Source organism: Peptoniphilus ovalis, from assembly GCF_018919265.1.
In the GTDB taxonomy this organism is placed as follows: domain Bacteria; phylum Bacillota; class Clostridia; order Tissierellales; family Peptoniphilaceae; genus Peptoniphilus_A; species Peptoniphilus_A ovalis.
In genome coordinates this window covers 228,170-283,626 of the sequence record NZ_JAHLQO010000004.1, presented here as the reverse complement: position 1 = coordinate 283,626, position 55,457 = coordinate 228,170, and the positions used below count along the sequence as shown (strand labels likewise).

Here is a 55,457-nt window from a genome sequence, read left to right as displayed (position 1 = left end):
AACCCTTATCATATGATTGAATACCATTAAAGGAAAACTCACTAGATTGCATTTTAGCACCTCTTTTCTATTTATCAATCCATTTACTTATCTAAAATATAAAATCGTAAATTTGGATAGGTTTTAAACGTTATGTTGGGGAATAGGGGATATTATTTACCCCCTAATACCTCTTTTCTTTAGACCTATTATTAATTCATCTAAAATATTATTTGCTTGATGTTCTATTTCTCTAACTGTGTCCTTATCAGCATTGCCTTCAATGTTTATTAATGTATCTATGTTGATTTCAGGCAGGGTAGAAGAACCACCACTATAAACATTTCTTCCGTATATACTAGGGGCAGAAACATAATTAGCGATAATTCTACCTAGAGCATCAAATTGTGGAGTGTTAAAAATATATTCTGGAGATGACTTAGAGCCATGCAACATAGCAACACCAGTATAATCAGCAATTCCACCATGTCTATATCCTTGCAAAGATGGATGTCTAAGAACGTTATACCAAGGCTTACTCCACATACTAGGACCAGCAGGAGTACCTGGTTTGTGTGCTCCTGTGGTTTTTAAAGTTCCATCTTGTGTGGCTATTTCAGTGTGACCTGAATTGCCTTGCCTATACCAAAGAATATCGCCTCTCCTGATTTCTGTCTCTGGAATCTGTCCCAAATCTTGCCAACCACTACCAGCTAAAGCTTGTTTTTGATTTCCAGTGTAAAATGGGTCTCCACTATACAGTCCAGCATTTTTAGTTGCAAAATAAACATAAGAAGAACAATCTCTATGAGTAGAAAGTCTTGAACCACTTTGAGAATATGGCATACCATCTTGCTCTTTCGCTTTAGACATAAGATTTTCAACATTACTATTAGTCCCACCATTTTGAGAACCTCCAGAAAAGAAATCTGTATCTCTATTATTATAGCCATCTTCAAGTGCTTTTCTGTAATCTCTTATATATGCAGAAGCATTATCATAATCTCTACTGCTAGGGGAAGTATAGTGAAAACTATTTAATGTTTGACTATCACGTTTCCATTTGTCATAGTAGTTCTGATTAGTCCAACCACCTAAATTAGGTTGTGTCCAGCTATATCCGTTGTTCTTAAACCTATTCATTTGATTAGCGAAAAATGCCTCACTACTACTTCTTGAATAGTCATTATAAAGCCCTAAGTCAGCTAGTACCATATTACGAGCTTCTTCACGACCATAGTTGCCACCAAGTGGAGTAAATTGCCCACCAGATTGACCTACTTTCATAGCAGAACCAGTATCTAACACCCAACTTTTTCCATAAACAGCACCATCTTTGTCTCTATTGTATTTAGGATTATTTCTATCAGCACCAAGAGCTTTCATTTGATTATCTCTTATTAGGTGATTTTCATGTGCTAATCTTTTTCTACCTGCAGCATCAGATGTTTCCCAATTTAATTTATTCATTAAATATCTTTCAGTATCATTACTATTGGCAAATCCTAAACCTCTAGTTTTTTCGCTGATATATTGCCTAAAACCTTCATCTGTTAAACCAAGTCTTGCTTGTAAGCTTCCACTTTGGGCAGAAGATTTAGCCATTCCAAGTATTTGTTGAGCTTCTTTCGCTTTTCTGATAACTTCATCAAGGTCTCTAATATATTTTTCTCTTAAAATACCACTAGCTTTTCCTTGTTCTTCCATTCCTTGAATCATAGCATTTCTAATTGTAATAGAAGCACCAGTTGCGTCTTCAACATATCCTGAAAGTATTGCTTGTTTTACTTCTGCATAAACATTAGATGCTTTCATTTTTTCATCCATGATTTCCATTTCACGCTTATACTCATCTTCGAGCATTTTACGCCTATTATCCATGGTTTCTCTTTCATGTTCAGACTCATTATCAAGGAGTTTCATTTTGTTATTGATAGTTTCTTCATAATCCTTGAGTTGTTCATTTAACCCATCTTGAGTTAATTTCCTAGAACGCTCTCTTTGAAACTCTTCAATTTCATTATCTTTATTAACTAGTTGTTTTTTAAGCTCAATTCTTTTGCCTCTTGCTGTAGTTGTGTCATCAAGAGATAGGGAATTAATCCTATTTTGAATTTCATTTCTTTCTTCTAGTTTTTTATTTAATTCTCTATTATAATCTTCTTCTTCATTCTCTTTATTTAAAGAATCAATTTTACCTTGAGTGTATTTTCTGTAAGCTTCTAAAGCTTCTTGCAATCTTTTGCGTTCATTGTTAAGCTCTTTATCTCTAGCTTTAGATTCTTTATCAATACTGTCCATTCGAGCTTTATGATTTTTATCAATTTGTTCTCTTAACTTTTGATTTCTTTGATTTACAAAAGTTACAAGATTAGACTCCATTTGTTCGATAACACTTATAGAATCATCATATTGCTTTTGCATAGAATCATATACTTTCATTTGCTCTTCAATTCTTTGTTTTTGAAGTTCAATAACAGCTATTCTGGTTTCATCTAACTTATTTGTAAAATCAGCTTGTTTTTCAATAAGACCTGAAAGGGTAGACTGGTAAGAATTAGAAGATTTATCTAAGTTCTTAATTTCATCATTGACAGCCTTTAAAACAACCTCGTATTTCTTTGTTAGTATTTCAGTCGCCATCAATTTATTGTTCAACACATCAATCTTAGTAGCTTGTAAAGACATTCCAGCAGTATTGCCCATATTAAGAGCTTCATATAAAGATTGCTCAGCTTCAATCTTCTTGATTGCTAAATCAGTTAATTTTATAATATCCTCAAATTCACCAATTTGACTTTTGAAATACTTGTCAATTCCACCAACTTTGGCAACAGAGATTTTCTTTTCAAGCTCTTTAACAGCTTTCTCTCCAAGTTGACCCTTATACTTTCTTGCTATATCATCTAATCTGCTAGCATAAGTATATTGGTCTATCTCATCATATTTCAATTGGTCTTCTAATTCATCAATTAAAACTTTGACAAATGGGGGAATGGAGCTGTCAGCTTTTGTTTTAGCATCAGCTAAAATCTTTTCAAACTTTTGTTTTCCACGCTTAGTCATTGAACCAGAATTAGCTTTATAAAGTTTATCTACACCTTTATAAAATTCCTCTTCTGATATACGCTTCATTTCAAGTTCATGTCTTAAATCTTCAAGCTTTTCTTCAACAGCTTTTGGTATGTCAGCCTTAGAGCCTGATTTTTTACCCTTAGAACCTTTTCCTCCACCACCTCTAGGGGTTTTAGGAGTAATTGGAACTTTGTCTTGTTGTAAAATGTCTTGTCCTTTGTCTGTGGTTTTTTGTAATTCTTTTTGAGATTTAGCTAAATCATCAATAGTTCTTTGCAGTGAAGTTTTTTTATCTTTGTAATCTTTGGCTTTTTGCTGCAAGTAATTACTAAAATTATCTTCACCAGCACTATTGATTCTAAAGTTTGAAAGTCCAGCACCTTCTCTAAGGATTTTAGTAGGGTTTGTTAAATCCATAATTGGATTATTATATTTATCTATTGGACTTTCATAAAATGGACTACTTTCTATTTTTTTACTTCCAAAACGGAAATTAACTCCAGAGCCACCAGTTGCCTTGCTAATAGAATCTACAGCATTAAGTGCTTGATTTACTAGAGATTGCAATTTTCCTAAAATGCTATTTGCATACTTAGCAATTTGAGCATCAGTCATACTTAACGCTCTTGTCAACACAGAAAAAGTAGAGCCTACTGCACTTTTAACAACTGCATCTTGATTTTCCACAAAAGACTGAGTATTAGTTAGCATTTCTGTAGCTTGCTCTGTTGTTATTCCTGAACTTTCAGCTACTTCATCAACTATTGCGTTCCACAACTCTTCGTTGTCAGTTTGCATTGCACTCATTATTGATGTAAAATCCTCTGCAAAAGCCTCAATATCTTCTCTAGGCACATCAAAATCAGCACCAGTTAAAAATGAAGCCATTGAAGGAGTGTCCTCAAATAGTTTGATTAAAGAATCGAAAGCTGTTTTTGCAGAATCTATATCACTAATAGACCTGTATAAAGCAGATGCGAACTCATCAACTTCACCAGCTTGATTTCTAAACACTCCATCTCCAGAGTTGTATAGATTATTTGTTTCGACATAAAGCTCTAAAGTTCTTTGTTTTGCATCAACCATAGCTCTTGAATAATCATCAGCATTAATTGTTCCAGAACTAAATTGAGCCGAAAGTTCATTTAGCTGACTAGCCAAATCCAATTGAAACCCTTCATTAAGTGCTTCCAATTGGGAAGTGTCTAGGTTAACTACAAGCTCATTAAACTCTGCATCAGTTTTTGCATCTTTTAACTTTTGAACAAAGCCATCTACACTTGTTTTTCCATCTTCAAAAGTAGTCTTAATATTACTCATTGCTGTTTGTATTTCAGCTTCAGTCATACTAAGATTAGTTTGAAGTTCAGTAGGGTCTGCAAGTTTAGCTAGCCCATTTTCCGTTCCATCAAAGTTTGTAATTAAGCCTTGCTGTTCTCTAAATTGGTTAACTGCTTCTTCTGCTTTTTGAGTAGCTTCTTCTTGAACCATTTTATAATGGTCTACAGCTCCAGCAAGAAGTACCCAACCATCTTTGGTTTTTGTTAAGTATTCAGCCATACTAGAATCGGCATCTAGTAGTTTAATTACAGAACCATCACTTAGGTTTCCATTTTCTTTATACTCTTCAAAAGCACCTTCAATAGCACTTTTTGATTTATCGAAATCATTAAATTCTTTTACTAAAGCCTCAACTGCTTCGTGTGCTTTTTCAGCATTTTCTTGCATTTTCTCTAAACTGCCAGTAACACCTTCTGCGTTTTCTTTAGCTTTAGGAAATCCATCTCTCATTTCGTTAATTATGTCAAAAATAGGAGTGCCTTCATAATCTTGTCCACTAAGCATTTTTCTTAATTCTTCATCAGTAAGTCCAGCTTGAGCTTGAAGCTTAGCTAAATCTTGAATGAATTTATTTAAAGACAATTCTCTTTCGCTTAGCTTAGCAGATGCCTTGCTTAACTTATCTCCAAGCCCTACATCTTCTGGGTTATTTTTAATTTCCTCTTGAAGCCTTTTAACCTTGTTTAAAGCCTCCATGTAGTTTCTGACATAAGCATAAGCATCACTGATACCATTTTCTCTAGCAAAGTCAGAACCACCTAATTTGTTTTGAATTTCTGTATTTGCTTCATTTTTTGCTATTTTAGCATTAAGTTCATACTCACGCTCTTTAAGGGCAATAGTTTGCTTTAATGTTTCATTATAAGCTTCTCTTGAAGATTTACTTTCAATAATGACAGAATGCTCAATACCTAAGGCATCAGCTAAATCTTTTGTAAGTGCCTTGTAATCTTCTAATGCGTTTGTGTCGCCTTGTTTATATGCTTCGCTATTTATTAACTTATTAAGCTCATCTCTTAAATTTGCTATATTATCTTGAGCTTCTTTTGCTCTTCCAGATGTAAAATCATCTAGGATAGCCAATCTCTTATCTTTTTGATATTTTTGATAAGCAACAAGACCAGCAATAGCTGCTCCAACAGCTACAATTCCAATAGTTAGAGGGTTCAGAGATGATATTACAGTAGCAATGTTACCTTTTAAAGCCCCAAAGGAAGTTCCCAGTCCAGCAAGCTTGCCACCAGTTGTTGCAGTTTGAGTAGCAGTCTTTTTGAGAACATCATTAAATGAAGATAGTGCTTTTCCTGCACCAGTTTTCTTTGAAATGGCTTCCAATAAAGAGCTAAGACTCTCAAGCCCAGCCAAATCTTTTATTGCATTTAGTCCACTTATTGACTTTTTTAAAGCTACATATGCAATAACAACAGCTATTATCTGTTTATGGTATTTTCCTATAATTTCAGAGCCATTTGCAAGAGTATCAACAAAAGATTTCATAGTGTCTAATAATCCAGAATTACCAATAGCAACAGCCATTTCTTGAAGTGAAACTTTTAATTGCTCAACTTTTTTGGCATAAGTATCCATTATTCTTTCATTTTGTCTCTCAGCAAAACCTTTGGAATTTTCTGACAAAGCTACTCTAGGTCTATAGGAATTCCAACCTTCCATCATATTTTTCAATACAGCTATATGCCTAACTCCTGAAAGTTCTTTAATCATGTTATTTGCTATAACATCTTTACCTTGTGCTTTCAATTCTTTATATTTAGCCACAAGATTGTCCATCATTTCAGGGAAAGGTTTTAATGATTCGACACCATTTTTATTTATATTGGTAAATTCAACACCATACTCTTTTAGCTTATTTATCCTTTTGCCATCTGTCATGTAAGCGAAGATAGTTTTGAACTGTGTACCTAAAACATCCCCAGTAACTTTCATACGCTCCATTACTATTGTTGAAACAGCATTAAGGTCATGCAGACTCATTCCAAGCTCTTTTGCATTAGCACCTGAACGAGAAACTACTTCTACAAGGTCATTTACATTTCTAACAGCAGTCTTGTCTGCAACTTTAACTAAAGCATCAAGTATCTCTGGAGCTTTAGAAGCATCTCCTTGATACATTTGATTGACAATAGAGTTAATGGATGCAACAGCAGATTCAGCATCCTTAAATTCAGCCACATTAAAACCTAATGCAGTTGTTTTTGTGGCATCAATTAAATCTTGTCCAGAACGACCAGCTCTAGCCCACAAGCCTTCAATTTCTTGAATCATATTCACATTAAGACCCATGTTTTTAGCAAAATCGAATGAAACTTTATTCAAGTCTTCCATTTCTTGCTTAGTTGAATTAGTGATACGTTGTATCTCAACAGAGTTCTTCTCAAACTCCATCATTTCTCTATTAATGTACCCAACAGCTTGCTTAACAGCAAATAGCTGTCCTAACATCATTCCTAATGCTTTCCCAGAGCCTTTAAAAGTATCTCCAAGAGGCTTACTAAGTTCTTTATCAAGATTTCTCGCTTGAGTAGTGAGTAGTCTATTTTCTCTTTTTATTTCACTTAGAGAACCTTTGACTTCTTTGACAGCTTGAACCCCTGTTTTTTTGACAGCATTTATAACCTTAATGCCACCCTCTGTAGTAACATGATAAATTTTCTTTATTTCATTTTGGGCATTATCATAATACCTAGTCGTTACTTTTGTAATGCCACCTTTAAGAGCCTCTTCTTTGTAACCAAGCCCCATATTTAAAGATGTAGCTCTATTGATGTTAGCCCTTAATTCATCTGGTGAAATGTTTTTGCCAATCTTCTTCTGTTCGATTACAAATTCTCTAACTTTGTTTTTAGCTTTCTCATAAGCGATTTCTGTATCAGCTATGATTTTTTTATTTCTATCCAAATCATAATTAACAACATTAATGGCTTTTTGCATTCTTTCCAGTGAAACAGCTGTATCAATTATTCCACCTGATTTTGATGTTTGTTTGTAATCATCAATAGCCATTTTAGCTATATCTCTAGTAGAAAATTCTTGAGTTAATCTACTTCTTTCCTTAGCCCATTGCGTTAGCTCTTTTCTTTGTTTTGCAATAGCTTTTTCTATTTCAGAAGATTGAACTTTAAAAGCATCAGCACCTAAGTCTATGCTTTGAAGTGTTTTGGTTGCTTTGTCGACATCAGAGATGTTTTTGCCAATAACAGTAGATAAATCCACAAAATCTTTAGTCAATCCATCTACAGAATTTCCAGCCTTTTTATTAGTTTCAACAAACCTGTCGACTGTTCTATACAAATCCTCAAGTTCTTTTTGAGATTTTTTAGTATCAATATTAATTCCATTTTTCTTAAAAGACTCACCAAGGTCTTTTGCGTTTTTATCTATATCTTTAAGTATTTTTTCAATTTGAGAGGCATCTTTAAGTAACTGCTCATAGCCAAGACCGACCTCACCAAACAATTTTAATTCTTCACTCATAAATCCCCCTATTTTAAGTAAAAAAAATAAGGGACAAACCCCTTATTTAAGCATTGAAACTAATTGGCTAGCTTCATGTACAGTCATTTTTCTATCTTGTTCAACTTGTTCAGTAAAAGTGTAGAGTGGATTGACATCCTCATCAAATTCACCACTCATTGCAACGGTGTTAGTTTGCAAATCCCATATCTGTTTCATTTGAATCATAGAAAGTAAGTCTGAATATTGATTAATTGTTAGATTTTGTATTTCAGAGTAAGGTAAATGAGTGTAAATCATAATGGCATGAATACCAGATTTAAAACTTATTTTTTTTTATCCTTATCCAAGTTTTTATCGTTACTAAGAACTAAACCATTAATTTCAAACATTTTTTTTACAAATTCTTCAAAGTTAGAAGCATCAACATTTTCAAGGATTTCTTCAACTGCTTCAGCACCAAAAGTCATAGAGATAGCATTTTTAAGTCCTTCTCCATTATCAACAAAAAAAGATTGTGCTATATTCATTGGATTAATTGTTGATATAGCACGAACAAATTCAGGATAGTCTTTTAGAGTGATAGGGTAGGCAACACGAGGTTTCTCATCAATAAAACAAGAAACCTCTGTTCCTAATCCTAGAGCAGAAACAATATCCTTTTGTTCTTTTTCAAAATCAACGGATTGTTTATTACTCATTTAATCACCTTAAACTGTTCCGAAGTTTCCTTCTTCTGGTTCAACATCAACTACTACAATATCCCAAAGTTTCTTATCTGGTCTCTTAGGGTCAAGAGCTTTAAGAGAAACTTGTGGAGCGTATGCTTGTTGTTGTGCTAAATCAAAGTTAAAGTTTGAATCAGATTTACATTTAAAGATTGTAAATTCCATTTGTTGAACAATTTGGTTTTCATCATTGTAGATTGGAACTCTATGAGTGAACTTAAATGGTTTAGGGAATTTTCCTTTAAGTCCTGCGATTGATTTAACGCCTTGAGTTCTCTTAACTTTATAGATACCATTAATGGAAACGTTTGCATCATCAGCATGAAAAGTAATTGTTTTTCCTTCAACTTTGAACTTACCTTTAGCTGGAGCTTCAGCTTTTTCGAATCCTCTAATTGTTACAGAATTTTCAACTGGAGTTTCAGGTAACTCTACAACACCATCAGCAGGAATCACAATATTTAAAAACTCTGTCATATCTACAGAAGCCTTTTGTTCGTACTTAGTACCTTGAGCAAGTGCAATATAATCTATATCAAATAGGGCATCTTGTGCTGTGATTGTTATATTGTTTGTTCTAGGAAACTCTGTAATTGGATATGGGTCATCACCACCACGAACTTCATCAGTTTCAGCACTCATATCGATTGTTAAGTTTTGTAGTTTAGAAAAACCTATAATTTTACTTTCATCTTTTAAGTCTGTTAATACAGCCTCACCAATACCATAAATTATTGATTTTGACATCTTTTTCCTCCTTAAATTATTATATTACTATAGCAGAATGTAATTCCATATTTAGTCCATTCTGCATTTTGAGCTTCACTATCAGGGTTTCTATTGAAATAGGTAATATCATAATCAAATATTTTTGAATTATGAAGTAATTCCCTTAATCTGTCAGCTATCATAAGTGTACGCCTATCTCGTACATTTCTTTTTTTTGTTACATAAATATCTATCTGAATATAAGACCTTTCTAATATAGAAAATCTTGACTTAGTTGCTGGTAGTTCATAAACACAAAGCCTTATAAAGTCTGTATCAACTAAATCGCCTGGATTTTTCTCTTCCAAGAATTGCTTTTTTATGTCTTTCATTAAATATTTATATTTTCCATTTGTGTATACTTTAGGAACTTCCATTAACTCTAAAAGCTTTTCATCTTTAGTTAAGGTTGAAAATAGTTCAACAGCAATACTTTTTAGCTTCATATTAACCACCACCTTTAATGTAATCAGAATAGGGGAAAGTCCTAAAAACTTCCCTAACAGCAGAAATCATTTTATCTCTACCATCATCAATAGCGTTTCTTATAGGCTTTCTAGGAGCAATTGGGTCATACATAGGATTTCCTTGATGCTCCAAAACTCTACCACCATAATTAGAACCCACTATTTCTGTAGTGCCATGTCCACCTTGCCAATCAGGGATTATATGTGGACTAGACCTTCTTTGTCTTGACCTAATGCGATTATCAGGTCTTTTATCATTCCAATAATCACTAGCTTTATATTCAGCCAAGAATGGGTTGGATTCATCTAAAAGTGAACCTCTACCAAACTCCACTATCCAAGCATAAAAGTGGTCTGAACCAAGTATAAATTTGATTTCATCTTCTGCACATTTAATCATCTCTTGCTTATATGTCCCACCTGAATATTCATAGTCAACACTATTTAAAGATTGAACCATTTCTTCAACCAGAGTGGAGACCCTATAATTAAGAGCTTTTTCTAAATCAGTTATAAGACCTAAAATATCAAACTTTAATCCCAAACTATTTAATGACATACTTATCATAGTTGTCTCTTGTTGTTCTAAGTTGCATATTACAAATACCTGATGTTAGTGTGTCCTTATCTGATATTTCATAATATCCACCTTCAACTAAGACAACATCTCCTATTTTTGCTGTCATATCTTTTTGTGAGCCTACTAATCTATAAACTGTATCATGTAGCAATCCCACATCTTGATTTCTATATTCAATTCCTGTTTTTTCAATGTATACAGGCATCCTCTTTTCAGTGATTACTAAAAACTCTTTAACATCTCCATAAGTAGGGGAGTTAGGGTCTTCATCATACTCAACTCTAGGACTAAAGAAATCAATGTAATTATTAAATATAACAATTCTAGCACTCTTAATGACTATGTCATCATTAGGAATAGTATAAACAATAGCAAGAGAGCCATTAGGGAACTCCACTATTGAGCCTCTTTTTGCTGCTGTTGTATGAAGAAAAGTTGCATCTTTCATGTGTCCTTGAATGTTTGTGTAGACTTTCTTTAAGTCAGAAGTTATTACAAACTCTGGATTTCCATCAACCAGAACTTTAGTACCAATTTGATGTATCAACAAGTCATCTACATAAGTCTTAATGTCATCAAGAGGTAAATCAAAGGTAGATGGGGTAGAGTAGACAGCATCAAAAACATCAGCTGTGGTTCTGTGTTCTTCACTATTTCTACCAACGGTAGAATTAAAATCATCTCGCATAACCATCACCCTAATACCTTATTGTGTCATTTATGAGTTTCATTTCTTCAACGTAACCACTAAATGAAGATAAATAGTTGCCATTTTCATCTTCTGGATTGGATTTTATGTCTGCTAAGATTTCTTTGATTTGAGTGTCACACCACCAAACAATTCTCATAATCTCCTTAGCACGTTCAGTCAAACCTTTAACAGAAAGAGTATTGATAGAGAAGTTTACAGCCTTTTTAGCGTAACTGTGATGTACGCTAAGAACAAGCTCTCTATAAGCATATCTTGAAGCAAGAATTAATTCTCTATTAGACATCTTTTTACACTCAATACTTTCCAGCTCTAAATCAGGAGATATTGAATCTGAAAGATTTATAAAATTCTTCCTTATATTAGAACCAGCTTGTGCTACACCCATAATGACAAAAGAATTAGTTGTTTTTAAATTCTTAAAGGCTGGTTTTAATTCTTCTGACTCTTCATCAGCAACTAATCTATCCAAAATAGTTCTAATTGCAATGAGTTCTTTAGCCATAGCATCACACTAATTCATCTATACGATTGTTTATAGCTTGTATGAACCCTTTTGTTTTATCAGCCTTTTCAGCCTCTTTTAATAACTCTTTAAGACCTAATATATTATCTACTTTAGCAATTTCAGCCTCTAAATCCTTAATTGTTAGTGAAAGTAGTGATTGAATTTTGTTTTTGTCAAAAATGTTTTCTTCAACTATCTTTTCTTTAACATCAGGAATCTCTTTAGCAGAATCCTCAACTCTAATAATTCCAGATTCTAATATTTTAGAAGAGTAGGACAGATAAAGCATTTGGTCTTCTGTAATATATACAAAACTATGAGGGAGAATTTTTACAACTCTCCCATCTAAGTTGTTGAAATTTAAAGAGATATTAATACCATAGTCATTGATAACTTTGTATTTCTTCATTTAGCACCTCTTATTATTTTACTTCGATTACTTGTATTCCTTTTGGATTAGTGATTGCGATACCCCATTCCATGTCTATTCTTGCGTTCCAAGACCAATCTTCGATAGAGTTTTCTTGTCCAGTTTTAACATCACCATGAGTAGCAGAATATCCAATTTTGTCAGAAACAATAAATAATCTATTTTTTGGAACTAAAGATTTTCCAAGAGCTTCATCATACACATCATTAACGCCTACAATTCTAGCTCCTCTGAAATATCCAAGAGTACCATTTTTTCTAATTTCTTCGTTGGCTTCATTAGTGTAGCCCTCAAATCCCATGATTTGGTTAGTTAGAAGCTTATCTCCTAGAATAACTGCTTTTTTACCAGTTCTATAAGTTACTTTATCAATCGCTTCTTCAATAGCAGATTTTTCAAGTTTAGTAGTACAAACAGTTAAATATTCAGCATTATTAGTTTCGTTGTAAACTTGTCCTAGAATTGTGAAGATTTTTGCAACAATTGCATTTCTTAAAGCTTCTTGTCCATCAGCTAGAAGTTCAGCTAGGGAAGATACTCTACCAGCTTTTAGCTCATCAAGTAAACATTCAGGTCTAACAGAAAGTGTTTCAAAATCCATAGAAAGTGTTTCTTGATAGTTTCTAGTCTTTGGAGTTGTAGAATTAGGAGCTATCCAATAAGCCTTAATTCCTTTTTTCTTTAATCTAAATTCTGGTCTATCGCCAAGATTAAAGTGTTTTGAATCAGTAATCATTGGAGCAATGTCAATAGTATTCATAGAATCTTGTAGATATACACCAATAATTTCTGCGATTTCATTTCTTCCATCTTCGGTAGATGCAAGTTCCATTAAATATTCTTCAATATTTTTAATATCTTTATCATTGCTGTCGATTTGTCTATTTTTATAAGCTTCAGCAATCTCTAAAAATGTTTTTGCCATTGTTTCACCTCTTATCCTAAATACATAACATCAACTGCTGGAGTTGAACCAAAGTGAGAAATATCAGTAACAACAAATTTTCCTTCACCTTTAGAAAGTTTTCCATCAGCACCACAAGTTAGCTTGTCGCCAACTTTAAGAGCATCAATACCTTCAACTTCTGTAGTAGCCCATACATTATCTTTAACTAATGTATGAGCAACTGCTCTAGTATCTTTTTTGATTTTGTCGTGGTCTTTAATATCTCCACCAGCATTAGTTTCAATTCTTAAAGTTACGAAAGCGTTTGCCTCATCATCAGAAGTAGCGTATTCTAATAATCCATCTTTTTGGTTGAATTTTACAAGTCTTCCTTTTACCATTTCATCTTTAGTTTTGTAAAGACCGAAAGGAATAGACCCTAAATCAATTCTTTTTGATAACATTTTTTTCCTCCCTTATTTTCTTCTTAAAATGTCTAAGAGTGCCTCTTTAGGTTCTTTAGATTCTGCTTTCTTTCTAGTATCAATAAGCGTTGATATTGAGTTAGTCTTATCTGTATCATCATTTTTTTCTGATTCCTTTAAACCTTTGGCAAAATCATCTACATAAGCCTCTAGTTTGTTTACGAAATCTATATCACTTAATTTCCCAAGCTCTTCAATATCATCTTTGACTTCGCCATATTTTGAAAGTCTGTCAAATCTTTCTTGACCTTTATTTTTAATTTCATAGCCCTCTGCTATCTTTTTGTATTTTAAAAGTTCCTTTGTCAAGTCTTCATTTTCTTTTTGAGCTTTCACAAGTTCCAATTTAGCATCAATTAAAGCCTCTTTGCTTTTAATGCTATCATTTACATTGCTGTTATCTTCTGATTTGTTTTTAGCACCATTTTGAGTGTCCAGTGCATTAACATTGTCTGATTCATCTTCAGCTACCATAAATGATTTAGATTCATTCCATGCTGGCTTAGCTACCATTGAAAGTCCAACAAAATTATTATTAAAACATCTTCTATCTCCGTTTTTCAATATTTCTATCTCCCTTTCTGCCTCAATTGAGAAATTTAGGTTATTTTCTTTATCTAGCTCTATTAATCTTTCAGCAATTTCAGGATAATATTTTTTCCACATAATTGCTTGAACATTTGCTTTGTAGCTATCGTTTTCGCCTTCTTCAATGTTGGCGTTATGAATATATCCAATATTTAAAACATCTTTGCTGAAAGTATTACTAACTTTATCATATCCATGTCCTGTGGGATTTCCATTCCATAAAACTCTAAGGGGTTTTCCAACCATAGTTCCAATGTCTTTTTTAGCATCATCTTTAAAAATTACAGCTCCATTAGCATTAGTGCCACTATGGAAGGCGACACCCTCAATTACTAATAAATCATCAGCATTATACCCAGCAAGCTCTAAATTGTGATTTTCTTTAACTTTAAATTTCATTTCACAACTCCTTTACTCCACTTCTAGGCTGTTCATTATTTGATTGGCTTTTGTCTGATTTTCTTTCTGACAAATTTTTCTCTGGTCTGCCAGCTTCTTTCTTTTCTACAACATTCCCTTGAAATGGTTGATTTCTTAATTCAAATATTTCATCATCTTTTGATTTATTTTCATCAATTCTTTCAAGTTTCATATAATCATAATCGTACCCATGTTCTTCAAAAAGAACCTTATATGGCAATCCAGCGTGTTCAAACAACCATTGAACTAAACCTAGTCTAGCATTTTCATCAATAACAATTTCATTAAAGGACACTTTTGGGGCTTTATCTGCATTAATTCCATTTCTTGCTAATTCTTTTACTAGCATATCTTCAATGATAGGAGGTAGGAAAGACCTAATAGATTCTATAGTTCTTATAAGTCCTGTTATGTTTAACATACCCTCACTATAATTTCCTCCACCTTCTCCACGAAGTAGAGTTAACGACACACCTAAGGTAGACAGCAAGTCTTTATCAATCTCTAAAAACTTTTCCTCACCAAATATTTCTGCATTAGGACTTATCCATTCAAGACTAACATAGTGAGGGGTAGTAACCCTTATAGAGCCTGTTTTACCATTGAAAAGCTCTGAATAAAATAAGACTTCCTTTTCTTGTGGTATGTGGTCTTTATCTCCAACCTTGATATGAAGTATTTGGTCTATAATTCCACTAGCAGTAGAGCGTTCAGCTTCTTTTAACAAATTTTTTCTCGATAAATCATCAAAAGCTGGAACTAGGAAAGATATGCCATATCTATCATATCTACTTGAGTTCATTTTTGAGAAATAAGAATTATTTAAATCAAATGGAATTTTACTTCTGTTTTGTTTTATCCCTTTTTGTATTTCAGGGGGATATGCTTTTGACATGAGTTTCTCATCATCTGTGTCATTTTCTAAAGATATTTCAACCTGTGAATTGTCATAGAACACTTGTTGCTTTCCATCAATAATCACATTAGAAACATCAATCAAGTCAAGAGGGTATATATCAATATATTCTCCATCTCTGTCATAGCAAAAACAATTACCTGTCATTGCCATCTCAAACATAAAATCCTTACAAAATTTTGTAATATCTATTCTTTTTAGAAAGCTATCTACAATAGCTTGTGTTTTTCCTTTTCCCTTAGAGTAATCTAGTTTTATATCTGTAACAGAATAATCTCTTATAATATTAACTGTTCTCATTATCATACCTTCGCTGATATAATAATATTTAGCAAGACCAGCAAGCTCAACAATATTACCTTGTGGGTCTTGTGCATATTTCTGCATATCATACCCTTTAGGTTCGCCATTTACAGTAAATTTATTTTTGAAATATCTACTATATGTAGATTGTTTGCTTTGACCGAGTTCCAAAAACTTATCTTCACTCAATGAAAATTCCTCCTTCCTATAATTCCAAATGTAACAACTCCTTTAGTTTCTCTAAACATATCTTTTTCAAGCTCATCAGCACCCCATAATGCTAAGGCAGTAGCAGTCCATCTGTCCTTTCTTCCTTCACTCATTCCACCCCTTGGAACATCAAATGTCAAGAAATTACCACGAGGTCTAGTTTCAATACTCATAATTTCCCTACGAGTCCTTTCAGCTTCCTCTAAGACCATCACTTCTTCTGCAGTTGGGTTTTTAATACCATCTAAAGCCTCTTGAGAATACATTCTAAGAAGTCTTTTTTGAGTATTTTGTTTTACACTCATACCAATTTGATGATTGAATTCTAATGAAAATTTATGTCCATGAATTATAAAGTTACCATCTGGAATATCTGTTTTATGTTCAGGATTATTAACATCACATAGGGGAGGTTCTAATTCTCCTGAAAATATATCTACACTAGGCTTAGCTAGCTCATCTGATAAGCCCAAACCTAAACCAGTAGTGTCCATGTGAATCTCATCACAAGGAAACTTATTTAATACTTTCCTTATTTCGGTGGCTTGTTCATTAAATGTTTTTCCATTTAAGATTTTCTGATACACTAAATGCTTTTCTAATACCTTTTTCTTTTTATCTGGAACTAATTTAAGAACTACAATGGCTGTATTGTCATTTCCTGATATTCTAGCTACATCAAGACCCATGATGTATTTATAATCATCATCAAAATTTAAATCAACTTCCATTAAATTAGAGCAAGCCATTAAGTCAGTAGGACTAATCCAGTTATCATCTGACAAATCAGGGAATGTAGCATTATATTCCATATCAAAATCAAGCTTAGAATAAGTTCTTTTAGCTTCATCAATTACAGATTGATTATAAAGTCCTACATCAAGACCAACCTTATAATCCAAACAAGAAACAAAGTGTTTTTTAGAACCATTTACTATTTGTTTTACTGTATCTTGAAATAGCTCATATAAGTGATTAAATTTAAAATACGCAGAAGATATAGCAATAAACTTCATATCAAAAAAATCATCATCTTCTTTAGCATCCACCTTATAATCTAGCTTAGCAACCATCATTGGTTTGATTACACTTTGAACTATATTGGGATTAAGTTGTGCATACTCATCAGCTATTATTATTGAAAATCTACCACCACGAATCTTTCCACCAGAAGTACCAACAGGCATAGCTATTATTTGACTATTATTAGCAAATTTTCTAAGCATTAAATCAGTACCATTTTTAGAATCCACAATTTCTTGCCTTAAAGCTTCTGACCTTATAGATAAATCATTGTCAATTTTATCTTCAATAAGCATCTTTGATTGTCTAAAAGATGGAGCAATTACACCAATTCTTAAATTGGGATAGAGGATAGCCATACAACAACAATATATAGCACTTATCCATGTTTTCCCTAAACCTCTCGACCATATCAATACAGAGAAGTTGTATTTTGACATGGCTCTTAAAGCTACTTTTTGATATAAGTTAAGTGGAATATTTAAATATTCTTCACAAAAAACATCAATATGCTCACGATAATACATTATCTTTTCAGCCAATAATTTCTTTTTTAAATCATATACTTCTCTTGAAGTCATACCAATGGTTCTGTCAATTTGTTTAGCCATTGAAAGACCTCCTTATGGCATCTATATTATCTTTTAAAATAAAGTCAATCTGGTCTTCTGTATATTCTTTCTTTTTCATTTCAACATCACCAGATTTGACTAATTTTTCAGACCATATAGCAAAAAGATTTTCCTTATCCTTATTATCTTGATTAAACTTCTTTAAAACTTTAAGTCCATCAAGAGATGACATATAAGAATCTCTTACAGTTTTCATCTCTTTTGCATCAAAAGAACCACTTCTAATTCTTTCTCTATTCATTTTTCTAAGAACTAACTCATCAGATATAGCTGTAATTACTAAATATTCATCACTAGCAGAATTGAGTTCATATTCGCCATAATAAGACTTAATTCTTGATATAATAAATTTAATTGAATCAGCATCATAAAGCTCAACAAAATACATATTAAGTAGTTTTAATATGAATTGTCCTTGATTAGAATTAATATCATCAATAAAATCTTCAAAATTTAATGATTCTTTTTCTTCTTCAATAGCTTTATTTTTCTCAATTTCTTCTTTGAACTCTTCTAGTTTTTCACTAGGCTCAATTATACCTTTCTTTTTTCTGTATAGAGCTTCAGCTTGTTTTTTAAATCTAGGTTCTTTAAGAAATTCAAAGTAAACTTTTGACACAGCTACTCTTTTTCTTTTACTGGGATTTAATCTATTAAATTCAGCTACTTGTTCATTTCTAACTTTAGCTTCTGCAACAGCGACTTCCCAGCATTCCTCAACAAAGGGTAGCTCACTAGGAGTATTTTCAATGTAGTTTACAAGTCCAGCTTTAGAATTAACATTTAAGGGTCTCGACATTTATATCACTTCCTGTATAAACGAACTTAGCACCAGAATTATAAACATCAACTTTGTCATCTTTAAATTGATATAGTCCATAAGCTGTTGATTGGGGAGTGTAGTTAACATTACCATTGTTAGCATAATCCATTTGTTCGCATAAACAACCAATTTCTGATAACAATGTGCCACCATGTAATACATTTCCAGTCTTATGAGTATGTCCAATAGTAATAGCATTAAAATCTACACCTTGATTTTTAAAATAATCATAAGTTGATAGACAAGTTCTCATTGGTATTTTAGAAAATGAAGTAGGGTGATCAACAACTAAATCTTTATAGATAAAGTACCATGAATCAATAACATCAAAATTATCAGATAATGGCTCAACTACTTGTCTAATATTTCTTTCATCTCTAAAACTAAAGCCATTTTTAACAATTTCTAAGACATCATCAGAAACAAATGGTGAGAATTCATTTTTAAATTTCATTAAATATCTTTTAAATCTAAACTCATGATTACCTCTAAACATAATTTTTTTTATGTTTGGAGTTAATTTATCAATCTTTTTCAAAAAAGAAGATGCAATCTTTAATTCTTGATGAAGTGGAATATGTTGCTCTTTAGGAAAAGATGAAACATTAAAACAATCCAATATATCTCCAGCAAATATAATTAATTTTACATCTAAGTTTTCTTTGACAATATTTAAAATAGTTTCTTTTTTATGAAATGGTATATGTAAGTCTGATAAGACTAATACTTTCTCAATACCTTTAATCTCATTAATTTGAGATTCAATATCTCTTATAAGATGTTCTTCCAATAAATCACTCACTTTCTTTTGACACCTTTGTTGATGTTTATATATTTCTTAGTTCCCTTATCCATTTTAGTTTTAACTTTATTAAGATACTTCTCATCAATAGAGATTCTTAATACTGATTGTCTTAAATATTCTGAATCAGGAACAACATTACTTTCCATAAGACCAATAAGTAACATACAAGTATTAAATCTTTTGAAATGTCCATGATTATCATAATCACCATGATTATTACATAATATAAAACCATATCTATTCTTTTTGACTGTATATTTCTTATCCTTATAAACAACTAACGCCATATAAATCCTACTTATAAAAATTAAACAAAGGTAGTTCTTTTTGTTTAATGATTGATTCTCTACCTTTTCTGATTATTTCACTATCTTTATATAGAGCCTTACCATCAGGGTGATGAGTTTTATAAGTACATAAATAATATCCAAACTTATCCAATACTCTATATATTTTATTATCATGAACATTATTAGCTTCATGACTTAATTCAAACTTATCAGCATAATCTTCTAATAGACAATTAATTAATGTTAATCTTTCCTCTAAATCATATGTAGCTGGCAAATCAAAGCTTAATTCATTGTCATAATAAACTTTCAATTATCATCACCACCAATTAGATAATCTTGAACTCTTTTAGTAATTTTTTTAATAATGAAATCAGCATTAGAACGTGTAAAATCATATTTCTTACCAATTTCAGTTAAAGATAATCCCATCATATAATCATTTAAAACTATCTTATCTTGATGAGACAATTCAATATTATTTAATGCCATGCCAATATCAATTATCATAACTTGAAGTTCTATATTATAGATTCTTGTAATATGTTCTTTTAGTGAATAATAATTAGATATTAGATGTCTAATCTTCTTCAAACTATAATAAAAATCATCATAATTAACATTCTCAACACTATCAGATAACTCAAGATAACCTTTTCCTGTAATATTGAAAGATTTATACTGTTTTTTACTTTTATATTGATGTTTTTCTAAGTTAATATTTCAATCGCTCCTTTATATAATATTTATATATATAATAATAATTAATATATCTTTATGTATTGGGGAGGCTAGTAATAAGAATGTTTTTGTGAATCGGATAACCACCCATCTTTTTCTCTCCCCCCTGTATTGGTGAAGTTAAAAAAAATAACAACATCAATACAAGGTAGAAGTCAAAAACTTCTAATGAGATTATATTCTCATAATGTTCTCAAAGTTGGTTAGGTCTAGTATTATCAACTGGCATTTCAGCACTTGAACATTCCCCCTATGGATTTCTCCAACTAGGACAGTATCATTACAAACAAAAAGTATTACAAAAGTTCATAATGAAGTCTAACAATTTATACTCTTAAATCGCCGTAGCGAACCTTGCTTTCCTTACAAGTAGAGTGCTAGTGGCTCTAACCCACAATGTCATGATGGTAAGTCATGCTCGTTGTTTTTTGATTGCATTTGCGACTCAAGCAATACTCGCAAGGGAACAAGGAGGGTATTTAAAAATAAATACCAAAGCCTAAAACTTTTAAGGCACACCTTGCGAGGTTTTTTCTTTATTAAGAAAGGAGACGATTCTATGAACAAAATCAAAAAATCGAAACAAGTTAAAAAATATAGAGCGAACAATTAAATTTCACTCTAGGTTAGAAACCAATAAAAACACATAGTCTACCAAACTATATATTTTCATGAATGATTATAACAAATTTTATTTTCTTTGTCAACTCCAAAATACAAAATGTGGTGATTTTTATAAAAACATTTTCATTGTTGATTTTATGCCTTATTTATGGTATAATTTAATCAATCAAACAAGGAGTAAAGATACAATGAAAGATAATGAAAAAATAGATGTAGATTATAGAAACACATCAATAGAAAACTTACTAGAAGACATGAAATATGATATTTCAGATAGAACATTTGATGAATATTCAAACGCTGTAAAATCATTTTTCTTTGATTTCATAAAAATAGATAGCATTACCATAAAAGACATAGAAGAAGTAACGGTCAAAGATGGAAATGAGTGGATATATCAAATGAAAAAAGATGGATTAGGTAACTCCACAATAAATAAAAAAGCTGGAGGACTACTATGGTTTTACAAACACCTAATCTCATCTAATGAGTATGACATATCAATGAATCCATTTAGTACGGATTTAGGTTCAAATAGATTGAAATTAAAGAGATACAGTGATGGAATAAGAATATCTGATGACAAATTAAAAGAATTAAATAACTACTTTCTAAAAAGAAGAGATTGGATTGGTGAAAGGAATTATTTAATGTTTTTAATATTTGTAACAACAGGAATGAGGCATAGTGAAGTATTGCACATCAAAATAGGTGATTTCTTTGACTATGGCGATAAATTTGCAGTTAAATTTACAGGAAAAGGTGATAAATTAAATATTTCAGAAATACCTCAAGGAGTAAAACAAATACTACATTCATTCATAATTAGGAGTGACTGGGATTACACAATGAGAGAACAATCCCTATTTGTAGCCAAGCCAGAATCTAATGTTCCAATTACAAAAATGAGAACAACAGATATATTTAAAGAAGCATATAGAAGAGTAGGACTACCAGAAGAAACTAGAATACACGATTTAAGACACACTTATATCACAAAATCCATAGAAATGGGATTAGATATATATGATATCTCAAAAAGAGTAGGACACTCTAGTGTGGACACAACAAGAAGATACGACCACACATTCAGAATATTTAACAACAACCCAGCAGAAGATTTCTTCTCACAACTATCAGGTAGTTCTCAAGAAAACTACCCAGCACTAAAACTAATAAAAGGAGTAATGTAATATGAATAACTTTAAAGAAGAATATCAAGAAGTAATAAAAAACTTAGTGGAAACATTTAGAATAAAAAACGAAAGATATGGAGATAGCTTCACCCAGACATTAGATGAATATGGAATGGTAGCATCAATAGTAAGAGTCAGCGATAAATTCAATCGTATGGAAACACTATTTAAAAACCCAAAACTAGACCCAAATGATGAATCAATGATTGATACAATGACTGATATGGCGAACTATCTAATAATGACAGTAGCTTATATGAAATCAACAGAAGGAGCTAAGTCCAATCAATGAAAGCTAAAATAGGATATAATTTTGAGCAAGATGAATTGATGCAACAAATTGGTAAAGAACTATTTAAAAATGGAAATATAGCAGAATCTAATAGCGTAGGAGGTAATAAAGTAATATCTTATCTCATTGAAGAGGAAACTGTATATAGACCATATCAAGATAGAATCACACCAAAAAATGCTACATTAGTAATCTATCCAGAGTTTAATCAACTCAAAGAATGTTATGACATAATCACAGTAGTAACTATATATACTAATTACAGAAACAATTCCAATGATTTTATTTTAAGTGGAGATACCAAAAAAAATAAAGAACAACAAATCAAATATTTAGAAGCTGTATTAAATAACAAAACAGTGTATGAAATATGGATAAAAGGAACATATTCAACATATGTCAATTGTGTAGCTCCAGTATCAAAAGTAGAGATACCAAGAAGAGATTTAGCTGAAAAAATAATAAATTGGAATAAGCATGATTTAAAAATATGTAAAATATGTGGAAAGAAACTAGCTAGATATAGCAAAACTGATATATGTAAAGATTGTCATTCAAAAGAAACCATAATTAATAATAGATTATAAGACCCTATTCAATAGGGTCTATTTTTATGTCATCATATAAAGCTTAAAACACCCCCATATTAATGCTTTTATAACATACCCTTGTTATAATTGAAATATGCCATAATATCAATAAAATATAAGACAATACAAGTAAAACATATTAATAAATAAGTAAATCTACTAATTAAAAATAAAAACTTAAATATAATACCATTTTGGAACTTAGAATTGATTTTAAAGATAATACATATAAACATATCATACTTAGAAATGAAAATTCAATAAATCATATATTTATTTTAAAGATAAGTGTAAGAGCTTATCTTTATTTTTTGTCTCAAAGCAGGTATTAAAGATATAGATAGTATGTTAATTAAAATTTGTTGAAATTTTATAGAAATGAGTAGCTTACAAAAGTTCTAAAGAAAAGCAGAAATATGTAAAAAGTTAATTTATAGAAAAGGGTAAATCTACACCAATTCTTTCAAAAACAAATTTATAAAAATTTATAGAAAGGGGTATTTATATTAATTTTATCAGTTTATACAAAATCATATTGAGTGATTATTTTATAGAGAATGATGAGTTTATAGAAATTCATATAATTTTATAGAATGGAGCTACCTCACCCCGATTAAGAGAACGATTTCACTTCCATTTTAGTTAATACCCCCACCAGCTGCAATGGTGATAATTACTAGATTCTATATAAATAATCTAATCATTTAATTAATTTTTAATCATTTGACCATTTAACGAATAAACACGGTATAAACCACCTTCAACACTAGTAATTGCAACGGTTACAGAGATTTTGGCAAGTCTTATTTTAGGTCTTATTTTAACTCCCTTTTAAAATCCTTTTAGTTGCATTTTAGGTCTTATGTTCTATTATGTTCTATACTTTATCTTTATAATTAAACTATTATATATTAACTCCTTTATATACTAGAATTTATATATTCTTATTACACTTTATTTAATATAACATATACGATATATTTAAATGTATTTATATTAAATACTTTAATATTATTATAATAAAATATTAAACTAGAGCAAATATTATAAAATAATCATTTGATTATATTCTAATGAAATGATTATAAGTAATGAAATAATTATAGTCTAAGCATATGATTAGTTAATATAAAATAATTTAATTAATATTATTTATATAATAATATAATATAAAATATATTAATTAAATAATATTTAATAAAATATAAATGTATAATAATTGTTAAATAATTTTATCTAATAGATTAATAACTAATATAGTAAAATATCTAATCTATAAAATATAAATGTATTGTAACGCTTAAAATAGTACCAAATTTACGTTATTATATCTTAACAACTAAGAGTATTAAAAATAAATAAAAACGTAATAGAAACGGGACAACGATTACAAATGTGATAAATACTAGGTTTATTTTACTTTATTATAATAAAGTTATCTATAATTAGATAAATTATAAATAATTTAAAAAGTTTTTTTTGCTATTAATAGAAGAAATTTAACAACAATGAAACAATTTAACGACTACAACCGTTGAAATCAAGCCATTTATGGGGCAAATCGAAATGAATTTTAAAATGTTTTAAAATAGTGCTTGCAATATTATTTATTTTATAGTACAATATAAACAAGTTAAACAATTTAACAATTTTAAATTTAATTATAAAATATTTAAAAATAATTATTGACTAATTAAAATTTAATTGTTATAATGTTTACAAGCTTAAAGAGTAACAATTAAAAAACTTTTAAAATAAGTATTGACAAGTTAAAAATTAATTGTTATAATAAGTTCATCAAATAAATATTTTTTTAGAGTAAAAATTAAGCGTAACGCTTTATAAAATATCTAAAATAAAATAATTAAGAAAACTTGCAAAAAACCAGTTACCCTGTCAGGTTGTGGTATTATTTTAAAGATATTAAATAAAGTTAAGACTTAAATTTATACAACAATAAATACTTATTTTAAGGTAATAAAACAGAACTTGAAGTAATTACCATGTAACTTGATAATTTAATATAAACTCTTAAAGATATAAAATTACCTTAAAAGTGTAATGTATTGAGATATTACATAAATGTAATATCGTTGGTGGTGGAAATTCTAGAGGCTTAAAGATGACAATTTAAGTTACTTGTAAAGGCGTGGGCTGATTGATACAAGTAAGCAGAGAGCGTACAAGTTGTAAAATAAAATTAAAATAGGATAAATTTTATCCTATACATATTGTAAAAATATGATATAATAACGATAAACAAGGAGTGATAAAGATGTATGCAATAGCATTTGATTTAAAGATAGACACCTTAAAAAAAACATACGGCGAGCCATACAACAAAGCTTATGATGAGTTAAGGCAAGAGCTGGAGGCAATAGGTTTTGAATGGACTCAAGGAAGTGTTTACATTAATAGTTCGAATGAAGACAATTTAACTCACGTTTATAAAGCTATTAATAAATTATCTAAAATAAGCTGGTTTAAAGAAAGTGTGAGAGATATAAGAGCCTTTAAAGTTGAGGACTGGTCAGATTTTACCGAAATAGTAAAAGAATAAAGGAGGAAAAAAACAATAAAAAAATAAATAAATTAATAAAATGTGATATAATTATTCTATATAAAGGAGTAATTATATGATTAATAACAAAATAAATAAAGTAATAGATTATTTAACACCAGCTGAAGTATGTGAGGTTATAGGAATTTCAAAAAAATCAACTCCACAGATAACACGCTGGATAAATGAAGGTAAAATTCCATACTATAAGCAATTTGGAAGAAATAAGGCTATACCAGTCAGCTGGGTAAAGTCGGAATGTTTAAGTCGTGGTATTAAGTGGGAGGGTATACAATTAAAGGACAATGAAAAAAATGTAAGCCTTGATGACTATGAGGACTTAAAGAAATATGCTCAAAATAATAATTTAACATACGACAAGTTATATAATGATATAGTTAATGGAAAGATAAAAAACTACATTAGATTTGGTAACGCATTTGGACTGCCTAAAAAATAATACAGGTAGTTTTTTTTGCAGCAATAATTAAGCTATACGCTTAACAAAAATTAAACAAAAGGAGAAATAAAAAATGAAACAAAAAGCAACTAGAAGAGATATTAATAATAGATACGATAAAGTTATAAGAGCAGGATATTGTGAATTTCAAACACTATTGAGAGGACTAGACCCAGTATATTATAACAATGGTATATACGGTTGGAATTGGGATTGCTATGAGTTAGATTGGGACATTGCACTGGTTACAGGCTATAGGAATCAAACAGGGAAGAGAATTAAAGGACTAGAAGCCTTTGAAGAAAGAGCCAAAGAAATAAATGAGATGTGCAAATTTACAGACTGGGACAAAAAGAAGAGAGAACTGGAAGCACTATTAAAAGAATTTATTGAGTATATAAATAGAAATTACAAGGAGGCGTGAGATGTTAGATTATTTAAACTGGATTGAAGAAGAACCTACGTTCGAAGAAAGGTTACAAGAGATAAAGAAAGAAAGAGAGAAATAATTAAGAACAAAGACAATGTTACAATTTAAAGAATTGTTGAAAGATTATACAGAAAATGAAAGAGAAGTGATAAAAAGAAAAGCTAAAAAACAGAATAGAACAATGAGTAATTATATACTTAATTTAGTTAAAAAAGACATTGAAGAAAATAATTGAATAAAAGAATAGAGGTTATCAATCCACCGACCAAAGCGAATGATAACCTCAAACAAAAATCAAACAAAGAGAGTAAACAAAAAATGAAAAACATTATTTGCACTCTTTTTGCATAAAAAATTATAACATATGTACAATTAAAAATCAACAAAGGAGAAAAACATGGAAACAAAAACAATAATCGATAAAATTAATGAATACCTAAATGAAAATTATACAATCATGAGAATATCAAATATTTTACATCAAATAACTGGAGATGATTTATGCGACTATGACTGGGAAGACAATATATTCAACAATAACAATATAGCATTAAATATTAGAGATACTGAAACATGGATATTAGTAGAATTTGATGTAATTCAAATTAAAGAGCCAGCACTAAATAGCATTGTAAGAATTACAGAAGTTAGCGAAATGTAAAAAGGAGTTGAAATGATGAAAACTTATCAATTAAATTGTGAACAATATCATGATATTTACAATGAGATTTACAACAAGTTAGAAGATAGTGAATTTGGAGTTAATTTCAGATTTCTTGAAAAAGAAAATGGACTAACTGATGATACACTTTTTGCAACCGATAAAGAAATAGAAATTGAGTCAGTGCAAGTTGAAGATTTTGAAAAAACTGATTATGCAATGTTTATTATTAACTCAAAATATAATGGTTGGTATCAAGAATTTTTCCTATATCTTTTCAATACTGATGAAATTGATTTAGCTTGTGAATTGCAATATACATTCAATAAAGATGAAATTAAATATATGGAAAATTTCGAAGATGAAGAAGAAATTTAAATAAAAAAGGAGATAAATTATGGAATTATTTTTATATAAAATTAAAGACAGCAATGATAGGGATTGTATAGCTTATATTGACAGTACCCCTTCGAAATTTGAATGTAATCATTATTTTTCAGGTATTAACATTGAAGGAAGTTGCTATTCCATAAGTCAATTTGAAGATTATGAAAATATTAAAACAATATTAACAAAAAATGAATATGAGCAACTATTGCAATTTAAACAAGATATTGAAGATTTAGGATTTGGCATAGAAAAAGGAGATAAAAGATACAATAAAGGACTAAAACTAATTGAAGATATAGAGCCAATATATGAAAAACTAAAATCAAATGAAAATCAAGAATTATTTGATGAAATTGCAGAAGAAGAAATGGAATATCTAAAAAATGAATATTATCTTAATGATGAAGATATAAAAGATATATTAAGTTGTTATGGATTAGATTACAAAGACAGAAGCATCATATCATACGTTTATGGAGATAGAGAAGAACTAGGTGAAGATTATTGTTATAACACTATGAATATACCAGCAGAATTGGAAAATTACATTGATTATGAGGCAATAGGCAGTGACCTATTACTAAATGGTGATTATTTGGAATTAGAAGATGGGAGAATTGTAGAATTAGCATATTAAAAAGGAGATGTAAAAAATGAATACATTATTTAAGGAAGTAAAAGAATTAATAATCAACGAATTAGAAGAAAGAAAAAATCAAGAAATACCTGCAGATATATTAGTTGATGAAATTATGGATACCTATTATCAAGACAGCTCAATTGAATGTAATACAGAATTGACAAAAGATAAATTATTTAAATACTGGAATGAATACAAAAGCGTTAAAGATTGGGCAGAGAGAAATTGGAATGATAACCTCAATCCACTAGACAACATAGAACTATTTGATGTAACTGCACACTATATTATAGCTAAAATTTTACTAGAAAGCTGTGATATAGTTGATGAAAAAATATACAATGGAGAAAAAATAAAATTAACAGAAGAAAATATTAAGGCAATAATGAAAGAATTTGAAGAAATGAAAATGGAACAATTTATTTGTTAAAAAGGAGATATAGAAAATGAAATTAAATACAAAAAATTTACAAGAAGCTATAAACGTATTAAACAAAAATATAAGCAATTATGCAGTGTTTAACATTGATGATGAAAATTTAATACTAGAATGTGATACAGATTTTATATATACATCAAACAGTAATGTAGAGCTTAAAGATTATTCAAGTTATATGATTAGTTTAGATAAACTGAAGAAAATTACAAAAGTGTTAGATAGCAAAGAAATAGAGTTAGAATTTAAAGAAAAAAACAATAAAACAGATTTAATAATAAATGACAATGGAGTTGAAATATCAGAAATAGTAGAAAAACAAGAAAATGAAATAAATATCAAAAAATATGAAAATTATTTAAGACTAGATGCAGAAGAGTTCATAAAAATCTTAAAGGATAGCAAGAAGTTTAGGTCAAAAGATAAGTGTAGAATATTGTTTACTGGACAACTTTTAAAATACCATAACAATTCAAATACATTAGATGTAGTTGCATTAGATGGATATAAAATTTATGTTTATACGATTGAAGATGTAAACACAAATATAAATCAAGATTTCGAGTTAATATTAAATCAAAAAACAATAGAAAGGTTAATGAAAAACAAAAACTCAAAAGAAATAGAAATACAAATAAATTTTAAAGAAAATGAGATTGAAGATACTGTAATAAAATTAAACAATATGTTTCTTTATGATAATCATACAAGTGGAGATTACTTTAACTACAAATCTACATTAAGAGATGAGTATGATAGCGAATATGTTACAAAAATAGATTCTAAAATGATAAGTAAATATATCAAATATATTGATAAATGCTTAAAACTTCAAGATAAAGACCAAGGAGGCAAAGTCAGACCGTCAATGATAACTAGCGAGATAGTCGATAATCAAAGAATATTTAAATTAAAGGATAATTCTACAAAAGTTGAATTGAAAGAAAAATCAGATGCCAAAGATAGATTTAAAATAGCCTTTAATGGAGAGTATTTGAAAGACTTATTGGAATTATTTAAAAATGAAGATGATGTAATTGTAACAATGAAAAATGATGTTAATCCAATGATATTACAAAAAGATAACTTGTTGGCACTATTACTCCCAGTTAGATTAATATAACAAGAAAGGAGCAAAAATGAAAACAAAACAAATAATTAATAAAATAGAAGAATACCTATTACTAAATAGTGATTATTTAGAATTGAGAGATGGAGGAATCGTAGAATTGCAATATTAAGAAAGGAATAAACAATGAAATATGAAATTTATATAAATGGCAAATATCAAACAAAAGTGAATGATGACATATATTTAGCAAAATATTTAGATAACTATTTCAGAAAGAAGAGAGATAATGAAAATTTAAAAAAATTAGCTGAATATGGAAGTAATTACTTTAAAGAAAACAATAACAATAATATAAAAATTATAGAAAATCAAAAAAAATAATAAAATTAGGGTATATTGAATAAGCAATAAATAAAAAAGAATATTTGTTCAATTTTATATTGACAGTAAAGATTTTAAAGAATAGAATATAAACAAACAAACATTCTAAAGCAAGGGGGCAAATGTGAAACTAAACATCAACTTTACAGTTGAAATACCTAATGATTTCTTTGAAAAGACACTAACATCAATAGGGTATGAAAAAATGAAAGAACATATGGATAACTACTTAAAAAATGAATTAGAAAAAACATTTAATAAAGAAAATCAAAGAGTAGGAACAGCAACAATAAACATGGAGTTTTAATTATGAATACAATTAGAAAAATATCCCTTAAAGTTATGTGGTTGACTTGCGACTCAACAATTAAACATAAAAATAAGAGATATATCTAATTGTATCACAAAATTTCAATAAAAGACATTAAATAAACAAAAGAAAGGACTACAAAAAAAATGTTAAACATAGGAATGGAAAATTACGACAGCTGGAAAAATAATGATTGCAGAGCAGAACAATTAGATAACACAAAATATGATTATTACATTGAGCAATCACTTATTGAAGAGGTTTATATAGACCACTTAGATGACTATATTGTTAATTTTAAAGAAAATATTACTGATAAATATGAACTTGAAGAGCTTGAAGTTGCAGAAATTAACATTCTTGACAAGGAATATACAGGAGATACTGTAATAGTCACAGTAAGTGTATTGTGGACTAATATTTCTATAGTTGAAGATGCTTCAGAAGAAGATTTAAAAAATGAAATCAATCAATACATTGACCTAATGTGGGAAGATGAAAGAACGGACTATATAAGTTATGAAATTGAGGAGATATAAGATATGAAACTAAAAAACTGGAAATTATACACAAAAGACAATGAATTTATTGTAAACTTAAAAACATTCACAAAGTCTACATTGACTTTATTTGGAATCACATTATTTTTACTAACACTGATAACAATAATTACAGTATATGGCTATAAAATCTATTATTTACTGCAACTAATTTTTAGTTAAAAACAGCATATCTTATCTAAGACTTAAAATGGTATCAAAATTAAGTTTTGTCTATTATTAAAGGAATTAATCAAGTTAATAATAAAAAATAAAATTAAGTATTATTTTAAGTCTTAGGATAAGATATTATAGATATAATAAAACGTTTTCCTAGAAAAACAAAAATGAAAGGAGAAAAATGCAAGAATATTATATTAATATTCCAAGTAAAGTTTTAGAAAACAAAAATTTATCAGATAAAGCAAAAATATTATACGGACAAATTAATAGATTAAGCAGTAAAGGTAACTGTTGGGCTTCCAACAAATACTTAGGAGATTTAATTGATGCAACACCAAGAACAGTAACTAGATTAATTAAAAAATTAAAAGACAATTATTTAATTAAAATTGAAACAGAAATTATTCAAGGAATAAGTCAAAGGAAGATTATTTGTATTTAGTAAAAAGACAGAAATGTCCACCAATAAATAATATATATATTATATATATAATTATAAAATATATTATTAATAATATTATAAATTATATTTAATTATATATTATATATATTTTAGTTATATATCTTTTATTTATACTTTTATTTATTGGTAGACAAATGAGTGCCTATATTAGGCACTGAAATGTCTAGGGGGTATAGACAGATGAGTGCCTCGACTGAAATACTCATTAAAAAAAAGAAAAGGAGTAAAAAATGACATTACAAGAATTATTTAGAATTAACAACGTAGCAATTCAAGAAGTAGTTTGCAACATTGAAAAAAGGGGGATAATAGATTTAAAAAATATAACAAAAAAGAATGTAGATAGACCAGATTTTTGTTTAGTAAATCAACCTTTAATATCTAGTACAGAAGAGTATGATTTTGACTCTACCAGAGAATATTATACAATTTACGAAAATGATGATATATATAAAGATTGTGCAACAGAAGATGATGTAAGACAGTTTGTTGAAATGTATGAGCATAAGCTGAAAAACAGCAAAAAACTAATTAGAGATTTAACTATTGTATGGCTTGAAAATAATAAAGAATTAGGATTTTTTGATGGTTATCCAGAGGAAGATATGGATTTTAGCACTCTTAGTGATGAGGAAATAAAATACTATTATCAAAACTGGGTGAAGCCAGAATTAGAATTATATTAAGGAGATTTAAATATGACAATTACACAACTAAAAAGGTACGCAAAACTATATGGCTATGAATTAGAAGAAGATATGATATTTCATGATTTAAGAAACAGTAGACAATTTGGCACAAATTTAATAAGAATTGATAAAGATGAGCGAAATGTGATATTTATTGAAAATAATTATTGTGTTGATAATGATTTAAAAATGATTTCAAAAGCAATACAATTTGCCGAAACACCAATTGAGAACAGAGGGGAATTAAGATATTATGTTCCACTGCCACATTTAAAAACATCAGATGGAGAGCAACAATATTTAACTCACAAAGATAATACATGGTTTGCATCAAGAAGGAATGAAGAATTAAGGCAAACATGGAAAAAGAAAGATTTGAAGTATATTCCTGAAGAATATAAAAATTTTGTGAAGCCATATACAGAAATGTAAAAACAAAGGAAACACAAGCTGGTAAGTTTAAAGCCTTATTAGACAATCAAAACACTATCTATTTTAAGTTTTTAAATTCCATGAGAGGAATTGCTTATGTAAAAACGTTTTCTTTAAAATTGGACATACAGTTAAAAAAACTTATAAGGGGGTGATTAAGATAAATATATTTATGAAGCCAAGTCTATTTAATTTTATAGTTGATTTTTATTATAAAAATGGACAATATCCAAAAGTGTTCTTGTCGGGAGCGATTACAAATAGGATTGACACCTATAAAATGTTTTTTGATAACGCTGAACTAAAATTTAAATGTTTAGGCATTGAGTGTTACAATCCAGCAAGAATTGATATAAACACACCATGGGGAAAAGCAATGGAAGAAACGATTGCACAAATTAATCAATGTGATTGTTTGTTTGTGTTGAAAAATTGGGAAACTTCAAAAGGGGTAAAAATAGAGATTAAGAAAGCCAAAGATATTGGTATACCAATATTCTTTGAATAATCACAAAATTTAATAAAATAATTTCATGAAAACGCTTGCATTAAATTTTAGATTATGCTAATATGTACCTAAATCAAAATGAAAAGGAGATGGTTTTTATTAAAGCACAATATGATGCTAGATTTTTAGCTAGTGGAACACTAGAAAAAATTGAAAGAGTAGAATACTCTAACGGAACTAAAGAGCTTTTAAAAATTACATTAAAAGCTGGAGAAGATTTTATAACTTATACAACATTCAACACTAAAAAAGACCCACAAAGAATTAAAAGAATGATGACTGAACTTAGAAAAGGTGATTTTCTAAAAGCTAGAGGTACTGTATCTATAAATGAGTATGAAGACAAACAAGGCAATCTAAGAGAAAACCTCAATTATACTGCATTTGTAACAGAACATATAGAGCCAATAGACAATCCAAAGGCTTATATAACTATTGCTGGCATCTTAAAAAAGAAAATAGATACAGAAACTGAAAGAGGAAAAGAAATAACAATCGAAGTTTATGATGACTTTAGAGGTAAAAGTGAAAATTATAAAGTATCTTTAGATGAATCAATGGAAGGTTATTTTGATGATATTGAAATGGGAGATAATATATCAGTAACAGCTGAATATATTAGCAGAAGTGTAGCAGATGTTGATACAAGCTCAATGAAGTCTTATGGAAAGACTATAGATAATGTAGCACCTGCTGGAGTTAACAGAAAATATATCAACAAAATAAATGTAGTTCAAGGATATATCTTAGCAGAAGAATCAGAACTAGAAGATGAAGAAGATTTTCCATTTCCAGTAGACAATGAAGATATTCCATTTTAAGGGAGATAGTCCATGGATATTGAAAGTCAAAAAATTTACGAACGTGGAAGAAGATTAGTTAAAGAACTAGAAGTTTTGATAAGTAATTATCAAAAACTAAAGTTTTATATCAATGCTCAAGATGATGTACCTGCGCTATATTTAAAGCAAGCATCATCAATGAGAGATTATATTGATATTTTGTTAGAAAGAATAAAAAAAACGTGTTATTAAAGGAGATTTTAAAGAATGAATAAGAAAGATTTAATTGCAAACGTAGCAGACAGAATGAACGCACCTAAGACAACAACAGCTCAATATGTAGATAGTGTTTTTGAAGTAATTGAACAAACACTTAAAGCGGGAGAAAGAGTTCAAATAGTTGGATTTGGTTCTTTTGAAGTAAAAGACACACCAGAAAGAGATGGAGTAAATCCTAGAAACCCACAACAAACTATTAGAATACCAGCAGGGAAAAGAGTTAAGTTTAGTGCTGGAAAAGGCTTAAAAGATGCCATTAAAAACATTTAAGGTGATTTAAATGGATTTATTAAATCTACAAAAAAGAAAACCTATTGTGGACTTAAATCAATACAATTTCACATTATATGGCTCACCAGGAATTGGAAAATCATCAGTTGCCTCTTATCTATTTGATGACCCATTGTTTTTAGCATGGGAACAAGGTCAAAATGCACTAGAAGTGTATGTACAAGATATGTTCACTTGGAAAGACTTCTTATTGTTTGTTAAAGAAATTAAGAAGATAAACAAAGAAGGCAAGCAATATCCTTTTAAGTCTATTGTTGTTGACACAGTAGATATTATGAGAACTAAATGTGAAGAGTATGTTTGTATGGCTAATGGTTGGGATAGTCCAGCTGATGGAGCTTATGGAGCTGGTTGGGCTGCAATTACAAGAGAATTTGAGAAAAGAATTTCAGAAATTGAAGCTTGTGGACTTAGATTTCACTATATAGCACATGATAAAGTTCAAACAATTGATAGAAAAGATGTCAAATATGATAAGATTACACTTCAATTAGGCTCTACAGCAGTCAATCAAGTAATTAAAAAAGTTGACTTTATCCTTTATTTTGACAAGGAATTTGAGAAAGATTCAGAAGGAAATGTGACAGCTAAAAGAGTAATCAGATTTGATGGTGGCGAAAATTACGAAGCTAAGGCAAGAATTAATGGATTTCCACAATTCATATATGCTGGCAACACAGCAAAAGAAACTGCAAATATAATTAAGTCACTATTCAAAGAAAAAGCACAAGAGTTGCTAAGTGTGAATAGCGAAGAACCCATTATCGAAAAAGACTTAAAAGATAGTCCGAAAGTTAAAGATGTGGAAGATGAGTTAAAAGAAGAAAAGCCTGCAAATGTGGAAAACGTTACCAAAGCAAAAATTGAGGAGCTTTTAAATCAAGCCATGAAGAAAATAAAAGAGAAGAAAGCCACTCCAGAAGATATTCAGCAAATAATTAAGAAAAATACTACAGTAGAACTCATGAATGAGATTTCAAATACAGATGAGTTTAACAAGGTCAAAGAGCTAATTGAGAATTTATAAGTTTGACTTAAAAAATTGTACCGAAAGCTTCTTTGGTAGTCCTGTAACTATGACTTTATATAAAAATAATAAAAAACTTTTAAGGATAAGAGATGTAACTCATCTTATATCCTTAAAAGATAAAGTTTATTTATTTGGAGAGGTTAGTTATTATACTCCAGCAAAAAGTATTATAGAGCATACAATGTATGACACTTGTATATGTGAGTTATTTTATGATTCCAACTATAGATTTTTCCAAAATCTTGTAAGAGATTTAAAAAATGGCAAAAGTGGGAAATACCTATCAAGGAAAATAGAAAATACTTTTAATAAATATCAAATAGATTTTTTGCCTAAAAATTTTAAATTATGGATTGATTTTCTATTAACTCATTATAACTATGATAGGTACTATTTAACGGAAACTATGAGTTTTAGAAAAAGCTCTAAGAAGTATTTAAGAGTAGAAATGAAATTAAAAGAGAGGGGTAAAAGATGAAAGCTTATACTTATAAAGAACTTGCAGAAATGTTTAATACAACACCACAAAAAATATTAAAAAAGACAAAAAAGAAGAATTTTCCAAAAAAGACAATGACAACTGCTAAAAACCATCAAGGAAGAGTAGTAAAGGCTATAACAGAAGAGGGAATAGAATACTTTAAAAATGAATTTAGGGTAGTTGATGAGAAAGTGAATGATGAAGATAAAGCACTTTTAGGGGAATTAAAACTTGTAAAGCAGGGTGAATTTTTAGGCACTAAATGTGATTTTTATCAAGACATGAATGACAATGTCTATATGACAAGGAAACAAATATCAGATGCTTTAGATTATGAGGCAGAAAGTGCGATAGTTAGATTGCATGAAAGGAATAAGCAGTTAGATGAAATGAGTGTTGAAATTTCAAGGTTTAACTACCATACCACAAATTGTGGTAGGGGACAAACGGCTAAAAATAGCGAACTAAATAAAGTAAATCTAAACACACTTCTCTATAATGAAGATGGCATTTACGAAATTACATTTTTATCAAGACAACCTAAAGCAGATAAGTTCAGACAGTGGGTTAGAAATGTTCTACAAACAATTAGAAAAACTGGTGGCTATATTGATGAAAAAGATAAATTTGTTAGAAACTATTTCTCAACAAAAGATGAAATGGATATAGCACTTATTAAAAATATGATGAAAAAGACAGACCAGTTAAATGAAGAGCTGAATAAACAAAAAGATATAATAACAACTCAAAAAGAACTGTTGGAAAATCAAAAAGATGATGTTAAATTTGCAAAACAAGTTAAAAGTTCAGATGATTCAATCACAGTAAATGCAATGGCAAAAATATTACATCTTAATGGAATTAATATTGGAAGAAACAGACTGTTTAAATGGCTTAGAGATAGAAAGTTTGTCACTAGAGAATATCAAAATAATCAACTTACTAATATACCAACTCAAAAAGCTGTTCAAATGGGCTTGTTGACAATTGAAGAAACATCATTTATTGATAAATATGGCAACAACAGAATTGGAATGGTATCAAAAGTAACACCAAAAGGTCAACAATATTTATTAAATAAGTTTTTAAATGGAGTCTTATCTTGATGAGTCAGACAAATGAATTTGATTTAAAACTTAAACGTGGTGATGTTGTAATGGTAGACTTAGGAGAAAGATTTGGATATGAACAAGATGGAATTAGACCAGCAGTTATTATCCAAAACAATATAGGGAATGAATATTCACCAACAGTTATTATAGCACCAATTACAGCAGGAAAGAAAAACAATATAGATTTGCCAACTCATGTGATTGGAATTGAATTGAGAAAGAAGTCCATTGCCCTATTAGAGCAAATCTTAACAATAGACAGAAGAAGAATTATATCTTTTATAGCATCACTTGATGTTGAAACTATGAAAGATATTGATGAAAAAATAAAGGTATCTTTAGGATTATGAGAGAATTTCCTTTATTAGGACAGCCAAGAGCTGGTGGCGAAACAAGATGGACTTCAAGAAGATATTTAAAAAGGGAAATTGCAAAACTATGTGATGAAACGCCTGAAACAATAAACAATTTAATGGATGTTTTCTCAAAAGAGAAAAAATATGATTTCTTTTTCTTGAAACTCTATTTTGAATGGAAATACAAAATAAAGAAAGAAAAATTTGTGTTTGATGACTTCAAAAAAAGAGAAGATGAGTATGAATTTATAGAAATTTTAAATATCATTAAAGAAGTTCAGGGTTTGCATTATTCTCAATTCCCATTTTATTTTACTAAAGTTATCAAACAATTAAGGGAGAGTTTAATTGACAGTCAACAACAATATAATAGCAGAGAGAATGGTTATTTCTGGAGTAATGAACAATCCAGATATTATAGTGGAGTTACAAAATCTTGAACCTGAACACTTCTATTCATCAGTTCATAAGATAATCTACTATATTTTAAGAAAGATATATGAAACCTTTAAGGGTGATAAAATTGACCCTTTTACGATATTATCTACAGCAAAAAATGAAAACATTGAATTTGAAAAAGAAATTGAAAAAAATGGTGGATTGGACTATTTACAAACATTGATGGAATTAGGACAAGAATACAAGAAAGATGATGTTCTAACTCAAGCTGAAATAGTAACTAAAATGTCATTTTTTAGAGATATGCACCAATCTTTAGAAAATCAAATGGAATATATTGAAAACGGAGATAGTAAATCAAGAGAAGATGTAATCGATTCTCTAAGACAAAATACTGACAAAATCATATCAAAATATACTATTGCTGATAACTATAAGTATATTGGTGATTTATTTGATGATGTAATGGAAAAAGTAAGAAAAGATGTCAAGAATGGTGAAATTGGAATACCAACAAAAATCGAACCTTTAAATAAATTTTATACTTATAGACAAGGAGAGTTGGTTGTTTTGGTAGGTAGGGCAAAGGGTGAACGAATAAGTGCTTGATAGTTAGGAGTGATGTAACAATAACCCAATTGTATAAAAATGAAATAATTTCTTTATTCAATAGTGGTATGAAAAGACAAGAAATAGCCGACAAATTGAACGTTAGCTATACTCATGTTCAAAGAATAGTGGCAAAAAACTGTTCTTATAAAAAACCACAAAGACAAAGAAAAATTAAAATTGATGATTCCTTTTTTGACAACATTAACAACGAAGAAAAAGCTTATTGGTTAGGTTTTTTTAGTGCAGATGGTTATAATTCTGAAGATAGTGGAAAGCTAGAGCTTTCTCTTTAAGAAAAAGATTTAAACCATTTGGAAAAATTTAAAGAAAGTCTAAAATGCACTAGCAACATAACAAAAAAAGTAACAAAGAACAAATATGTATCTTATAGGATGGTTTTTAATTCTCCTCGAATTTCAAACAGATTAGCAGAATTAAATTGTGTTCAAGCAAAATCATTGATTTACGAACCTCCAAAATTGCAAAATACCAAACTGGAAAGGCACATGATAAGAGGTTTTTATGATGCAGATGGTTCTTTATGTATGAGTGATGTTGTTAATGAAAATACTGGATATTTTCAATTGTCAATAACTCTCGTTGGAACAAAAGCGACATTGGATTTTGTTAAAAATCATTTCAGTGAAAATCTTCCGAATGTTGTTTTTCATAAAAATTATGGAGAAAAAGGAAAATCTTATTATTTGAGAGCTACTGGGATAGAAAATGTATTAAACATTTGTAGCTATTTATATAAAAATGCTAACTATTTTTTAGAACGCAAGCATGATATTTTTATACAAGCACTTAACGCCCCTTATGTTAGTGATAACATAAGAGTAGGGAGCAATATCGGTAAAGACTGTGATGTTGATACCGAGATAACTAAGTAGAGTAAAGGCTACTTAGTATCGTAACGCATAGGAGATGAAACTACTTTGTAGAATATAATTCTCCCACGAGTGTTCCCCATCTCAAATAAGAGATGAAAATATATGCTGAGCTAGCACAAACAAAGAAGTGCTAGAACCATAGGATAAAAAGCCTATGGGATAACAATACTGGGAAAGTCCGCTTTTGCAATAAATGAGGCTCACAATATAGCAGTGGTTAACAAAAAGCCTCTTTTGTATCTTGACACAGAAATGCAAACAAAGACATTTTTAATGAGATTAATTTCAATTGATTCTGGAATACCAATTCATGAAATAGAAACTTTTCAATATGAAATAGACCCCATAAAATACAAAAAATATAAAGAAAGCGAAAAGAGAATCAAGGAAGCACCCTTAATTCACAAATACAGCACCCATTGGACTACCAAAAAAGTCAGAAATGATGTTATATCACTTGTCAGACAAGAGGGCATAGAAATGGTTGTTTATGACTATATAAAAGTCAAAGAAGTCAATGAGAGTAGAAATAAAGAGCATAATGAACTAGGAAATTGGACTATTGCCTTAAAGGATTTAGCTGGAGAGCTAAATATTCCAGTTCTCACACTTGCTCAAATGTCGCCCTATGAGATTAGAGTTGCAGATAGTGACAAAATCAATAGATATGCTTCAACAGTAGGTTTTATATTGCCACTTTCTGATGATGCCAAGAACAGAATGAAACAATGGGGTTATCCAAAAACTAAAGATTATATTTATATAAAATACAATCGTAATGGAGCATCTATGGAAGATGAAAATAAGGGAATATATTTAGATTTTAATAGAGAATGTGTTACATTCAACGCTAGTAAATTTCAAGAAGAATTTGAAGATTTAATACTATGACAAATGTTAAGGAACTATTAGAAGATTATGGAATTGATAGATTTCTTGAATATGTAGGAGCAGAAAAGATAAGAAAAATTGGTGATAATTTTAGAAGTTGCTGTCCAATTCATGGTGGCGATAACTCATCAGCTTTTTCTTATCATAACGGATATTTCACTTGTTTTAGTGAATGTGATAGAAATTATAGTCCAATAGATATTTTGATGATAGTTTTCAGCCTAAGCTATCCAGAGGCTAAAAAAAGACTAGAAAAACTTTTTGGACAAGAGATAGAAAATGAAGATACAAGTGAAATAACTTATGAAAATTTAGAAAATAAGAAATTTATTCAAGATTTTAAAAAATTGAAAGAAAGTCAAAAACAGGAAGAAAACACAGAATTTTGTTTAAATGACTTAGCAACCTATCAAAAAATAACTCATGAATATCTTATTAATGAGGGATTTAGTGATGAAACTAGACAGTTTTTTGATTTAAGATTTTGTGATAAAGGAATTATGAGAGATAGGGTTGTGATTCCAATTGATGACAAAAATGGAAAAATAATTGGAATTGCTGGTAGGTCAATTTATGATTTTAGGTTATTGGAGCTAACAGGGCAGAGCAAATATTTCTTTTCTAAGGGACTTAAAAAAAGTAATACGTTATACAACATAAGTAGAGCTGATAGGTACAGCGATTATTTAATAGTTGTTGAGGGATATAAGTCAATTTGGAGATTACATGAGTGGGGATATGACAATGCTGTTGCCTTAATGGGAGCGAGCTTAGGAGATAAGCAGCTAAAACTTCTTCTGAAGTTTAATTTACCAATTCTCATATCAGGAGACAATGATAAGGCAGGTAAAAATTTGCAAAGAGAAGTAGTTGGGAAATTAAGTAGATACACTCCAGTAGAAGAATTTCCAATAGAAAAAATTACAAGTAAAGAAAACGATTCCATAGCTGAAATAAAGAAAGGTGATTTTGAAGAGTGGACAAAAAAAATAATGGGAAAATATCCCAAGAAGATTCTATTTTAACATACATCAAATCAAGAGATTTTGCTAGTGTTAGAGAATTGACAAAATATTTCAATCTTTCAAGTGAAAGAAAAACTAGAAGAATTATAGAAAGACTTAGAGAATTGGGAGAGCCAATCTGTATAAGCTCAAAAGGCTATTATTATTCTAAAGACCCACTTGAAATAGATAAAACAATACAAAAGCTTTTATCGCAAGCACAAGGGCAAATAAGGACAGCCAAAAACTTAAAATTAGCTAAACAAAAATTAGAAATGGTAAATTAGGGAGTTTGTATGAGTGAGTTTCACAATAATTTATCATATTCTCAAATAGATTTATTTCATCAGTGTCCTAGAAAGTGGACTTTTAAATATATAGACAAAATAGACACAGAACAAAAAAGTATTTACTTAGATTATGGTTCTGCTGTCCATAAAGGGCTTGAATTTGCGTTTTGGGAATTGAAAGATACAAACACATTAAATAAAAACGAAATGATGAAAACGATTGCAGATTTGTCTTTAGATTATGCTTATGGTGATAAAGATGGTGAATTAAAAACACTAGCCATAAAAGATATGGAAAGATTGTTAAATTATGAGGGTTTTTATCAAAAAATAAAAAATAAAGAAATAATTGGTATTGAAGAGGAGTTTAATTTAGTTATTCCAACAATGCTTTGTGGAGAAAATATAGACATTAACATTAAAGGTTTTATTGATTTAATTTATAGAGATGATGATGACAAATTGGTTGTTGTCGACCATAAAACATCAAAAAAGAAGTTCGATAAAAACAAAAGGAGAAATAATCTTCAGATACCAATATATTTTATGGCTATTTTTGATAAATTTGGAGAATATCCAAAGTCAGGAATATATAATTTCACAAAGCTAAACACCTTTCAAGAAAGTTTATTCACAGAAAAAATAACTGATGAGCAAAATGAGCTAATGAACAAAAGAAATCCAAAAACAATATGGGCGAAAGGAATAAAAGAATCCAAAAAAGAAATTATACAAACGTTTAAGGATATGAATAACAAAAAATTTAGATTAACTACCAATCCTAGTCCACTATGTTATTTTTGTGATTATAAAGCTATTTGCACCAATGCAAGCAATTGGAAACCAAAGGAGAAAAAATAATGGAAAATATCGTGTTTTTAGTAGACAGAATTATAGAAAAATTAGAACAAGAGATAAAAAACGAGCCTGAAACTTTCGACCCATACGAACAAGGTTTTTCTGATGGAGAAATTAATGGGGCGTATTATGTAAGAAATGAAATATCAAACTTAATGCATCAAAAGGCAAGGAGAGAAGAAGAAAATGAGCTAGGAGGAATAGATGATTGAATTAAGAAAAGGTAAAAACATAGATGAATCAAAACTTGTTGGAGTATTTGAAAACCAAGACGCTTATTTGACTCAAATATATCAATCAGAGCAATTTGAGCCTCCATATTTCAGAATGTGGGGAACAGATGAGCTTATGAAGGTCGATTATGGAAAATACGATATGTTTTATTTCATGCTAGATTTGAGTGAAAAACTAAAAGGAGAGTAATTATGACAGAAAGAAAATACTACAGAGAAATACAACCAGAAGTATTTCTTATCAACGAAACAAACAACAAATACGGAGAGATAGTAGCTAAAATTGAACAAGCTGGAAGAAATTGCTACAACTCTAAATCAAAAGATTTTGAATCAGCTTTAAAATTTATAAGAATGATAATCAAAAGAGGACACGAATCAGTTTTAGAACATCATTCATTTACTTTTAAAATTGTAACTGACAGAGCTATTGCAAATGAATTGGTAAGACATAGAATTGCCAGCTTTAGTCAACTAAGCACTAGATATTTTAAATTTAATGATGCAATACCAGTAATTATGCCAATAGAAATTAAGAAATCTGATGAAGATGAAAAAAGAGAACTTTGGGATTTAGCTATGGATGTGGCTGGTAAGACTTATAATTCAATGCTAAAAATTGGAATTAAACCAGAAAATGCAAGAAGTGTACTACCTCAATGTACAGCAACAACTTTATATATGACTATGAATATTAGAGAATTAAGACATTTTCTAAAACTAAGAACAGCAAAAGCATCTCACCCAGATATGAGAAGAGTAGCAAACATGATATTAAAAATAATGAAAGAAAACTATTCAGTATTTTTTGAAGATATAGAACTAGGAGAATAAGATGAAGTATAGCAAAATCAAAGAGATAATCAATAAATTTCCAGAAGATGAACAAGCACGTTTAAGTTATAACGTTGATATAGAAGTACATCTATCAGTTGAGGAGCTTGGAGATGAGCCAGATTTTTGTGACATTGAGTTAAGTTTTTATGATGCTAAAACTGAAACTTATTTAGGCAAGTTATTTATTGATTTTCAAGATGGTGACCTAAACATTTCAACTCCTTATTCTTTAGATGATAAAAATTTAAAAAACTTATCTGATGGTTTAATCGAAACTTGTGAACTTATAGTCTTAGACTTTTTAAAGGAGAAATATGAAAAAATTATTAGTTGTGTATGAGAAAGCAATAAATGACACAAATAGAGATAAATATATAGAATCAATTCAAAAAGAAATACCAACAGCTGATGTAGTTGATGTGAATAACTACTGTGGAACACAAGACTATGATGCACTACTAGCATTAGAGCCATTAAGTCAGAACTGGGAGGGTATCATGAAGTGGACTTTATCAAGTAAAAACTTTCTAGACATTGAAGGAGCTTATACAAACAAACTAACATTAACAGCAGAGGCTATAATAAGAACAATTAGAGAAAAAGTTGGCTTTTTATTAGATAATAAAACTATATTAATAGTTAACCAATCAAATGTGTTAGGTAAACCATTAGCAAAAAGATTAATTGAACTTGGAGCTAATGTCATATCTATAAATAGCAAGTATCAGCGTTTGGAGAATATTTTAAGCTTAACTGATGTTGACATTATAGTTTCAGCAACTGGAAATCCAGAGTTTAAAATTGAAAAATTTTTAACACGAAATATACCTGTGAAAATAGATTTGTCTAATGACCTTGAAGATGACAACAAGATAACTAGAATAACAACAGTTAAGGTATTAAAGTGGAGGTTAGATGAGTGGCTAAGATGAAAAACAAAAAACCGAAGAAGGTAGCAACATATAATTTAACTTATGAACAAATGGAAGGGATAAAGAAGAAAGCAACAACAGAAGCTATTAATTTTGCATTTAAACAAATGATATTAATATCAATGATGGTTTTGAGAGATTATTATGGCTTTGGAGCAAAAAGATTAGAGGATTTTGCTGAATATTCATCAGGTATGCTGGATAGCTATAACAAAGGCTATCTAAGCCTAGATGATATGCAACAGACAATAAAAGAAGAGACTGGAATAAAAATTATAAGAAAATAAAGGTGAAAAATGATTTTTAAAATAGAAAGAACTTCAGATTTTGTAAAACACAATCAAGATAAATGCCCAATTAAAGAGGCGTACAAAGGAAAAATTAAGGGTAAAGAATGGTTTTTAATTGAAATAAAAACAATAGAAGAGTTATTAGAGTTAGAGAATAAATATGGCGAGTTAATTATAACCACCTTCTGTTATGATTTTCCAACTATAGAGATTTACGATTATTATAGAGAGTAATTATGAAACATTATTTAGTAATAGAAACACTAGACACAAAAGTTGTTTATCATACAACAATATTTAAAGAAAATTGTTTTGCTGATGAAGAATTTTATAGAAATCTAAAATTAAAAATAGATTTAGATAATCAAAGACTTAAAAGAACAGAAATAAAATTAGAAAACTTTATAATTGAATGGTTTAGATTTTTATCAAAAGTGGTTAGTCCAGATGTTGTTAAAGTGCTTCTTGAAGTTGATTTTGATGATTTAAAAATAGCACCCATTTTATATATGCAACTAATCAATAATAGACAAAAACCACTGAATCAGTTTTATATAGTATTCGACTATCTGTTGGGATACGCTAAAAAAGAAAATCCAGCAGAGCTAGAAGATAAGTATAAATTATATATAGAGGTATTTTAAAAGGAGAAAAAATGAAATATAAAAAAACCAATAATTATTGAAGCTGTAAAATATCAAAAAGACCATATAGGAAAACTATTAGACTTTTGCAATAAAATGACATATGACCCTTTTGAAATGAATATTATATAAACACGCTTGAAGGGGCAATACTTCTAAAAGATGGGGATTACATCATCAAGGGGATAAAAGGAGAATTTTATCCTTGTAGAGAAGATATATTTTTGGAATCTTATGAGAAGATAGAGGAATAAAAGTGACAAAAGAGGAATCATTGAGGATTTTGAGAAAAACTAAAGAAAGATTAATGAATATGACAGTAGAAGAAAGCGAAGAAATGTCAAAAAGAATAGATGAGTTTTGTGATGCTTATGATGAAGAAATTTTAAACGAAGTTTGTAAAGAAATGGGAATAGAACCAATGGAAGAAACACAAGAGTTTTTTATGGAAGATAATATGTTCGAGGGCAAATATGGCAAAAATCAGATATAAAAGAAAAAGAAGAAAGTATTTAGAAGAAGTCGACCCTAAATATCAAAGTATAAGAGATTTAAAAGTATCAAAAAAAAGAAGAAAAAGATTTAAAAAACAAAGAGATAAATATGGTTTTGATGAGAGGGAAACTTGGAATTTAGATTATTTAATGTTAGAGCTTATTTATGAAAGACTAAGAATGTATAAAGATGTAGCTTCAGAAATAATAAATTTAGATTTTCATAAGATAGATTATAAAGGACAGACATACACACAAAATCAAGTATTAAATAGGTTGATAGTCTTATCAAAACAAGCACTAACAAGAGAAGAGGCACCATTCACACGAGAAATTATAGGTGAAAAAGAATTTTGGGAGCTGCGGTCTAAAGTGTTTCCTTATTTTTGGTGGTAAAACGTGGAAATTAAAGAATTATTAAAATATATTCTAATGATTATATTGTCTGAAATTATGGTCTTTCTGTTAGCCTATCAAGCAATACATTCATGTACAATTTTAGAAATAATATTTTTATTATCAATGGCATATATACTACATGGAGCAACATCAGTATTGATACATTCAACGATAGAAACTTGGAGAGAAAGAGGAAACAAAAATGGAAAATGTAATAAATCTTGATAATTGGTGGTTATCAAAAGAGATAGGTCAGCTGTCTTATCAACAAGGACAACTTGAAGAATTGTTAAAAAATGATAATTTAGATAAAATTTCTAAATCAATCATGGAATTGAACTTGAAACATTGTGTTGAAACAATTGATTTATACAAAAAATTATTTGATGAAATAAATAAGGAGTAAAAATGGAAAAATTATTTAATGTGATGTTGTCTGATTTTACAGAAAAAGACTGGCAAGATGTAAAAGATGACATAAAAGAATTTATTGTAGAAGAATTTAAAAATATGTGGCAAGAACAATTTTTAATAGATGTAGAACTTGTAGAAAATAGAATTAATGATAATTTAGATGACTTCATATCAGAACAGTTTAAAGAGATGTTTAATAGTGTTGATATGAAAGAAATATTTATGAAAGAAATGAATAAAAAAATGGAGAGCATATTGAAATGACAACAAAAGAACTCATAAAACAATTAAAAGATTGGGATTACACAGTAAAAATAGATGATGATTTTATTGAAGTTTACGATTCAGAAGAATGTAAATATTATTTTAGCGTAGATACAAGAGAAGAGTTTCTTGTTGATACTTACAATAACGACTTTACGGAATTACCAGTTGAAGACAGGGAGATATTATTTGGTTTAATCTACAAATATACAACAACACCAGTAGGAGAACGAGAGGAGGAAAAGAAATATTATTTAAGACATAGGTGGCTTTGTGATTACGTGGATAATTCTTTCAGATATTTAAACAAATCAAATGACGCGTATTCTATAAATGACGACTTTGAGATAGGTCGTGCTAAAACACAATTTACACAAAAAGAAATAGATGAAATAAAGCAAAAATTTGATACAGATTTAAAGGATTTTGAAATTATTGAGGTGGAAGAATGAAAGAAGCACCACGAGAAATTAATTTAATTTTAACAACATTTTTTAAATTGTTAAATGAATATAATTATGCTTTAGAAGTGTATGCAAAGGGAGCATTTGTATTTGTGGATAAAGAAACTAATAAAAAATACATGGTAGATGAAGAAGAACTTAATAGGCTTTATAAAGAAGTAACAGAGGGCAAGAAATGAAAAATGAGCAAACTTAAAAACACAATAGCAATTGATGTGGAATTTGAAAGAAAGTGGGATAAAATATTTAATTATTTTAAAACACTTAATAAAATATCAGAATTAACAAATATATCTTCAATGTCTTTGTCTAACATCAATAGAGGAATAACTGGTAAATTGCAACAAAAAAATTACGATTCAATCATTAATCTATATAACACAAATAAAGATGAAATAGAGAAAAATTGGAAAGCCAAAGAAGAAAGAGAAAACAAAAAACCTGAAATAAAGAAAATACTTATTGGAAAAACATATAAGTTGTCTTTAGGCAGAGATTTAGATGGATATGGATTAGTTGAATCAGGAGTTGCTGTTGAGGAATACAATCACTTTTATAGATTAAAAAGTGATAACTATTATTTCACTATATCAAAAAATGATTTACACATAGAAGATTTAAGATTAAAAGAAAATTAATACTAGAAAAGAAAACGTTTTCATAGTATAATAAATCATAGTTGGGAGTGAAATAAATGAATGAAAAAACTAGGAGAAGGTAATACAAAAAAACTTAGAAACTATTTTAAAAAAGTCAAAATGCCTAGAAATGAATTGGCAGATAAATACAAATTGTCTCACAAAACAGCTGAAACACTTCTTGATACAAATATTAGCAAAATAATAGTTTTTGATGGTGAGTATAAAACTCTTAGAAGCTACATGGAAAGAGATATTGCAAGGGAAAGAATGTTAGTACCTGATGATTTACAACAAAAAGTAAAAGACTTATCAGGCTTATATGATATAAAAAAAGACTTTCATAGAGATATAGGGATTGCTAGTACAACTATGAAATCATTAGAATATGGAACAGCAAAAACAATAACTTTCAAAAATATGGATAAAATAAATCAATTTTATTTAGACCATTATATGGAGATACTAAACAACCAAAACAGTAAAGTTAAAGTTAAAAAAGGGAAGAAAAGAAAGAAAATAGACTATCTCACAACCAAAGAAATCAAAAGACAAGAGGCAATTAGAGCTAGACAACAATGTAGGGATAGATACCAACCATTAAAGATAGGCAAAACTTATAAAATCACCCAATTTTACACTATGGGAGATAGAAAAATATCATCTCTAGTTGGTGAAGGCACAGTAATTAAAGAATTTAAAAACTACTATTTAATGGAACATAATGGACATAAAACCACAACATTAAAAAATTTTCTCTATTGTCATAACATAGAAGTGGAAGAGATAATAATTGGAACAGAAGATTAGAGAAATCATAAGAAATTATGATATGAATACACCAATTGAAAAGATGAAGGAAAAGAAAATATACCAAAGTGGAAATCTCACAATCCCCCAAAAAATAATATCTGAACATATGGGGGCAGGATATATGGACACTATATGTATATTTTTTTTGGAAGATGGAAGTATATTACTGATGGAAAAAGGCTTAGCACAGGAGAGATTAAAAGATGAGTATGGACAAATCCTTGAATAAAGAAAAAATAAATATTAAGTTTACTGATAAAAAAGTTTATAAAGAATTTAATCATATAGAAGTAGGAGATTGGATAGATTTAAGAACAACAGATATTATAACAATCAGAGAAGGTCAATTTAAGATGATTGATTTAGGAGTAGCAATGGAACTACCAAAGGGCTATGAAGCGTGGGTTGCTCCAAGAAGTTCTACTTTCTTAAAATATGGAATATTACAAGCAAACTCAATAGCCATTATTGACAACAGCTATTGTGGTGATGATGATTATTGGAAGTTCTTAGTGTTAGGAACAAGAAATGTAACTATTCCAAAGGGAACAAGACTATGTCAGTTTAGAATAATGAAAAATCAACCAGAAATTGAATTTAATGTAGTTGATAGATTAAAAAATAAAAATCGTGGTGGAATAGGAAGCACTGGAGAAAATTAATGAAACTATATGGAATAGAATATGACAACGGAGAGCCATGGGAAGATGGTTTTAATTACACTTTAAATATTTTATTTAAAAGCAAAAATGAAGCAATAGATTATATAAAACATATTGGAGTTGAAGATGATAACAGAATTGAGACTTATAGCAGAGAAAAAACTAGCTATAGTGGTGAAACTCTTTATTATTTAAACAGAGAATTAAATAAAGATAATTATGAGTTATATGAAAACGATTACTATAAAGTTTTAGAATTTGAATTAAAAGATTAAAAGAAAGGGGATAGATAGTTTGTCGACAATAAAATAGCTATTTCTATCTCTTTATAAATGCAATTAAAATTAGATGAAAAACAAATAAGAAAAGGTAGAGCAGTAGGCTTGCCATACATTGGTAGTAAAAAGAAAGTATCTAAAAAGATAGTTCAATTAATCATTCAGAATTTTGGAAAAGAAAAAACTGTTTATGATTTATTTGGTGGTGGAGGAGCTATAACGCTTGAGTGTATCATCAATGGACTTAATGTTGTTTATAACGATAAAGATAATATACCAATGGATATATTGATTAAAGTTTTAAATGAAGATAGGGATTTTTTAAAGACACTTATAATGTCTAGAGATGAGTTTTTCAAAATAAGAGAAAAAGAAGACAAAACAACAGTTGATTATATTAAATTGATGGTAAATTCATTTGGAAATAATTTTAGAGACTATTTATATTCAAAAAAAAATAGTGATGTCAAATACAGCTTAGCTAGAGAAATAATAGAAAGACACAACTGTTTCAGTGGTTATAAACAAACAGAAACATATAAGAATAATCTTTCTAAAGCACGACTAGAGTGTTTAGAAAGATTACAACAGCTAGAGCAGATACAGCAACTTCAACAAGTGCAACAGCTGGAGTCTATTCAAAATATTACAAAAGCCGACAATTTAGTTTATTTTAACGAAGATTATAAGTTTTTCTCTAATGTGTCTAACTCAATAATATATCTAGACCCACCCTATAAAAACACGAGACAAAAACAGTATAATTGCCAATTAACTAACTATGATGAGTTTTATGATTTTTGCATAAAGATGAGTAAAGATAACATAGTTTTAATTAGTGGTTATGAAATGCCAAAAGAATTTGAATGTGTGTTTGAGTTTAAAACAGCAAAATCAACAATGCAAAGTGGACAACATTCTTCTAAATATGAAAAGCTATTTATGGTTAGGTAGGAGATAATTATGAAAAAATTTATATATGCTGGATTAGATATTTTAGAGAGGTTAATATTTATAATAATAGATTTTATGTTGCTTTGGGTTTTACTATTTAAAACACAAACAATTGGAACAGCTGGAATAATAATGATAACAATATTGTTATTTTTTACAATATCACTAACAGCAATACAAATATCAGAAGAGCAAGAAAGGAAAAAATAAAAATGACAACAGATAGTTTTATTAATGATTTAATTCTTAATAGCTTAAAAGCATTAAGCTTAGTTAGTGGAGTAATACATTTAATTGGAATAGCAGTAGACATGATATACCCAACTGGAAATGTTTTAACAACAGCATTTATGGTTATTTGTGCAATTATTTCATTTACTTTTTATTTTTATTTATCAAGTCGCCTTACTATGTATGTGGTGAGTGGTGATTTAGATGAATAATTACACGCCACTTCACGTTCACACATCAAAAGGTTCGCTATTAGATAGTACAAATACACCAGACAGTCTAATAAAAAGAGCAAAAGAAATAGGATTAAAATCAATAGCCATAACAGACCATGGCTATTGTTCTAATCATGTTGAGTTTTACAAAAAATGTAAGGAAAATAATATAAAGCCAATACTTGGAATGGAAGGCTATATAGCAAATGATATGACTATCAATGAAAGAGAACAAGGATTTTATCATATAATCTTATTAGCAAAAAACAATAAAGGATATAAAAATCTTTTAGAAATATCAACATTAGGTCATGTCAAGGGCTTTTATTATAAACCAAGAGTTGATTTAAAAACAATAAGAGAATTAAAACTTGGAGAAGGTATAATAGCATCCTCTGCGTGTTTAGGGTCGGAATTGTGTCAGATGATATTAAAAGAAGAATCTCATCAAGATATATTAAATAAACTTCAAGAATATAAAAATACCTTTGAAGAGTTTTATTTAGAATTACAACCAACAAATACAGCAGATAACGAGCAAACTCAAACACAACAATTTGTAAACTATGAAATATATAAACTAGCTAAAGAAACAAACACCAAAATGATAGCTACATCAGATTGTCATTTTACAAATAAAGAAGATTATGAACTTCACAATGTATTCATACAAATATCTCAAGATAGAGATAATGAAGTTTATGAAAATTGTTGGCTCAAATCCTATAATGAAATGTTGAATGGAAACTATTTTGGGTCATACGACAAGTCTAATGAAATAAAAAAACTTGAAATAGATACCATTTTGAGCGTTACAAACGAAATTGCAAACGATTGCAATGTTGAATTAGAACTAGGCAAATCTTATATACCATCAGCTGAACTTGAAAACCATAAAAATAAAGAAAATTACTTTATGGAACTAATAATTAAGGGCTGTAAAAAAAGAGGTTTCAGTAAATTTGACAAAGAGAAAAAAGAAACATATTGGGATAGAATATTATCTGAATATGAAGTATTGAAAACAAAAGGGTTTATAGATTATTTCCTACTGGAATATAACATTATCCACACAGCTAGAAAACAAGGAATAATAATCTCCCCAACAGCGAGAGGCTCTGGAGCTGGCTCATTAATATGTTATGTTTTAGAAATTACTAATGTAGACCCAATTAAATATCATTTGCTTTTTGAAAGGTTTTTAACAATTGAAAAGAAAGGACTCCCTGACATCGACACAGATGTGGCTACCCAAGACAAAGATAGTTTAGTTGATTTAATAAAAGATATGTATGGGCATGACAAAGTGGCTCAAATCTCAACATTTGGAACGCTACAATCTAAATCAGCAATACAATCTATTGGTAAAGTCTTAGGCATTCCATACAATACAGTCGAAGAAATAAAAAAAGGTATAACTGATGGGCTGTCGATAAAAGAATCTTTAGAGTCTAATAAAGACCTACAGGATTATCAAGAATTATACCCTAGATTATTTGAGTACGCATTAAAACTAGAGGGATTAGAAAGAAATATATCAACTCATGCAGGGGGAGTTGTAATCACGCCAGCAGATAAGAAAATTAGTGACTTTTGTGGAATGTGCATATCAAGAAGAGATGAAGAAATCACTCAATTAGATATGGTAAATTGCGAAGAAGTTGGTTTAGTAAAAATGGACTTTTTAGGCTTATCAACTTTAGATGTGATTTATGATACCTATAAAATAATTAAAGAGCATTTAGGGGTGGTTTTGGAACTCAAACCTGATGAAATAGCTTTTGATGATATGCAAACGTATTCAATGTTATCAAAAGGTCACACCAAAGGAGTATTTCAATTAGGGTCAAAAGGAATCACTGATGCTTGCGTAGAACTTAAACCAAACAACTTTGATGAGCTAACCAACTTGGTTTCTTTATACAGACCAGCAACATTAAAGGCACTTGAAAGATATTTAAAGAAGAAAAATGGTGAGCTAGAAATAGAATCACTAGAGCCTAGAGTAGATGAAGTATTGTCAACAACTAGAGGAGAACTTATCTATCAAGAACAAATGATGAGATTATTAAAAATAATGGCAAACTTTTCTGATGGAGAAGCAGACCATGCAAGAAAAATATCATCAAAGAAAAAAGTAGAAGAATTTGAAAAAGTTATGCAAGATTTCAAAAAGATGGCATTAAAAAATGGATTTGCAGAAAAAGTAGTAAATACCGTATACGACATGATAAAAGACAGTGCAAGTTATTCGTTTGCATTGGCTCATGGAGTTTCTTATACAATGCTTACTTATATTACAGCATATCTAAAAGCTCATTATACAACAGAATTTATGTGTTCTTTATTAACTAATCAAAGAAAAGAAGGCTCTACTGATATGGAATCTCTTAATGAATATTTAAAAGAATGTTTAGCAATGGGAATAACAATCAAGAACCCAGATTTAAGAGAAAAAAACTTTGATTTTAAAGTAACTGGAGATAAAGAAATCACTTATGGATTAGAACTGATAAAGGGTTGCAATAAATCAGAGCTTGAGGAATTAATCAAATATGACTTTAAAGACTTTGATGAAGTTTTAGAAGTGTCATGTTCAAAAAACACTTTAATTCCATTAATTAAAACTGGAGCATTAGACTATTTAGGCGAAAGAAAAGACTTGCTAATCAAACTTTTAGCTTATAGATACAGCAAAGGGATGGAAAAGAAAAAGAATCTTAAAACAGTCAACAAAAGACACTATGAAAAGCTCTTGGAGGAAAAGAAGATAACATTAGAAGATATACCAAAAGATAAAAATGATGTTAAAAGGAAAGAAAAAATATTAAACATAATCAATAAAGAAAACAAACTAGAAGTATGGACAGAATGGAAACAAAACGTAATAGCTGGTGATTATGCAATATGGGAATATCAATTGTTAGGATATACCATAAGTGGTGAACTATTTGAGAAATCAGATAAGTTTAAAAACTTCTATGATGAAGATGTAGAGGAAATAGATTTACCTTGTATAGTAAATAAGATTGATAAAAAGAAAATCAAAAAAGGAAAATCAAAAGGACAAGAAATGGCAATACTCGACCTAGATTCACCATTTGGAGAAGTTAGAGCTTTAGCATTTGCAAACTCTTGGCAGACATTAAAATACAAAATAGATAAAGGACAAAGATATATCTTAGTGGGAAATAAAAAGGACAATCAATTATTGCTCACTGGAATTATGAGTTATGAAAGATATATAAGAAATTTTAAGGATTGAGGTGATTAAATGACAATAGGAAAAATATATTATCTAGCAACAATATTTGAAAAGATTTCTGAGATTTCTAGTACAGTTTCTATAATTGCTGGGATTTGTTTTTTGTTTGCTTTGGTTATTTGTGCAATAGCTAAGTTTGATGGGAGCATTCAAATTAAAAATATGGAACAAATCAATCTCTATTCAAAAGAAGATATTGAACTTAAACAAGAAAAAATAAATAACGCAATTACAATGTATAAGAAGTCAACAATATGCACTGGTACTGTTTTGTTTTTGTGTTTGCCAATATATATTTTTACACCAAACAAAAAAGACTTCTTAATATCTTCAATGACTAAAGATTACAAACCAGAACAAATATACCAAATGACAAAAGAAGAACTTAAAAATGGAATAGATTATATCACACAATCAATAAAAGAAATGGAGAAATAAAATGGAATATAAAGAATTAGAAACAACTGCTAAAATGTATGGTTATAAAATAATAAGAGAAAAATCTAAAACTATTTTAAGACAAGTGCATGGAGCTGGAATAAATACAATAGAGATTTCAGAAAACAATCCAAACATCCTGTTTATAAATAATAGCAGAAGCAGTGTAAAAGACTTTAATATGATAAAAACAGCCACAAAATATGCAGAAACGCTCCTTGAAGAAAGAAAAAGAGAAAGAACATATAATGCCACAATTACGCTAAAGGGCAAAATATCTACTGAATTATGGAATTATCTTTATATTAATAAAAATGATTTGTTTAAAATAAAGCTTACTAATTCAAAGTTAAAAGAAATGGAAAGCTATTTAAATTTAGAGCTAGAAGAACTTGAAATTAACGGAGTAGAATGATGAAAGCTAAAGAAGAAAAAATAGTAACAATAAAGATGTCATATGATGATTTAGGAGATATTATATGCGTATTTGAGGACTGGTTAAATAATATAAATAATTCAAAATGTATTTCGAGAGAAGAGGTAGTCAAAATATATTGTGGTCTTGTAAACACATGGGGTGAAAACGCAAAGAATGGCTAAGAAAAACGAAGGAAAAAAATTTGAAGAAGATTTTAGAAACTCAATACCAGAAGATGTATTTTGCTATAGAATAAAAGACT

The 55,457-nt window shown here is 29.2% G+C and carries 82 protein-coding genes (2 of these 82 running past the window's edge); 62 read left to right on the top strand and 20 right to left on the bottom strand.

The window, feature by feature from the left end; genetic code table 11:
* The 20 genes from KQI68_RS07385 to KQI68_RS07290 form a co-directional block, all read right to left on the bottom strand.
* On the bottom strand, positions 1 to 52 hold the 5' end (the start) of the coding sequence (locus tag KQI68_RS07385; protein WP_216549496.1) for a phage tail domain-containing protein. The gene continues 716 nt to the left of window position 1, outside the view; only the first 52 of its 768 coding nucleotides appear in the window; its start codon is at positions 50 to 52; its stop codon lies off the left edge, out of view.
* A gap of 104 nt (positions 53 to 156) precedes the next feature.
* Positions 157 to 7,887, bottom strand: coding sequence for a phage tail tape measure protein (locus KQI68_RS07380; protein ID WP_216549495.1), 7,731 nt, complete (start codon positions 7,885 to 7,887; stop codon positions 157 to 159).
* A gap of 42 nt (positions 7,888 to 7,929) precedes the next feature.
* Entirely contained in the window at positions 7,930 to 8,085 is a 156-nt protein-coding gene (locus KQI68_RS07375) for a hypothetical protein (protein WP_216549494.1), read from the bottom strand.
* A gap of 107 nt (positions 8,086 to 8,192) precedes the next feature.
* Entirely contained in the window at positions 8,193 to 8,567 is a 375-nt protein-coding gene (locus KQI68_RS07370) for a hypothetical protein (protein ID WP_216549493.1), read from the bottom strand.
* A 9-nt stretch (positions 8,568 to 8,576) separates the two neighbouring features.
* Entirely contained in the window at positions 8,577 to 9,341 is a 765-nt protein-coding gene (locus KQI68_RS07365; RefSeq protein WP_216549492.1) for a hypothetical protein, read from the bottom strand.
* 11 nt (positions 9,342 to 9,352) lie between these two features.
* Entirely contained in the window at positions 9,353 to 9,808 is a 456-nt protein-coding gene (locus KQI68_RS07360; protein WP_216549491.1) for a hypothetical protein, read from the bottom strand.
* Between the two features lies 1 nt (position 9,809).
* Positions 9,810 to 10,397, bottom strand: a complete 588-nt coding sequence (locus KQI68_RS07355; protein ID WP_216549490.1) for a hypothetical protein — start codon at positions 10,395 to 10,397, stop codon at positions 9,810 to 9,812.
* Complete coding sequence (locus KQI68_RS07350) at positions 10,375 to 11,097, bottom strand: hypothetical protein (RefSeq protein WP_216549489.1); 723 nt, start codon at positions 11,095 to 11,097, stop codon at positions 10,375 to 10,377. Before KQI68_RS07350 ends, KQI68_RS07355 begins: the two co-directional genes overlap by 23 nt.
* A 10-nt stretch (positions 11,098 to 11,107) precedes the next feature.
* The gene (locus KQI68_RS07345; RefSeq protein WP_216549488.1) at positions 11,108 to 11,623 is read right to left on the bottom strand and encodes a hypothetical protein; all 516 of its coding nucleotides are present in this window, start codon (positions 11,621 to 11,623) and stop codon (positions 11,108 to 11,110) included.
* Positions 11,624 to 11,627: 4 nt separating this feature from the next.
* Positions 11,628 to 12,035: a hypothetical protein gene (locus tag KQI68_RS07340; protein ID WP_216549487.1), complete on the bottom strand. Its 408-nt coding sequence runs from the start codon at positions 12,033 to 12,035 to the stop codon at positions 11,628 to 11,630.
* A gap of 13 nt (positions 12,036 to 12,048) precedes the next feature.
* The gene (locus KQI68_RS07335; protein WP_216549486.1) at positions 12,049 to 12,981 is read right to left on the bottom strand and encodes an HK97-fold major capsid protein; all 933 of its coding nucleotides are present in this window, start codon (positions 12,979 to 12,981) and stop codon (positions 12,049 to 12,051) included.
* Between the two features lie 11 nt (positions 12,982 to 12,992).
* A complete protein-coding gene (locus KQI68_RS07330; protein ID WP_216549485.1) occupies positions 12,993 to 13,406 on the bottom strand; it encodes a hypothetical protein in 414 nt (137 codons plus the stop codon).
* A 12-nt stretch (positions 13,407 to 13,418) separates the two neighbouring features.
* Positions 13,419 to 14,414 (bottom strand): hypothetical protein, encoded by a 996-nt coding sequence (locus tag KQI68_RS07325; protein WP_216549484.1) that lies wholly within the window; start codon positions 14,412 to 14,414, stop codon positions 13,419 to 13,421.
* Between the two features lies 1 nt (position 14,415).
* Positions 14,416 to 15,843 (bottom strand): hypothetical protein, encoded by a 1,428-nt coding sequence (locus KQI68_RS07320; protein WP_216549483.1) that lies wholly within the window; start codon positions 15,841 to 15,843, stop codon positions 14,416 to 14,418.
* Positions 15,840 to 17,498: a terminase large subunit domain-containing protein gene (locus KQI68_RS07315; RefSeq protein ID WP_216549482.1), complete on the bottom strand. Its 1,659-nt coding sequence runs from the start codon at positions 17,496 to 17,498 to the stop codon at positions 15,840 to 15,842. Before KQI68_RS07315 ends, KQI68_RS07320 begins: the two co-directional genes overlap by 4 nt.
* Positions 17,491 to 18,318, bottom strand: coding sequence for a hypothetical protein (locus KQI68_RS07310; RefSeq protein WP_216549481.1), 828 nt, complete (start codon positions 18,316 to 18,318; stop codon positions 17,491 to 17,493). Before KQI68_RS07310 ends, KQI68_RS07315 begins: the two co-directional genes overlap by 8 nt.
* The gene (locus tag KQI68_RS07305) at positions 18,296 to 19,144 is read right to left on the bottom strand and encodes a metallophosphoesterase (protein ID WP_216549480.1); all 849 of its coding nucleotides are present in this window, start codon (positions 19,142 to 19,144) and stop codon (positions 18,296 to 18,298) included. Before KQI68_RS07305 ends, KQI68_RS07310 begins: the two co-directional genes overlap by 23 nt.
* Positions 19,141 to 19,434: a hypothetical protein gene (locus KQI68_RS07300; RefSeq protein ID WP_216549479.1), complete on the bottom strand. Its 294-nt coding sequence runs from the start codon at positions 19,432 to 19,434 to the stop codon at positions 19,141 to 19,143. Before KQI68_RS07300 ends, KQI68_RS07305 begins: the two co-directional genes overlap by 4 nt.
* Before the next feature lie 7 nt (positions 19,435 to 19,441).
* Entirely contained in the window at positions 19,442 to 19,750 is a 309-nt protein-coding gene (locus KQI68_RS07295) for a hypothetical protein (protein WP_216549478.1), read from the bottom strand.
* Positions 19,747 to 20,031: a hypothetical protein gene (locus KQI68_RS07290; RefSeq protein ID WP_216549477.1), complete on the bottom strand. Its 285-nt coding sequence runs from the start codon at positions 20,029 to 20,031 to the stop codon at positions 19,747 to 19,749. The genes KQI68_RS07295 and KQI68_RS07290 overlap by 4 nt, the downstream gene beginning before the upstream one ends.
* 908 nt (positions 20,032 to 20,939) lie before the next feature.
* Between KQI68_RS07290 and KQI68_RS07285 the strand changes: the two genes are divergently transcribed.
* From KQI68_RS07285 to KQI68_RS06980, 62 genes are all read left to right on the top strand, one after another.
* Positions 20,940 to 21,995, top strand: coding sequence for a tyrosine-type recombinase/integrase (locus KQI68_RS07285; RefSeq protein WP_216549476.1), 1,056 nt, complete (start codon positions 20,940 to 20,942; stop codon positions 21,993 to 21,995).
* Position 21,996: 1 nt separating this feature from the next.
* On the top strand, positions 21,997 to 22,290 hold the full coding sequence (locus KQI68_RS07280) for a nucleotide modification associated domain-containing protein (RefSeq protein WP_216549475.1): 294 nt from the start codon (positions 21,997 to 21,999) through the stop codon (positions 22,288 to 22,290).
* Positions 22,287 to 22,877: a hypothetical protein gene (locus tag KQI68_RS07275; protein WP_216549474.1), complete on the top strand. Its 591-nt coding sequence runs from the start codon at positions 22,287 to 22,289 to the stop codon at positions 22,875 to 22,877. Before KQI68_RS07280 ends, KQI68_RS07275 begins: the two co-directional genes overlap by 4 nt.
* A gap of 2,278 nt (positions 22,878 to 25,155) precedes the next feature.
* Positions 25,156 to 25,440: an endoribonuclease VapD gene (gene vapD, locus KQI68_RS07270; RefSeq protein ID WP_216549473.1), complete on the top strand. Its 285-nt coding sequence runs from the start codon at positions 25,156 to 25,158 to the stop codon at positions 25,438 to 25,440.
* A gap of 76 nt (positions 25,441 to 25,516) precedes the next feature.
* Positions 25,517 to 25,900 carry a helix-turn-helix domain-containing protein gene (locus tag KQI68_RS07265; protein WP_216549472.1) on the top strand — a complete coding sequence of 128 codons (384 nt, stop codon included), beginning with the start codon at positions 25,517 to 25,519 and terminating at the stop codon, positions 25,898 to 25,900.
* Positions 25,901 to 25,973: 73 nt separating this feature from the next.
* On the top strand, positions 25,974 to 26,324 hold the full coding sequence (locus tag KQI68_RS07260) for a hypothetical protein (protein WP_216549471.1): 351 nt from the start codon (positions 25,974 to 25,976) through the stop codon (positions 26,322 to 26,324).
* A 100-nt stretch (positions 26,325 to 26,424) separates the two neighbouring features.
* Positions 26,425 to 26,565, top strand: coding sequence for a hypothetical protein (locus KQI68_RS07255; protein ID WP_216549470.1), 141 nt, complete (start codon positions 26,425 to 26,427; stop codon positions 26,563 to 26,565).
* A gap of 162 nt (positions 26,566 to 26,727) precedes the next feature.
* Positions 26,728 to 26,991 carry a hypothetical protein gene (locus KQI68_RS07250; RefSeq protein WP_216549469.1) on the top strand — a complete coding sequence of 88 codons (264 nt, stop codon included), beginning with the start codon at positions 26,728 to 26,730 and terminating at the stop codon, positions 26,989 to 26,991.
* A 12-nt stretch (positions 26,992 to 27,003) separates the two neighbouring features.
* Entirely contained in the window at positions 27,004 to 27,369 is a 366-nt protein-coding gene (locus KQI68_RS07245) for a hypothetical protein (RefSeq protein WP_216549468.1), read from the top strand.
* Between the two features lie 19 nt (positions 27,370 to 27,388).
* The gene (locus KQI68_RS07240) at positions 27,389 to 28,018 is read left to right on the top strand and encodes an antirestriction protein ArdA (protein ID WP_216549467.1); all 630 of its coding nucleotides are present in this window, start codon (positions 27,389 to 27,391) and stop codon (positions 28,016 to 28,018) included.
* A 16-nt stretch (positions 28,019 to 28,034) separates the two neighbouring features.
* Positions 28,035 to 28,451 carry a hypothetical protein gene (locus KQI68_RS07235; RefSeq protein ID WP_216549466.1) on the top strand — a complete coding sequence of 139 codons (417 nt, stop codon included), beginning with the start codon at positions 28,035 to 28,037 and terminating at the stop codon, positions 28,449 to 28,451.
* 16 nt (positions 28,452 to 28,467) lie between these two features.
* On the top strand, positions 28,468 to 29,580 hold the full coding sequence (locus tag KQI68_RS07230) for a hypothetical protein (protein WP_216549465.1): 1,113 nt from the start codon (positions 28,468 to 28,470) through the stop codon (positions 29,578 to 29,580).
* Between the two features lie 132 nt (positions 29,581 to 29,712).
* A complete protein-coding gene (locus KQI68_RS07225) occupies positions 29,713 to 29,910 on the top strand; it encodes a hypothetical protein (RefSeq protein ID WP_216549464.1) in 198 nt (65 codons plus the stop codon).
* Positions 29,911 to 30,034: 124 nt separating this feature from the next.
* Complete coding sequence (locus tag KQI68_RS07220) at positions 30,035 to 30,217, top strand: hypothetical protein (RefSeq protein ID WP_216549463.1); 183 nt, start codon at positions 30,035 to 30,037, stop codon at positions 30,215 to 30,217.
* Between the two features lie 149 nt (positions 30,218 to 30,366).
* Complete coding sequence (locus KQI68_RS07215) at positions 30,367 to 30,759, top strand: hypothetical protein (protein ID WP_216549462.1); 393 nt, start codon at positions 30,367 to 30,369, stop codon at positions 30,757 to 30,759.
* Between the two features lie 361 nt (positions 30,760 to 31,120).
* Positions 31,121 to 31,384: a helix-turn-helix domain-containing protein gene (locus KQI68_RS07210; RefSeq protein ID WP_216549461.1), complete on the top strand. Its 264-nt coding sequence runs from the start codon at positions 31,121 to 31,123 to the stop codon at positions 31,382 to 31,384.
* Between the two features lie 251 nt (positions 31,385 to 31,635).
* A complete protein-coding gene (locus KQI68_RS07205; RefSeq protein WP_216549460.1) occupies positions 31,636 to 32,091 on the top strand; it encodes a hypothetical protein in 456 nt (151 codons plus the stop codon).
* Positions 32,092 to 32,103: 12 nt separating this feature from the next.
* Entirely contained in the window at positions 32,104 to 32,526 is a 423-nt protein-coding gene (locus KQI68_RS07200; RefSeq protein WP_216549459.1) for a hypothetical protein, read from the top strand.
* A gap of 172 nt (positions 32,527 to 32,698) precedes the next feature.
* Entirely contained in the window at positions 32,699 to 33,034 is a 336-nt protein-coding gene (locus tag KQI68_RS07195; RefSeq protein WP_216549458.1) for a DUF4406 domain-containing protein, read from the top strand.
* A gap of 62 nt (positions 33,035 to 33,096) precedes the next feature.
* Entirely contained in the window at positions 33,097 to 33,855 is a 759-nt protein-coding gene (locus KQI68_RS07190) for a hypothetical protein (protein WP_216549457.1), read from the top strand.
* Between the two features lie 12 nt (positions 33,856 to 33,867).
* Complete coding sequence (locus KQI68_RS07185) at positions 33,868 to 34,068, top strand: crAss001_48 related protein (protein ID WP_216549456.1); 201 nt, start codon at positions 33,868 to 33,870, stop codon at positions 34,066 to 34,068.
* Positions 34,069 to 34,083: 15 nt separating this feature from the next.
* Positions 34,084 to 34,365 (top strand): HU family DNA-binding protein, encoded by a 282-nt coding sequence (locus KQI68_RS07180; RefSeq protein ID WP_216549455.1) that lies wholly within the window; start codon positions 34,084 to 34,086, stop codon positions 34,363 to 34,365.
* A gap of 10 nt (positions 34,366 to 34,375) precedes the next feature.
* Positions 34,376 to 35,413, top strand: coding sequence for an AAA family ATPase (locus tag KQI68_RS07175; protein ID WP_216549454.1), 1,038 nt, complete (start codon positions 34,376 to 34,378; stop codon positions 35,411 to 35,413).
* Positions 35,414 to 35,462: 49 nt separating this feature from the next.
* Complete coding sequence (locus tag KQI68_RS07170) at positions 35,463 to 35,894, top strand: hypothetical protein (RefSeq protein ID WP_216549453.1); 432 nt, start codon at positions 35,463 to 35,465, stop codon at positions 35,892 to 35,894.
* The gene (locus KQI68_RS07165) at positions 35,891 to 37,003 is read left to right on the top strand and encodes a phage antirepressor KilAC domain-containing protein (RefSeq protein WP_216549452.1); all 1,113 of its coding nucleotides are present in this window, start codon (positions 35,891 to 35,893) and stop codon (positions 37,001 to 37,003) included. Before KQI68_RS07170 ends, KQI68_RS07165 begins: the two co-directional genes overlap by 4 nt.
* A complete protein-coding gene (locus tag KQI68_RS07160; RefSeq protein ID WP_216549451.1) occupies positions 37,003 to 37,359 on the top strand; it encodes a type II toxin-antitoxin system PemK/MazF family toxin in 357 nt (118 codons plus the stop codon). Before KQI68_RS07165 ends, KQI68_RS07160 begins: the two co-directional genes overlap by 1 nt.
* Positions 37,356 to 37,805: a hypothetical protein gene (locus tag KQI68_RS07155; RefSeq protein WP_216549450.1), complete on the top strand. Its 450-nt coding sequence runs from the start codon at positions 37,356 to 37,358 to the stop codon at positions 37,803 to 37,805. Before KQI68_RS07160 ends, KQI68_RS07155 begins: the two co-directional genes overlap by 4 nt.
* The gene (locus KQI68_RS07150; protein ID WP_216549449.1) at positions 37,714 to 38,373 is read left to right on the top strand and encodes a DnaB-like helicase N-terminal domain-containing protein; all 660 of its coding nucleotides are present in this window, start codon (positions 37,714 to 37,716) and stop codon (positions 38,371 to 38,373) included. The genes KQI68_RS07155 and KQI68_RS07150 overlap by 92 nt, the downstream gene beginning before the upstream one ends.
* Positions 38,374 to 38,441: 68 nt before the next feature.
* Positions 38,442 to 38,669 (top strand): hypothetical protein, encoded by a 228-nt coding sequence (locus tag KQI68_RS07145; RefSeq protein WP_216549448.1) that lies wholly within the window; start codon positions 38,442 to 38,444, stop codon positions 38,667 to 38,669.
* 18 nt (positions 38,670 to 38,687) lie between these two features.
* Positions 38,688 to 39,269 (top strand): hypothetical protein, encoded by a 582-nt coding sequence (locus tag KQI68_RS07140; RefSeq protein WP_216549447.1) that lies wholly within the window; start codon positions 38,688 to 38,690, stop codon positions 39,267 to 39,269.
* Positions 39,270 to 39,428: 159 nt separating this feature from the next.
* Positions 39,429 to 40,160, top strand: coding sequence for a DnaB-like helicase C-terminal domain-containing protein (locus KQI68_RS07135; protein WP_216549520.1), 732 nt, complete (start codon positions 39,429 to 39,431; stop codon positions 40,158 to 40,160).
* Positions 40,157 to 41,185, top strand: coding sequence for a toprim domain-containing protein (locus KQI68_RS07130; RefSeq protein ID WP_216549446.1), 1,029 nt, complete (start codon positions 40,157 to 40,159; stop codon positions 41,183 to 41,185). The genes KQI68_RS07135 and KQI68_RS07130 overlap by 4 nt, the downstream gene beginning before the upstream one ends.
* Entirely contained in the window at positions 41,137 to 41,451 is a 315-nt protein-coding gene (locus tag KQI68_RS07125) for a hypothetical protein (protein ID WP_216549445.1), read from the top strand. Before KQI68_RS07130 ends, KQI68_RS07125 begins: the two co-directional genes overlap by 49 nt.
* Positions 41,452 to 41,460: 9 nt before the next feature.
* The gene (locus KQI68_RS07120) at positions 41,461 to 42,315 is read left to right on the top strand and encodes a RecB family exonuclease (protein ID WP_216549444.1); all 855 of its coding nucleotides are present in this window, start codon (positions 41,461 to 41,463) and stop codon (positions 42,313 to 42,315) included.
* Positions 42,315 to 42,524, top strand: a complete 210-nt coding sequence (locus KQI68_RS07115) for a hypothetical protein (protein ID WP_216549443.1) — start codon at positions 42,315 to 42,317, stop codon at positions 42,522 to 42,524. The genes KQI68_RS07120 and KQI68_RS07115 overlap by 1 nt, the downstream gene beginning before the upstream one ends.
* A complete protein-coding gene (locus tag KQI68_RS07110) occupies positions 42,517 to 42,735 on the top strand; it encodes a hypothetical protein (protein ID WP_216549442.1) in 219 nt (72 codons plus the stop codon). The genes KQI68_RS07115 and KQI68_RS07110 overlap by 8 nt, the downstream gene beginning before the upstream one ends.
* A 2-nt stretch (positions 42,736 to 42,737) precedes the next feature.
* Positions 42,738 to 43,379 (top strand): FAD-dependent thymidylate synthase, encoded by a 642-nt coding sequence (thyX, locus tag KQI68_RS07105; RefSeq protein WP_216549441.1) that lies wholly within the window; start codon positions 42,738 to 42,740, stop codon positions 43,377 to 43,379.
* A 1-nt stretch (position 43,380) separates the two neighbouring features.
* A complete protein-coding gene (locus KQI68_RS07100) occupies positions 43,381 to 43,722 on the top strand; it encodes a hypothetical protein (RefSeq protein ID WP_216549440.1) in 342 nt (113 codons plus the stop codon).
* Entirely contained in the window at positions 43,697 to 44,314 is a 618-nt protein-coding gene (locus tag KQI68_RS07095; protein ID WP_216549439.1) for a hypothetical protein, read from the top strand. Before KQI68_RS07100 ends, KQI68_RS07095 begins: the two co-directional genes overlap by 26 nt.
* Complete coding sequence (locus tag KQI68_RS07090; RefSeq protein WP_216549438.1) at positions 44,302 to 44,601, top strand: hypothetical protein; 300 nt, start codon at positions 44,302 to 44,304, stop codon at positions 44,599 to 44,601. Before KQI68_RS07095 ends, KQI68_RS07090 begins: the two co-directional genes overlap by 13 nt.
* Positions 44,602 to 44,610: 9 nt before the next feature.
* A complete protein-coding gene (locus tag KQI68_RS07085) occupies positions 44,611 to 44,838 on the top strand; it encodes a hypothetical protein (protein ID WP_216549437.1) in 228 nt (75 codons plus the stop codon).
* 2 nt (positions 44,839 to 44,840) lie between these two features.
* On the top strand, positions 44,841 to 45,248 hold the full coding sequence (locus KQI68_RS07080) for a hypothetical protein (protein ID WP_216549436.1): 408 nt from the start codon (positions 44,841 to 44,843) through the stop codon (positions 45,246 to 45,248).
* Positions 45,249 to 45,522: 274 nt separating this feature from the next.
* Positions 45,523 to 45,741, top strand: coding sequence for a hypothetical protein (locus tag KQI68_RS07075; protein ID WP_216549435.1), 219 nt, complete (start codon positions 45,523 to 45,525; stop codon positions 45,739 to 45,741).
* Positions 45,722 to 46,138: a hypothetical protein gene (locus KQI68_RS07070; protein WP_216549434.1), complete on the top strand. Its 417-nt coding sequence runs from the start codon at positions 45,722 to 45,724 to the stop codon at positions 46,136 to 46,138. The genes KQI68_RS07075 and KQI68_RS07070 overlap by 20 nt, the downstream gene beginning before the upstream one ends.
* 3 nt (positions 46,139 to 46,141) lie before the next feature.
* Complete coding sequence (locus KQI68_RS07065) at positions 46,142 to 46,366, top strand: hypothetical protein (protein ID WP_216549433.1); 225 nt, start codon at positions 46,142 to 46,144, stop codon at positions 46,364 to 46,366.
* On the top strand, positions 46,344 to 46,547 hold the full coding sequence (locus KQI68_RS07060) for a hypothetical protein (RefSeq protein WP_216549432.1): 204 nt from the start codon (positions 46,344 to 46,346) through the stop codon (positions 46,545 to 46,547). The genes KQI68_RS07065 and KQI68_RS07060 overlap by 23 nt, the downstream gene beginning before the upstream one ends.
* Positions 46,548 to 46,549: 2 nt before the next feature.
* Complete coding sequence (locus tag KQI68_RS07055; RefSeq protein ID WP_216549431.1) at positions 46,550 to 46,819, top strand: hypothetical protein; 270 nt, start codon at positions 46,550 to 46,552, stop codon at positions 46,817 to 46,819.
* The gene (locus tag KQI68_RS07050; RefSeq protein WP_216549430.1) at positions 46,816 to 47,271 is read left to right on the top strand and encodes a hypothetical protein; all 456 of its coding nucleotides are present in this window, start codon (positions 46,816 to 46,818) and stop codon (positions 47,269 to 47,271) included. Before KQI68_RS07055 ends, KQI68_RS07050 begins: the two co-directional genes overlap by 4 nt.
* On the top strand, positions 47,268 to 47,462 hold the full coding sequence (locus tag KQI68_RS07045; RefSeq protein WP_216549429.1) for a hypothetical protein: 195 nt from the start codon (positions 47,268 to 47,270) through the stop codon (positions 47,460 to 47,462). The genes KQI68_RS07050 and KQI68_RS07045 overlap by 4 nt, the downstream gene beginning before the upstream one ends.
* A 3-nt stretch (positions 47,463 to 47,465) precedes the next feature.
* Positions 47,466 to 47,921: a hypothetical protein gene (locus tag KQI68_RS07040; RefSeq protein WP_216549428.1), complete on the top strand. Its 456-nt coding sequence runs from the start codon at positions 47,466 to 47,468 to the stop codon at positions 47,919 to 47,921.
* Positions 47,922 to 47,981: 60 nt separating this feature from the next.
* Positions 47,982 to 48,731 carry a hypothetical protein gene (locus KQI68_RS07035; protein WP_216549427.1) on the top strand — a complete coding sequence of 250 codons (750 nt, stop codon included), beginning with the start codon at positions 47,982 to 47,984 and terminating at the stop codon, positions 48,729 to 48,731.
* Positions 48,715 to 48,963 (top strand): hypothetical protein, encoded by a 249-nt coding sequence (locus tag KQI68_RS07030; protein WP_216549426.1) that lies wholly within the window; start codon positions 48,715 to 48,717, stop codon positions 48,961 to 48,963. Before KQI68_RS07035 ends, KQI68_RS07030 begins: the two co-directional genes overlap by 17 nt.
* Entirely contained in the window at positions 48,938 to 49,396 is a 459-nt protein-coding gene (locus tag KQI68_RS07025) for a dUTP diphosphatase (protein WP_246541267.1), read from the top strand. The genes KQI68_RS07030 and KQI68_RS07025 overlap by 26 nt, the downstream gene beginning before the upstream one ends.
* Complete coding sequence (locus KQI68_RS07020; RefSeq protein WP_216549425.1) at positions 49,396 to 49,671, top strand: hypothetical protein; 276 nt, start codon at positions 49,396 to 49,398, stop codon at positions 49,669 to 49,671. The genes KQI68_RS07025 and KQI68_RS07020 overlap by 1 nt, the downstream gene beginning before the upstream one ends.
* A gap of 57 nt (positions 49,672 to 49,728) precedes the next feature.
* Positions 49,729 to 50,628: a DNA adenine methylase gene (locus KQI68_RS07015; RefSeq protein ID WP_216549424.1), complete on the top strand. Its 900-nt coding sequence runs from the start codon at positions 49,729 to 49,731 to the stop codon at positions 50,626 to 50,628.
* A 9-nt stretch (positions 50,629 to 50,637) separates the two neighbouring features.
* Positions 50,638 to 50,838: a hypothetical protein gene (locus KQI68_RS07010; RefSeq protein WP_216549423.1), complete on the top strand. Its 201-nt coding sequence runs from the start codon at positions 50,638 to 50,640 to the stop codon at positions 50,836 to 50,838.
* Positions 50,839 to 50,840: 2 nt separating this feature from the next.
* Positions 50,841 to 51,071: a hypothetical protein gene (locus KQI68_RS07005; RefSeq protein ID WP_216549422.1), complete on the top strand. Its 231-nt coding sequence runs from the start codon at positions 50,841 to 50,843 to the stop codon at positions 51,069 to 51,071.
* A complete protein-coding gene (gene dnaE, locus KQI68_RS07000; protein ID WP_216549421.1) occupies positions 51,064 to 54,339 on the top strand; it encodes a DNA polymerase III subunit alpha in 3,276 nt (1,091 codons plus the stop codon). The genes KQI68_RS07005 and dnaE overlap by 8 nt, the downstream gene beginning before the upstream one ends.
* A gap of 9 nt (positions 54,340 to 54,348) precedes the next feature.
* Positions 54,349 to 54,777, top strand: coding sequence for a hypothetical protein (locus KQI68_RS06995; RefSeq protein WP_216549420.1), 429 nt, complete (start codon positions 54,349 to 54,351; stop codon positions 54,775 to 54,777).
* Position 54,778: 1 nt separating this feature from the next.
* Positions 54,779 to 55,192, top strand: a complete 414-nt coding sequence (locus tag KQI68_RS06990) for a hypothetical protein (RefSeq protein WP_216549419.1) — start codon at positions 54,779 to 54,781, stop codon at positions 55,190 to 55,192.
* Entirely contained in the window at positions 55,192 to 55,377 is a 186-nt protein-coding gene (locus KQI68_RS06985; protein ID WP_216549418.1) for a hypothetical protein, read from the top strand. Before KQI68_RS06990 ends, KQI68_RS06985 begins: the two co-directional genes overlap by 1 nt.
* Positions 55,370 to 55,457, top strand: the start of a protein-coding gene (locus KQI68_RS06980) for a hypothetical protein (protein WP_216549417.1). Its footprint extends 404 nt past the window's final position; 88 of the gene's 492 nt are visible here — the first part of the coding sequence; its start codon is at positions 55,370 to 55,372; its stop codon lies beyond the right edge, outside the window. Before KQI68_RS06985 ends, KQI68_RS06980 begins: the two co-directional genes overlap by 8 nt.

Excerpts from the sequence above, each read along its gene's own strand:
- KQI68_RS07380 (WP_216549495.1), bottom strand. The coding sequence starts at position 7,887 with ATGAGTGAAGAATTAAAATTGTTTGGTGAGGTCGGTCTTGGCTATGAG.
- KQI68_RS07375 (WP_216549494.1), bottom strand. The coding sequence starts at position 8,085 with ATGAAACAGATATGGGATTTGCAAACTAACACCGTTGCAATGAGTGGT.
- KQI68_RS07370 (WP_216549493.1), bottom strand. The coding sequence starts at position 8,567 with ATGAGTAATAAACAATCCGTTGATTTTGAAAAAGAACAAAAGGATATT.
- KQI68_RS07365 (WP_216549492.1), bottom strand. The coding sequence starts at position 9,341 with ATGTCAAAATCAATAATTTATGGTATTGGTGAGGCTGTATTAACAGAC.
- KQI68_RS07360 (WP_216549491.1), bottom strand. The coding sequence starts at position 9,808 with ATGAAGCTAAAAAGTATTGCTGTTGAACTATTTTCAACCTTAACTAAA.
- KQI68_RS07355 (WP_216549490.1), bottom strand. The coding sequence starts at position 10,397 with ATGATAAGTATGTCATTAAATAGTTTGGGATTAAAGTTTGATATTTTA.
- KQI68_RS07350 (WP_216549489.1), bottom strand. The coding sequence starts at position 11,097 with ATGCGAGATGATTTTAATTCTACCGTTGGTAGAAATAGTGAAGAACAC.
- KQI68_RS07345 (WP_216549488.1), bottom strand. The coding sequence starts at position 11,623 with ATGGCTAAAGAACTCATTGCAATTAGAACTATTTTGGATAGATTAGTT.
- KQI68_RS07340 (WP_216549487.1), bottom strand. The coding sequence starts at position 12,035 with ATGAAGAAATACAAAGTTATCAATGACTATGGTATTAATATCTCTTTA.
- KQI68_RS07335 (WP_216549486.1), bottom strand. The coding sequence starts at position 12,981 with ATGGCAAAAACATTTTTAGAGATTGCTGAAGCTTATAAAAATAGACAA.
- KQI68_RS07330 (WP_216549485.1), bottom strand. The coding sequence starts at position 13,406 with ATGTTATCAAAAAGAATTGATTTAGGGTCTATTCCTTTCGGTCTTTAC.
- KQI68_RS07325 (WP_216549484.1), bottom strand. The coding sequence starts at position 14,414 with ATGAAATTTAAAGTTAAAGAAAATCACAATTTAGAGCTTGCTGGGTAT.
- KQI68_RS07315 (WP_216549482.1), bottom strand. The coding sequence starts at position 17,498 with ATGGCTAAACAAATTGACAGAACCATTGGTATGACTTCAAGAGAAGTA.
- KQI68_RS07310 (WP_216549481.1), bottom strand. The coding sequence starts at position 18,318 with ATGTCGAGACCCTTAAATGTTAATTCTAAAGCTGGACTTGTAAACTAC.
- KQI68_RS07300 (WP_216549479.1), bottom strand. The coding sequence starts at position 19,434 with ATGGCGTTAGTTGTTTATAAGGATAAGAAATATACAGTCAAAAAGAAT.
- KQI68_RS07285 (WP_216549476.1), top strand. The coding sequence starts at position 20,940 with ATGCCTTATTTATGGTATAATTTAATCAATCAAACAAGGAGTAAAGAT.
- KQI68_RS07280 (WP_216549475.1), top strand. The coding sequence starts at position 21,997 with ATGAATAACTTTAAAGAAGAATATCAAGAAGTAATAAAAAACTTAGTG.
- KQI68_RS07275 (WP_216549474.1), top strand. The coding sequence starts at position 22,287 with ATGAAAGCTAAAATAGGATATAATTTTGAGCAAGATGAATTGATGCAA.
- vapD (WP_216549473.1), top strand. The coding sequence starts at position 25,156 with ATGTATGCAATAGCATTTGATTTAAAGATAGACACCTTAAAAAAAACA.
- KQI68_RS07265 (WP_216549472.1), top strand. The coding sequence starts at position 25,517 with ATGATTAATAACAAAATAAATAAAGTAATAGATTATTTAACACCAGCT.
- KQI68_RS07260 (WP_216549471.1), top strand. The coding sequence starts at position 25,974 with ATGAAACAAAAAGCAACTAGAAGAGATATTAATAATAGATACGATAAA.
- KQI68_RS07255 (WP_216549470.1), top strand. The coding sequence starts at position 26,425 with ATGTTACAATTTAAAGAATTGTTGAAAGATTATACAGAAAATGAAAGA.
- KQI68_RS07250 (WP_216549469.1), top strand. The coding sequence starts at position 26,728 with ATGGAAACAAAAACAATAATCGATAAAATTAATGAATACCTAAATGAA.
- KQI68_RS07245 (WP_216549468.1), top strand. The coding sequence starts at position 27,004 with ATGATGAAAACTTATCAATTAAATTGTGAACAATATCATGATATTTAC.
- KQI68_RS07240 (WP_216549467.1), top strand. The coding sequence starts at position 27,389 with ATGGAATTATTTTTATATAAAATTAAAGACAGCAATGATAGGGATTGT.
- KQI68_RS07235 (WP_216549466.1), top strand. The coding sequence starts at position 28,035 with ATGAATACATTATTTAAGGAAGTAAAAGAATTAATAATCAACGAATTA.
- KQI68_RS07230 (WP_216549465.1), top strand. The coding sequence starts at position 28,468 with ATGAAATTAAATACAAAAAATTTACAAGAAGCTATAAACGTATTAAAC.
- KQI68_RS07225 (WP_216549464.1), top strand. The coding sequence starts at position 29,713 with ATGAAATATGAAATTTATATAAATGGCAAATATCAAACAAAAGTGAAT.
- KQI68_RS07215 (WP_216549462.1), top strand. The coding sequence starts at position 30,367 with ATGTTAAACATAGGAATGGAAAATTACGACAGCTGGAAAAATAATGAT.
- KQI68_RS07210 (WP_216549461.1), top strand. The coding sequence starts at position 31,121 with ATGCAAGAATATTATATTAATATTCCAAGTAAAGTTTTAGAAAACAAA.
- KQI68_RS07205 (WP_216549460.1), top strand. The coding sequence starts at position 31,636 with ATGACATTACAAGAATTATTTAGAATTAACAACGTAGCAATTCAAGAA.
- KQI68_RS07200 (WP_216549459.1), top strand. The coding sequence starts at position 32,104 with ATGACAATTACACAACTAAAAAGGTACGCAAAACTATATGGCTATGAA.
- KQI68_RS07195 (WP_216549458.1), top strand. The coding sequence starts at position 32,699 with ATGAAGCCAAGTCTATTTAATTTTATAGTTGATTTTTATTATAAAAAT.
- KQI68_RS07190 (WP_216549457.1), top strand. The coding sequence starts at position 33,097 with ATGTACCTAAATCAAAATGAAAAGGAGATGGTTTTTATTAAAGCACAA.
- KQI68_RS07185 (WP_216549456.1), top strand. The coding sequence starts at position 33,868 with ATGGATATTGAAAGTCAAAAAATTTACGAACGTGGAAGAAGATTAGTT.
- KQI68_RS07180 (WP_216549455.1), top strand. The coding sequence starts at position 34,084 with ATGAATAAGAAAGATTTAATTGCAAACGTAGCAGACAGAATGAACGCA.
- KQI68_RS07175 (WP_216549454.1), top strand. The coding sequence starts at position 34,376 with ATGGATTTATTAAATCTACAAAAAAGAAAACCTATTGTGGACTTAAAT.
- KQI68_RS07170 (WP_216549453.1), top strand. The coding sequence starts at position 35,463 with ATGACTTTATATAAAAATAATAAAAAACTTTTAAGGATAAGAGATGTA.
- KQI68_RS07165 (WP_216549452.1), top strand. The coding sequence starts at position 35,891 with ATGAAAGCTTATACTTATAAAGAACTTGCAGAAATGTTTAATACAACA.
- KQI68_RS07160 (WP_216549451.1), top strand. The coding sequence starts at position 37,003 with ATGAGTCAGACAAATGAATTTGATTTAAAACTTAAACGTGGTGATGTT.
- KQI68_RS07155 (WP_216549450.1), top strand. The coding sequence starts at position 37,356 with ATGAGAGAATTTCCTTTATTAGGACAGCCAAGAGCTGGTGGCGAAACA.
- KQI68_RS07145 (WP_216549448.1), top strand. The coding sequence starts at position 38,442 with ATGAAAAGACAAGAAATAGCCGACAAATTGAACGTTAGCTATACTCAT.
- KQI68_RS07130 (WP_216549446.1), top strand. The coding sequence starts at position 40,157 with ATGACAAATGTTAAGGAACTATTAGAAGATTATGGAATTGATAGATTT.
- KQI68_RS07120 (WP_216549444.1), top strand. The coding sequence starts at position 41,461 with ATGAGTGAGTTTCACAATAATTTATCATATTCTCAAATAGATTTATTT.
- KQI68_RS07115 (WP_216549443.1), top strand. The coding sequence starts at position 42,315 with ATGGAAAATATCGTGTTTTTAGTAGACAGAATTATAGAAAAATTAGAA.
- KQI68_RS07110 (WP_216549442.1), top strand. The coding sequence starts at position 42,517 with ATGATTGAATTAAGAAAAGGTAAAAACATAGATGAATCAAAACTTGTT.
- thyX (WP_216549441.1), top strand. The coding sequence starts at position 42,738 with ATGACAGAAAGAAAATACTACAGAGAAATACAACCAGAAGTATTTCTT.
- KQI68_RS07100 (WP_216549440.1), top strand. The coding sequence starts at position 43,381 with ATGAAGTATAGCAAAATCAAAGAGATAATCAATAAATTTCCAGAAGAT.
- KQI68_RS07095 (WP_216549439.1), top strand. The coding sequence starts at position 43,697 with ATGAAAAAATTATTAGTTGTGTATGAGAAAGCAATAAATGACACAAAT.
- KQI68_RS07085 (WP_216549437.1), top strand. The coding sequence starts at position 44,611 with ATGATTTTTAAAATAGAAAGAACTTCAGATTTTGTAAAACACAATCAA.
- KQI68_RS07080 (WP_216549436.1), top strand. The coding sequence starts at position 44,841 with ATGAAACATTATTTAGTAATAGAAACACTAGACACAAAAGTTGTTTAT.
- KQI68_RS07070 (WP_216549434.1), top strand. The coding sequence starts at position 45,722 with ATGGCAAAAATCAGATATAAAAGAAAAAGAAGAAAGTATTTAGAAGAA.
- KQI68_RS07060 (WP_216549432.1), top strand. The coding sequence starts at position 46,344 with ATGGAAAATGTAATAAATCTTGATAATTGGTGGTTATCAAAAGAGATA.
- KQI68_RS07055 (WP_216549431.1), top strand. The coding sequence starts at position 46,550 with ATGGAAAAATTATTTAATGTGATGTTGTCTGATTTTACAGAAAAAGAC.
- KQI68_RS07050 (WP_216549430.1), top strand. The coding sequence starts at position 46,816 with ATGACAACAAAAGAACTCATAAAACAATTAAAAGATTGGGATTACACA.
- KQI68_RS07045 (WP_216549429.1), top strand. The coding sequence starts at position 47,268 with ATGAAAGAAGCACCACGAGAAATTAATTTAATTTTAACAACATTTTTT.
- KQI68_RS07040 (WP_216549428.1), top strand. The coding sequence starts at position 47,466 with ATGAGCAAACTTAAAAACACAATAGCAATTGATGTGGAATTTGAAAGA.
- KQI68_RS07035 (WP_216549427.1), top strand. The coding sequence starts at position 47,982 with ATGAAAAAACTAGGAGAAGGTAATACAAAAAAACTTAGAAACTATTTT.
- KQI68_RS07025 (WP_246541267.1), top strand. The coding sequence starts at position 48,938 with ATGAGTATGGACAAATCCTTGAATAAAGAAAAAATAAATATTAAGTTT.
- KQI68_RS07020 (WP_216549425.1), top strand. The coding sequence starts at position 49,396 with ATGAAACTATATGGAATAGAATATGACAACGGAGAGCCATGGGAAGAT.
- KQI68_RS07015 (WP_216549424.1), top strand. The coding sequence starts at position 49,729 with ATGCAATTAAAATTAGATGAAAAACAAATAAGAAAAGGTAGAGCAGTA.
- KQI68_RS07010 (WP_216549423.1), top strand. The coding sequence starts at position 50,638 with ATGAAAAAATTTATATATGCTGGATTAGATATTTTAGAGAGGTTAATA.
- KQI68_RS07005 (WP_216549422.1), top strand. The coding sequence starts at position 50,841 with ATGACAACAGATAGTTTTATTAATGATTTAATTCTTAATAGCTTAAAA.
- dnaE (WP_216549421.1), top strand. The coding sequence starts at position 51,064 with ATGAATAATTACACGCCACTTCACGTTCACACATCAAAAGGTTCGCTA.
- KQI68_RS06995 (WP_216549420.1), top strand. The coding sequence starts at position 54,349 with ATGACAATAGGAAAAATATATTATCTAGCAACAATATTTGAAAAGATT.
- KQI68_RS06990 (WP_216549419.1), top strand. The coding sequence starts at position 54,779 with ATGGAATATAAAGAATTAGAAACAACTGCTAAAATGTATGGTTATAAA.
- KQI68_RS06985 (WP_216549418.1), top strand. The coding sequence starts at position 55,192 with ATGAAAGCTAAAGAAGAAAAAATAGTAACAATAAAGATGTCATATGAT.